Origin of the sequence: Frankia umida (assembly GCF_023242945.1) — a bacterium.
GTDB classification, from domain to species: domain Bacteria; phylum Actinomycetota; class Actinomycetes; order Frankiales; family Frankiaceae; genus Frankia; species Frankia umida.
Genome location: NZ_JALKFT010000039.1, coordinates 1 through 42,581 on the forward strand (window position 1 = coordinate 1; position 42,581 = coordinate 42,581).

Annotated in this window: 30 protein-coding genes; 21 read left to right on the top strand and 9 right to left on the bottom strand. The window is 71.9% G+C overall.

What is annotated here, in order from left to right:
* Positions 1-215: 215 nt before the first annotated feature.
* The gene (locus tag MXD59_RS23125) at positions 216-1,100 is read right to left on the bottom strand and encodes a polysaccharide deacetylase family protein (RefSeq protein WP_248826708.1); all 885 of its coding nucleotides are present in this window, start codon (positions 1,098-1,100) and stop codon (positions 216-218) included.
* A 151-nt stretch (positions 1,101-1,251) separates the two neighbouring features.
* Between MXD59_RS23125 and MXD59_RS23130 the strand changes: the two genes are divergently transcribed.
* A complete protein-coding gene (locus MXD59_RS23130) occupies positions 1,252-2,583 on the top strand; it encodes a YncE family protein (protein ID WP_248826709.1) in 1,332 nt (443 codons plus the stop codon).
* Positions 2,584-3,058: 475 nt separating this feature from the next.
* On the opposite strand, the gene hypB is transcribed toward MXD59_RS23130, so the two are convergent.
* Both hypB and MXD59_RS23140 read right to left on the bottom strand, forming a co-directional pair.
* Complete coding sequence (hypB, locus tag MXD59_RS27830) at positions 3,059-4,147, bottom strand: hydrogenase nickel incorporation protein HypB (protein WP_248826710.1); 1,089 nt, start codon at positions 4,145-4,147, stop codon at positions 3,059-3,061.
* Position 4,148: 1 nt separating this feature from the next.
* Entirely contained in the window at positions 4,149-4,640 is a 492-nt protein-coding gene (locus MXD59_RS23140; RefSeq protein WP_248826711.1) for a hydrogenase maturation nickel metallochaperone HypA, read from the bottom strand.
* Positions 4,641-4,882: 242 nt separating this feature from the next.
* On the opposite strand from MXD59_RS23140, the gene MXD59_RS23145 reads away from it, so the two are divergent.
* The 9 genes from MXD59_RS23145 to hypE all read left to right on the top strand — a co-directional run bounded on the left by MXD59_RS23145 (position 4,883) and on the right by hypE (position 15,725).
* Positions 4,883-5,854, top strand: coding sequence for an NADH-quinone oxidoreductase subunit B family protein (locus MXD59_RS23145; RefSeq protein WP_248812155.1), 972 nt, complete (start codon positions 4,883-4,885; stop codon positions 5,852-5,854).
* Positions 5,855-5,920: 66 nt separating this feature from the next.
* Positions 5,921-7,528, top strand: a complete 1,608-nt coding sequence (locus tag MXD59_RS23150; RefSeq protein ID WP_248826712.1) for a nickel-dependent hydrogenase large subunit — start codon at positions 5,921-5,923, stop codon at positions 7,526-7,528.
* Positions 7,525-8,163: a hydrogenase maturation protease gene (locus MXD59_RS23155; protein ID WP_248826713.1), complete on the top strand. Its 639-nt coding sequence runs from the start codon at positions 7,525-7,527 to the stop codon at positions 8,161-8,163. The genes MXD59_RS23150 and MXD59_RS23155 overlap by 4 nt, the downstream gene beginning before the upstream one ends.
* A complete protein-coding gene (locus tag MXD59_RS23160) occupies positions 8,156-9,448 on the top strand; it encodes a hypothetical protein (RefSeq protein WP_283097365.1) in 1,293 nt (430 codons plus the stop codon). The genes MXD59_RS23155 and MXD59_RS23160 overlap by 8 nt, the downstream gene beginning before the upstream one ends.
* Positions 9,421-10,620 carry an NHL repeat-containing protein gene (locus tag MXD59_RS23165; RefSeq protein ID WP_248826714.1) on the top strand — a complete coding sequence of 400 codons (1,200 nt, stop codon included), beginning with the start codon at positions 9,421-9,423 and terminating at the stop codon, positions 10,618-10,620. The genes MXD59_RS23160 and MXD59_RS23165 overlap by 28 nt, the downstream gene beginning before the upstream one ends.
* Complete coding sequence (locus tag MXD59_RS23170; RefSeq protein WP_248826715.1) at positions 10,617-13,226, top strand: carbamoyltransferase HypF; 2,610 nt, start codon at positions 10,617-10,619, stop codon at positions 13,224-13,226. Before MXD59_RS23165 ends, MXD59_RS23170 begins: the two co-directional genes overlap by 4 nt.
* A gap of 5 nt (positions 13,227-13,231) precedes the next feature.
* Positions 13,232-13,537 carry a HypC/HybG/HupF family hydrogenase formation chaperone gene (locus MXD59_RS23175; protein WP_163548216.1) on the top strand — a complete coding sequence of 102 codons (306 nt, stop codon included), beginning with the start codon at positions 13,232-13,234 and terminating at the stop codon, positions 13,535-13,537.
* The gene (gene hypD, locus MXD59_RS23180; protein ID WP_248812161.1) at positions 13,534-14,640 is read left to right on the top strand and encodes a hydrogenase formation protein HypD; all 1,107 of its coding nucleotides are present in this window, start codon (positions 13,534-13,536) and stop codon (positions 14,638-14,640) included. Before MXD59_RS23175 ends, hypD begins: the two co-directional genes overlap by 4 nt.
* Positions 14,637-15,725, top strand: a complete 1,089-nt coding sequence (hypE, locus tag MXD59_RS23185; protein WP_248826716.1) for a hydrogenase expression/formation protein HypE — start codon at positions 14,637-14,639, stop codon at positions 15,723-15,725. Before hypD ends, hypE begins: the two co-directional genes overlap by 4 nt.
* Positions 15,726-15,752: 27 nt before the next feature.
* Here the strand turns inward: hypE and MXD59_RS23190 are convergent, their stop codons facing one another.
* Complete coding sequence (locus MXD59_RS23190) at positions 15,753-17,534, bottom strand: serine/threonine-protein kinase (RefSeq protein WP_248826717.1); 1,782 nt, start codon at positions 17,532-17,534, stop codon at positions 15,753-15,755.
* Between the two features lie 288 nt (positions 17,535-17,822).
* Here MXD59_RS23190 and recQ point away from each other — a divergent pair, with 288 nt between their 5' ends.
* The 5 genes from recQ to MXD59_RS23215 all read left to right on the top strand — a co-directional run bounded on the left by recQ (position 17,823) and on the right by MXD59_RS23215 (position 25,078).
* Entirely contained in the window at positions 17,823-19,769 is a 1,947-nt protein-coding gene (gene recQ / locus MXD59_RS23195; RefSeq protein ID WP_248826718.1) for a DNA helicase RecQ, read from the top strand.
* A gap of 68 nt (positions 19,770-19,837) precedes the next feature.
* On the top strand, positions 19,838-20,914 hold the full coding sequence (locus MXD59_RS23200; RefSeq protein ID WP_248826719.1) for a protein kinase family protein: 1,077 nt from the start codon (positions 19,838-19,840) through the stop codon (positions 20,912-20,914).
* A gap of 254 nt (positions 20,915-21,168) precedes the next feature.
* Positions 21,169-22,038: a HalD/BesD family halogenase gene (locus MXD59_RS23205; RefSeq protein ID WP_248826720.1), complete on the top strand. Its 870-nt coding sequence runs from the start codon at positions 21,169-21,171 to the stop codon at positions 22,036-22,038.
* A 90-nt stretch (positions 22,039-22,128) separates the two neighbouring features.
* On the top strand, positions 22,129-23,097 hold the full coding sequence (locus MXD59_RS23210; protein WP_248826721.1) for a class I SAM-dependent methyltransferase: 969 nt from the start codon (positions 22,129-22,131) through the stop codon (positions 23,095-23,097).
* Positions 23,098-23,179: 82 nt separating this feature from the next.
* Complete coding sequence (locus MXD59_RS23215; protein WP_248826731.1) at positions 23,180-25,078, top strand: choline/carnitine O-acyltransferase; 1,899 nt, start codon at positions 23,180-23,182, stop codon at positions 25,076-25,078.
* A gap of 105 nt (positions 25,079-25,183) precedes the next feature.
* Here the strand turns inward: MXD59_RS23215 and MXD59_RS23220 are convergent, their stop codons facing one another.
* Positions 25,184-25,825: a DUF2461 domain-containing protein gene (locus MXD59_RS23220; protein WP_248826722.1), complete on the bottom strand. Its 642-nt coding sequence runs from the start codon at positions 25,823-25,825 to the stop codon at positions 25,184-25,186.
* A gap of 612 nt (positions 25,826-26,437) precedes the next feature.
* On the opposite strand from MXD59_RS23220, the gene MXD59_RS23225 reads away from it, so the two are divergent.
* The 4 genes from MXD59_RS23225 to MXD59_RS23240 all read left to right on the top strand — a co-directional run bounded on the left by MXD59_RS23225 (position 26,438) and on the right by MXD59_RS23240 (position 33,194).
* Positions 26,438-28,252 (top strand): ABC transporter ATP-binding protein/permease, encoded by a 1,815-nt coding sequence (locus MXD59_RS23225; protein ID WP_248826723.1) that lies wholly within the window; start codon positions 26,438-26,440, stop codon positions 28,250-28,252.
* Between the two features lie 325 nt (positions 28,253-28,577).
* Positions 28,578-31,040, top strand: coding sequence for an MATE family efflux transporter (locus MXD59_RS23230; RefSeq protein WP_248826724.1), 2,463 nt, complete (start codon positions 28,578-28,580; stop codon positions 31,038-31,040).
* A gap of 154 nt (positions 31,041-31,194) precedes the next feature.
* Positions 31,195-32,208 (top strand): hypothetical protein, encoded by a 1,014-nt coding sequence (locus MXD59_RS23235; protein WP_248826725.1) that lies wholly within the window; start codon positions 31,195-31,197, stop codon positions 32,206-32,208.
* Entirely contained in the window at positions 32,205-33,194 is a 990-nt protein-coding gene (locus MXD59_RS23240) for a glycoside hydrolase family 26 protein (RefSeq protein WP_248826726.1), read from the top strand. Before MXD59_RS23235 ends, MXD59_RS23240 begins: the two co-directional genes overlap by 4 nt.
* Before the next feature lie 82 nt (positions 33,195-33,276).
* Here the strand turns inward: MXD59_RS23240 and MXD59_RS23245 are convergent, their stop codons facing one another.
* Positions 33,277-33,813, bottom strand: a complete 537-nt coding sequence (locus MXD59_RS23245) for a glutathione peroxidase (protein ID WP_248826727.1) — start codon at positions 33,811-33,813, stop codon at positions 33,277-33,279.
* 252 nt (positions 33,814-34,065) lie between these two features.
* Between MXD59_RS23245 and MXD59_RS23250 the strand changes: the two genes are divergently transcribed.
* The gene (locus MXD59_RS23250) at positions 34,066-34,257 is read left to right on the top strand and encodes a Trm112 family protein (RefSeq protein WP_163548205.1); all 192 of its coding nucleotides are present in this window, start codon (positions 34,066-34,068) and stop codon (positions 34,255-34,257) included.
* Between the two features lie 154 nt (positions 34,258-34,411).
* Here the strand turns inward: MXD59_RS23250 and rpsA are convergent, their stop codons facing one another.
* The 3 genes from rpsA to MXD59_RS23265 all read right to left on the bottom strand — a co-directional run bounded on the left by rpsA (position 34,412) and on the right by MXD59_RS23265 (position 39,651).
* Positions 34,412-35,893, bottom strand: coding sequence for a 30S ribosomal protein S1 (gene rpsA, locus MXD59_RS23255; protein WP_283097366.1), 1,482 nt, complete (start codon positions 35,891-35,893; stop codon positions 34,412-34,414).
* A 388-nt stretch (positions 35,894-36,281) separates the two neighbouring features.
* Positions 36,282-37,997, bottom strand: a complete 1,716-nt coding sequence (locus MXD59_RS23260) for an acyltransferase family protein (RefSeq protein ID WP_248826728.1) — start codon at positions 37,995-37,997, stop codon at positions 36,282-36,284.
* A gap of 154 nt (positions 37,998-38,151) precedes the next feature.
* The gene (locus MXD59_RS23265; protein ID WP_372512178.1) at positions 38,152-39,651 is read right to left on the bottom strand and encodes a glycosyltransferase family 39 protein; all 1,500 of its coding nucleotides are present in this window, start codon (positions 39,649-39,651) and stop codon (positions 38,152-38,154) included.
* Between the two features lie 293 nt (positions 39,652-39,944).
* Between MXD59_RS23265 and MXD59_RS23270 the strand changes: the two genes are divergently transcribed.
* A complete protein-coding gene (locus MXD59_RS23270; protein WP_248826729.1) occupies positions 39,945-42,446 on the top strand; it encodes an acyltransferase family protein in 2,502 nt (833 codons plus the stop codon).
* Positions 42,447-42,581 lie beyond the last annotated feature (135 nt).

Sequence of the window (42,581 nt, forward strand, 5' to 3'; positions counted from 1 at the left end):
GAAACGGGAACCCACCCGAAGCCCACCCCTACCGGGGTGTAGCAGACGGGAATCTCCTCCCTTCAGGGCGGAGAGGAAGTCAAAAGGTCCCGACCCGCTGGATCATCGCCACGGCGGACGAGGTGCCTTCCCTTCCCAGCGGCAAACCGGACCGCCGCGGCCTGCGCGCCCGCGTCGAACGCGGCCATCTGACGCCGAGCACCCCTACCCGGACGTCAGGTGGTCAGCAGGTCGTGGACGGTGACCGGGGTGAGGCCGGCGGTGCGCAGGAGGGTCGCGATCCGGGGGAAGGCTGCGACCGTGCCGGGGTAGCCGAAGTGCAGGCTCACGATGGAACCTGGCCGCAGCCCGGCGCGGACCCGGGCGACCACCGCGTCGGCACCGGGTGAGGTGTAGTCCAGCGGGTCGACGTCGAAGTCGACCACCGTGCGGTAGCCGGCGGCACCGGCCTCGGTGAGGATCAGCGGGCTGGCCGTGCTGGTGCCGGACGGGCGGAAGTACCGGCCCTGGGTCGGTGTCAGCCGGGCGAGGACGTCCCGGCAGCCGGCGATCTCGGCCGCGACCTGGCCTGCGGGCAGCGCGGTCAGGGTCGGATGGGTGTAGGTGTGGTTGGCCACCTCGTTGCCGGCGGCGAGGATCGGCGGGATGAGGTCCTGGTGCGCGTCCAACCACTGGCCGACAGCGAACACGGTGATCGGCACGCCGAGGTCCGCGGCCTCGCCGAGCAGCTGGCGGGCGAGCGCCGGGTCCTGGCCGGTCTCGTGCGGGCCGAGGTGAAAGGTGAGCGCCACCCGTGGACGGTCACGCGGACCGTTCGCGACCGCCGTGGCCGGACCACCCGGCACCAGATCCGGGCCGGGCGGTGGTGCGGACGCGGCGACGCTCCCGGGAGTGGCCGGCGCTGTGGCTGTGGCCGGCGCGCGTAGCGGTCGCGGCGTGGAACCGGCGCCGGCCGCACCGGCCGAGCCGGCGGGCGAGGCCGAGCCGGAGCAGGCGGCGAGCCCCGCGGCGGCGGCCGCCGCGGAGCCGGCGGCCAGCAGTCGACGCCGGGATGGGCCGTTTCCTTCCATATCCGGCACGGTGAACCGCTGCGATGTCACTGAAAGCCCCCCTCACCCGGCGCCGGTCGACGGCACCGCCCAACGCGACACGACGGACCACAGTGAGCCGGCGACCACAACGTCGCAGATTCCCCTCACTCACCCGGGTGCCGCTAGCATCCGAGCGTTGACCCATGGCTAGTCTGTCGCCGTGCCAGCCAAGGATTCGCCCCACTCCCACCGGTCGGCCAGGCAGCCCCGGCAGCGCGTGTTGGGCGCCGCGATCATCGCGGTTCTGCTGATCGCCGCAGGGGTAATCTACGTCGTCACCGGAAACGATCACGAGCCGAGTGCGGTGGCGTCGTCCACCAGCGCCCACCCGCACGATCATCATGGTGACCCGGCCGGCACCCCGGCGGCGAGTGCCCCCGCGGGGGGCGCGGCGGCGGTGACGGCGGGCGGCGCGGGTGGGGTCGACGTCTACGCGCACGCGCGGGCCGGGATGTTCAGCCCGGTCGTCCGCAATGATCCGGCGTACGTCTACGTTCCGAACCTGGCCGACGGCACCGTCAGCGTCATCGACCAGAAGACGATGAAGATCATCGACACCTTCGCCACCGGACGGCAACCGCAGCACGTCGTACCATCCTGGGACCTGCGCACCCTGTGGGTGAACAACAACGCCGGCAACAGCCTGTCACCGATCGACCCGAGCACCGGGCGGCTCGCCGGCCCGGCGGTCCCGGTCGCGGACCCGTACAACCTGTACTTCACGCCCGACGGCAGGTACGCGATGGTCATCGCCGAGGCCAACCATGACATCGACTTCCGCGACCCGCGCACCATGGAACTGCGCCACAGCCTCGATGTCGGCACCGAATGCGCGGGCGTCAACCATGTCGACTTCGCCCCGGACGGCAGCTACGCCATCGCCACCTGCGAGTTCGCCGGACGACTCGTCAAGGTGGACCTCGTCCACCAGACGGTCGTGGGCTATCTGGATCTGGGCCGCCAGGCCGCGCCGCAGGACATCAAGATCGACCCGGCGGGCCGGGTCTGGTATGTCGCCGACATGAACTCCGACGGAGTCCATCTGCTCAACGGCGACACGTTCACCAGGATCGGTTTTGTGCACACCGGACCGGAGACCCACGGGCTCTATCCGAGCCGGGACGGGCGTTTCCTGTACGTGGCCAATCGCGGCGGCCAGATGGAAAGCATGAGCGTGCCGTTCCCGCATGCCGGCCAGAACGGCTCGGTCTCGGTCATCTCGTTCGCCACCCGGGCGGTCGTGGCGAACTGGCCGATTCCCGGCGGTGGCACACCGGACATGGGCAACGTGAACGCGGACGGCACCCGGTTGTGGCTGTCCGGTCGGCGTAGCAACGAGGTCTACGTCTTCGACACCGGTGGCACCGGCGGCTCCGATCCGTCCGCCGGCCGGCTGCTGACCAGGATTCCGGTCGGCCATGAGCCGCACGGGCTGACCGTCTGGCCGCAGCCGGGCCGCTATTCCCTGGGCCACACCGGCATCATGCGCTGAGCGGCCCGAATCCCAGCGGAACACGCGCCCCGGCTCGCCGGCCCTGGAACCGGCCTGAGTGGAGGGCCGGGCGGCCGGTTTACTGGTCCTGGCGAGGTTGGTGATCCCCGCCCACCTCGCCCGCCAGGACCTCTCAGCCGAACCGGTCAGGGGTGCAGGATGCAGGGGTGGCTCGGCGGGTACGGCGCATTCGGATTACAGGGCGGCGGGCAGCCAGCCCCGGCCGTGAGAAATCCGAAGGCGGCCGCCGTAGCGACCGCCGCCAGGGCCCGTCGCCGTCGCATGGACCGCGGTCTTTTCGGGGTATAGCTGGGTGGGCGCATGACGTAAGCCTCTCCGAACGTTTCACCATCCCGATCGAAGCTTTTTATAGCGGACGGATCACCACAGGCAAAACCGGCACGCCGAACACGGCCCGCTTATCTGATAATATCAATACGCCCGACCTCGACCAGACCGGTCCGTGTCCGGTGAATCAGGCTGGACGCCCCAGCCACTCGCACCAGGCGTCGACCCCGGTGCCCGTGCGCGCGCTGATCTCGAGCACCTCGACGCCCGGACGGACCATCTCGAGGTTACGCCGAAATGCCGCCAGATCGAAGTCGAGATGCGGCAACAGGTCGGTCTTGTTGACCAGCACGAGATCCGTTGACCGGAACATCACCGGGTATTTGAGTGGTTTCTCCTCGCCCTCGGTCACCGCGTACACCATCGCCCGACGATGCTCGCCGACCGTGAACTCGGCGGGACACACCAGATTCCCGACGTTCTCCACAATGACCAGATCGAGCTCGGCCAGCGGCAGTCGGGGCAGTGCCGAGGCGACCATCGGCGCGTCCAGGTGGCATTCCCCGCCGAACCCGTCGCCGGTGTTGATCAGGGCGATCGACGCGCCGAATCCGGTGAGGCGGTCCGCGTCGATGCTGGTCTCGATGTCGCCTTCGATGATGCCGATCCGCCGGTGCGCGGCGAGCCGGCGCAGCGTCTCGACGAGCAGTGTCGTCTTGCCCGCCCCCGGCGCCGACATCAGGTTCACCACCGCCGCGCCGGCCGCGTCGAACGCCGCCCGGTTCGCCGCCGCCGCCCGCTCGTTCTCCCCGAGGATCCGTTCCATCACCTCGACGCGTTCGGACGCACTGTCGTAACCCGACAGATCCATACCGGCGAGCTCGGCCCGTCCGCCCTCGACCGAGGACCGCCCGGCTCCCGGCCCGTCGCCGTGCCGGTGCGGAGCCTGCCCCGTGTCGTGGGAATGGCCGCCGCCGTGCGGCGGGGCGCCCTGCGGCGCACGGGCGTCCCGCGCGGGACCGCCGCCCTGCGCCGGACGGCCGCCCTGCGTGGGAGCGGCGCCCTGCGTGGGACTCGTTCCCTGCGTGGGACTCGTGCCCTGCGGCGGACGGCTGCCCTGCGGGGGGCGTCCGCCCTGGGCGGGGGGTGGCTGGTCGGACGGGCGGGGGCGGCCCGCGCCGGTGGGGGGATGCGGCGGGACGACCCGGGGGGGCGCGCCCCGTCGACTGGGGCGGTGGGGAAAGGAGCCGGGGGGATGGGGGTGGAAACGGCCCACGTCAGACCTCCGCCGGCGCGTTCGGCGCCGGTTCGCTGGGCGTCGGCGCACTCGGCACATGTTCGCCGGATGCCAGGTCGGTTGATGCCAGGTCGGTTGATGCCAGGTCGGTTGATGCCAGGTCGGTCGGTGCCGGCTCGGCCGGTGCCAGCTCGAAGGAGGTGACGAGAAACTCCTCGCCGCTGGTCAGGTCGAGGTGACCGGCGTCGGCGCCGCAGGTGGCGCAGGCGACGAACGGCCGCACCAGCGCGCCGTGCGCCCCGCAGGCCCGACAGCTCACCCGGGCGGGCACGTGATCGACCTCGAGAACCGATCCGGCCAGCACCGCGCCGTCCGGATGGCTCGCCCAGGCCCACTCCCAGCAGGCGATCAGCGTGTCCGGGACGACCTGGCGCAACGCGCCGACCCGCAACCGGACCACGCTCACCCGCCGTCCGCCGGCGTGGCGGGCGACGATGTCGGCGACGGACCGGCAGATCGACAGCTCGTGCACGTCCCGTGCCTCCCGTCGGCTCCGTTGCCGGGCGTCCCGCGAGAGCGCGGCGGCGCTGGCCGGTACGGCACCGACCGGACTCCACTCTCACCGTTCGGGCGCCGGTCGCCAAACGTCACCCCGCATAGGTGGCAGCGTCCGCACACGACCTATCTGCGGGTCCGCCGCGGACGCATACCGTCGCCGTGCCGATGCCAGCAGGCACCTCGGCAGCTTGGTCGGGCCGGGAGGAAGGACCGCCGATGTCATCCGTGCTCTGGTTCCAGGGCGGGGCGTGCAGCGGTAACACCATGTCGTTCCTCAACGCCGAGGAACCCACCGTCATCGACCTGATCACCGATTTCGGGCTGGACCTCGTCTGGCATCCGTCGCTGGGGCTCGAGACCGGCGCGACGGCCCGGTCGCTGTTCTGGGACTGCGCCCGCGGGGAACGTCCCGTCGACATCTTCGTGTTCGAGGGGTCGGTCATCCGCGGTCCGGGCGGACGTGGCACCTACGACGTGTTCGCCGACCGGCCGATGCAGGACTGGGTGCGTGATCTGGCCGCCCAGGCGCAGGTCGTGGTCGCGGTCGGGGACTGCGCGAGCTTCGGCGGACTACCGGCCACCGCGCCGAACCCGACCGACTCCACCGGTCTGCAGTTCCACCGCCGTGACCCCGGCGGCTTCCTCGGCGCCGACTTCCGGTCGCGGGCCGGGCTGCCGGTGGTGAACATCGCCGGCTGCCCGGCGCATCCGGACTGGATCACCCAGATCCTGGTCGCGCTGGCCACCGGCCGGGCCGCCGACATCAGACTCGACGACCTGCACCGGCCGCAGACGTTCTTCACGTCGTTCACCCATTCCGGTTGCACGCGCAACGGGTACTTCGAGTACAAGCAGTCGACGGTCGCCTTCGGCGAGGGCACCCGCCAGGGCTGCCTGTTCTACGAGTTCGGCTGCCGCGGTCCGATGACCCACTCCCCCTGCAACCGCATCCTGTGGAACCGGCAGTCGTCGAAGACCCGGGCCGGGATGCCGTGCATCGGCTGCACCGAACCCGAGTTCCCGTTCTTCGATCTCGCGCCCGGCACGGTGTTCCGTACACAGAAGGTCGCCGGTGTCATCCCGCGGGAGGTTCCCGAGGGGGCCGGTCACCTGAGCTACCTGGGTCAGGCCGCCGCCGCCCGGATCGGCGCCCCGTCCTGGTCGAAGAAGGACATGTTCGTCGTCTGATCCGGCCAGCCCCGCACGCCGGCCAGCCCGCATCCAGGCCAGCCACACACGAGAAGAGACGCACCGATGACGACCGTCGATCTCAACGTCAGCCCGATGGGACGGGTCGAGGGCGACCTGGACGTGCGGGTCACGATCGACGACGGGGTGGTCAGCAAAGCCTGGACCTCGGCGGCGATGTTCCGCGGTTTCGAGATCATCCTGCGCGGCAAGGACCCGCAGGCCGGCCTGATCGTCACACCGCGGATCTGCGGGATCTGCGGCGGCAGCCATCTGTTCAAGGCCGCCTACGCCCTTGACGTCGCCTGGCGGACCGAACTGCCGCGCAACGCCACGCTGATCCGCAACATCGCGCAGGCCTGCGAGACGCTGCAGAGCATTCCGCGGTGTTTCTACGCGTTGTTCGCGATCGACCTGACCAACAAGCGGTACGCCGGCTCGCCGCTGTACGCCGAGGCCGTGCGCCGGTTCACCCCGTTCACCGGGACGAGCTACGGGCCGGGTGTGGCCCTGTCCGCGGGGCCGATCGAGGTGTACGCGCTCTTCGGCGGGCAGTGGCCGCACTCGAGCTTCATGGTGCCCGGCGGGGTGATCTGCGCGCCGACGCTGGCGGACGTCACCCGGGCCACCGCCATCCTCGAACACTGGAAGTCCCAGTGGCTCGAGCAGCGCTGGCTTGGCTGTTCGGTCGACCGGTGGCTGGCCAACCGCAGCTGGGCCGACATCCTGGCCTGGCTGGACGAGAGCGCCTCGCACCGTGACAGCGACTGCGGCTTCTTCCTGCGCTACTGCCTCGACATCGGCCTGGACCGCTACGGCGCCGGCCCCGGCAACTACCTGGCCACCGGCACCTACTTCGACCCCGACCTCTACCGCCAGCCCACGGTGGACGGCCGAAACGACGCGCTGATCGGCCGCGGCGGCATCTACGCCGGCGGGACGCACTTCCCGTTCGACCAGGCCCGGGTCCGCGAGGACGTCACCCACTCGTACTACCAGGGCACGTCGGCCTACCACCCGTTCGACGGCGAGACGGTGCCCGTCGACCCGGAACGCGCCCAGGCCGACGGCAAGTACAGCTGGGCGAAGTCCCCCCGCTACGACGTGCCGGGACTCGGTCCGATTCCGCTGGAGGCCGGCCCGCTGGCCCGTCGGGTCGCCGCCGCCGCCCCCGGTGCCGCCCCGCATCAGGACGACGACCCGCTGTTCGCCGACATCCTGGCCACCATCGGTTCGTCGGTGATGGTCCGGCTGCTGGCCCGGATGCACGAGGCCGCCCGCTACTACCGCTGGGTCCGCGGCTGGCTCGACCAGATCGACCTGCACGAACCGTTCCACCTCGCGCCGACCGAACGCGCCGACGGACGGGGTTTCGGCGCGACGGAGGCCGCCCGCGGGTCGCTGGCGGACTGGATCGTCCTGGAACGCGGCCGGATCGCGAACTACCAGGTCATCACCCCGACGGCGTGGAACATCGGCCCCCGCGACGGCGACGGCACCCCCGGACCGATCGAGTCCGCGCTGGTCGGCACGCCGGTGACCGACCCGTCCGACCCGGTCGAGCTTGGCCATGTGGCCCGCAGTTTCGACTCCTGCCTGGTCTGCACGGTGCACGCCTACGACGGCCGGACGGGCAGGGAGCTTTCCAGCTTCGTCCTGAACGAGACGGTGTGACCGCCGAGCCGGCCGCCGGCGCGCCCACCGGTCACGGGCCTGCCGCCGACGCGCCCACCGGGCTCGCGGCGCTGCTGGACCCGCCGGGGATCGCCCCACCGTCGTGGACGGCGACCGTGATCGGCTGCGGCAATCTGCTGCGCGGCGACGACGGGGTCGGCCCGGTGCTCATCCGCCACCTCGCCGCGGTGGGGGTGCCGGCGGACGTCCGCCTCGTCGACGGGGGCACCGCGGGCCTGGACACCGCGTTCGCGATGCGCGGCGCCCGCCGGGTGCTGATCGTGGACGCGGCCCGCACCGGTGCCGTCCCCGGCACCATCCACCGGGTGCCCGCCGACCAGCTCGCCGCCGCCGACCCGCCGCCCGCCGGTACGCCGCCTGTCGGCACGCCGTCGCTGGCCACCCTGCCGCAGCCGCACGCCGTGCGCTGGGACCAGGCGCTGGTGTTCGCCCGCTGGCTGCTCGGCGCCGACTTTCCGACGGACATCGTCGTCTACCTGATCGAGGCCGGATGCCTCGATCCCGGTGCCGACCTCACCCCGGCCGTGCGCCGCTCGATGGAACGAGTACAGACCATGATCCTGAACGACCTGGCGACGTCGGTCGACCTGACCGCCGGTGACCACGATGCCTGAGCCGACCGAACCAACCGGGCCAACCGGGCCAACCGGGCCGACCGCGCCAACCGGGGCGACAGCGCTGGCGCGGCCGCAGCCGGTCGGGGTGTTTCCGCTGCCCGCCGGGTACCTGCTCGTCCCCGGCGACGACGACGAGGCGGCGGCGGTGCGCCGCGATCTGGCCGCCGGCCGCGTCCCGGCGGTGTGGCCGCCACGGCTGCGGGCGCTGGAACTGGCCCATCGCGGCGAGCTCACCGCCGCCGCGGACCTGCTGGTCGGCGACGACCCGATCGACCGCTACAACCGGTTCGTCCTGCGCCCGGCGGGACCTCCGGTGGAGGACCCGGCCGCGCTGCGCGCCGCGCTTGGACCCGAGATCGGTGTGCTCGTCGACGTGGTGCGCTTCTCCAACGGCGCCCTCGCCGAACCGCCGGCGCTCACCGACGAGACCGGCGAGATCGCGGCGCTCGTGCACGCCACACTCGCCGCGGCGTCCATGTCCGGGGACGCGCCGCAGCGGGCGGTGGGCCAGCTCAACCAGGCCCACGAGGCGGCCGCACCGGTCAGCCCGGGCCTCGCCGCGCAGCTGCGGTCCGCCGCCGCCGACCTGCGCCACGGCCTTGAGGGGCCGACCGACGCGGTACTCGCCGACCTGGCCGCCGCCGGCGAGGCCCTGGACGCCACCGATCTCGTCCTGGCCCGCGCCGAACTGCGCCTGTCCCTGGGTTCCGCCTACCAGCAGCGGGCCGGCGAGGACGCGGAGGGCCTGCGCCCGGCGATCGAGCAGTACCTGGCGGTGCTGCGCCTGGTCACCCTCGACTCGGCGCCGGAGGTGTTCGCCGCGGCCCAGGTCAACCTGGCCACCGCGTACCTGGCGATCCCGATGACCCAGACCTCCGACCAGCTGCGGATCGGCGTCGCGATCCAGGGGCTGCGCACCGCGCTCACCGTCTACACCCAGCGGACCCATCCGCAGCGCTGGGCCAGCGCCCAGCTCAACCTCGCCAACGCGCTGGTGTACGCGCCGTCGCAGCATCGCCGGGAGAACCTGGTCGAGGCCGCCGGCCGGTTCTCCCAGGTCGTGGCCGCCCGCGACGAGCAGACCGATCCGATCGGCTACGCCCGGGCACTCGCCGGCCAGGGCAACGCGCTGGCGCATCTGGGTGCCCTGCAACCCGCGGTGAAGGCCCTCACCGAAGCCGAGGACGTCTTCGCCCGGGCCGGTTCCACCGACGAGGCCGGGGTCGTGCACGCCCTGCTCGACGAACTCGCCCAGTGGGCGACACAGGCCCGCGCCACGTGACGGTCGCCGCCGCCGACGGCGCGCTCAGCCCTCGCCACGACTGGACGCCCGCGGTCTGGCTGGGCGCCCCGGCGCCCGGAGGGCTGGCCCTGCCCTCGGCGCGGCCATCGCTGACCGGCCTGTACGCGCCGCGCGGGGTGTGGCTCGGCGACGACCTGCTCGTCGTCGCCGACACCGGTAACCACCGGGTGCTGATCTGGGCGCACCGCCCACGGTTCGACGGCGCGCCGGCCGACGTCGTCCTCGGCCAGCCCGACCCGCACAGCGAGGGTCCGGCGGCCGGGGGCCGCGGACCGCGCCGCGGCCTGCGGCTCCCCACCGGGGTGCTGGTCACCGACGACGGACGGCTCGTCGTCGCCGACGCGTGGCATCACCGGCTGCTCGTCTGGGACACGGTGCCCACCACCCACGACGTCGCACCCGACCTGGTCCTCGGCCAGCCCGACGCGACCAGCGTCGCCGCCAACCGCGGCGGACCGGACGGAACCGGCGGACAGTGCGGGCCGACGTCGCTGTACTGGCCGTTCGGGATCGCCCTCGTCGGCGGCCGGTTCTACGTCGCCGACACCGGCAACCGGCGGGTACTCGGCTGGTCGGACGGTCTGCCGACCTCCCCGGACACACCCCCCGACCTGGTCCTCGGCCAGCCCGACCCGAGCGCCCACGCGGACAACCGGGGCGGCCCCCCCGGCCCCGCGAGCTTCCGCTGGCCGCACGACATCACCGGGACCGACGATCGTCTGCTGGTCGCCGACGCCGGCGACCACCGTCTGCTCGGTTGGACGCCGCATCCCGGCGTCGACACCGACGCGGACCTTGTCCTCGGCCAGCCCGACGCGGTGACCTGCACCGAGACGCCCTACGCCCCCGGCCGTCCCGACCGGCTGCGGTTCCCGTACGCGGCCGACTGCGACGACACGGTGCTCGCCGTCGCCGACACCGCCAACAACCGTGTCCTGCTCTGGGAGGACCCGTGGGCCGGGGGGCGTCCCGCGTCGTCGGCGAGCGTGGTCCTCGGCCAGCCGAGTTTCGCCGACACCGGTGAGAACCGCTGGTCAAGCGTCTGCCCGGACACCTTCTGCTGGCCGTACGGGCTGTCCCTGCACGGCGGACGCCTCGCCGTCGCCGACTCGGGCAACAACCGGGTCGTCCTCTGGGAGCGCGGACCTTGATCACCGAAGCGCCCTCGACCACACCCCGGGTGCGGCGGCGGATCGTGGTCGAGGGTGTGGTGCAGGGTGTGGGTTTCCGCCCGCACGTGTACCGCCTGGCCCGCGCCCTGCGGCTGGCCGGGTTCGTCGGCAACGACGCCGTCTCGGTCGTGGCCGAGGTGGACGGCGCCCCCGCCGACATCGCCGAGTTCCTGCACCGTCTGACCGACCCGGCGCCACCCCTGGCCCGCGTCGACCGGGTCACCGTCACCGAGCTCGCCGTGCCGTCCCATGAGGACGAGGACATGGCCACCGGCGGGCCCGGGTTCCGGATCGTGGCGAGTCGGGCCGCGAGCGGTCCGCGCACGCAGGTGCCACCGGACGCGGCGCTGTGCGCGGACTGTCGGCGGGAGCTGTTCGACCCGGCAGACCCGCGCTACCGGCATCCGTTCATCAGCTGCACCAACTGCGGTCCCCGGTTCACCATCATCGCCGCGCTGCCCTACGACCGGTCGGCGACCACGATGGCCCGCTTCCCGCTGTGCCCGCGCTGCGCCGCCCAGTACGCCGACCCCGGTGACCGACGTTTCCACGCCGAGCCGATCTGCTGCCCCGACTGCGGCCCCCGCCTGCGCTACCTCCCCCTCGCCGGTGACGACAACCCGCCCACCGGACGAGCCGGGCCGACAGCCGACACGGCTCTGGCAGCCGACCCGGCCCGGGCGTCCGGCGCGGTGCTGGGAACCGACGCGGCGCTGGAGGCGGCGCAGCGCACGCTCGCCGCCGGCGGCATCGTCGCGGTGAAGGGGCTCGGCGGCTACCACCTGGCCTGCGCCGCCGACAACGACGCGGCCGTGGCCCGGCTGCGCGTGCGCAAGGGCCGACCCGAGCGACCGTTCGCCGTGATGGTCCCCGACCTCGCGACCGCGGCGGGCCTCGCCCGGCTGTCCCCGACCGAGGCCGCGGCGCTGCGCTCCCCGGCCGCACCGATCGTCCTCGCCGCGCGGGTCGCACCGGAGACGGGGCTGATCGGGGTGATGCTGGCGTACACACCGCTGCACGAACTGCTGTTCGCCCCGGTCCGGGCGGCGCGGGTCGCACCGCCGGCGGTGCTCGTGATGACCAGCGCCAACCGTGGCGGCGAACCGATCTGCCACGACGACGCGACGGTCACCGAACGGCTCACCGGGCTGGCCGACGCCATCCTCACCCACGACCGGCCGATCCTGGTGCCCTGCGACGACTCGGTGGTGCGCTGCGACGGCGACCGGGTGATCACGTTGCGGCGTGCCCGCGGCCAGGTGCCGCTGCCGGTGCCGCTGCCGCGGGCGGTCCCCGGTGTACTCGCCGTCGGAGGCGACGGCAAGAACGTGAGCTGCCTGACCGTCGACCGGCGGGCCATCCTGTCCCAGCACATCGGTGATCTGGGCGGCCTCGAGATGCTGGACGCCTTCGAACGGGCCACCGTCCACCTCACCGGGCTGTACGCGACGACGGTGCGCCGGCTCGCCGCCGACCCGCATCCCGGCTACGCCACCCGGGCCTGGGCCGTCCAGGCCGCGGCCCGGCTGCCAGCGGCATCCGGGCTCGGGCGGCGCCCGACGTTCGTGCAGCACCACCACGCGCACATCGCGGCGCTGCTCGCCGAACACGGCCGCCTCGGCCAGCGGATCCTCGGCTTCGCGTTCGACGGCACCGGTCACGGGCCGGACGCGACGGTCTGGGGTGGCGAGGCGCTGCTGGTCGGGCCGGACGTCGCCGTCGCCACCCGGATCGCCCATCTGCGGCCGGTACCGCTGCCCGGGGCGGACGCGGCGGTGCGCCATCCGGGCCGGGTCGCGCTCGCCCACCTGGCGGCCGCCGGGCTGGACTGGGACGCGGATCTGGCCCCGGTGCGCGCCCACAGCGCCGCCGAACTCGCCGTCCTGCACACCATGCTGGAGCGCGGCGTCGCCTGTGTGCCCAGCAGCAGCATGGGTCGTCTCTTCGACGCCGTGGCCGCCCTGCTGGGCGTGCGTCAGCGCACCACCTACGAGGCGCAGGCCGCCGCCGAACTCGAAGCCCTCGCCGCCACCTCACCCCCGCTGCCCGGTGCGGGCACGTCCACCGGCACCACGACGTCCACCGATAGCACCACGGCGGCCACCAGCACCGGCACCGGCACCGTCGCGCTGGCCTTCGGGCTGGTGGACGGGACGCTCGACCCGGCGCCGGTCCTGGCAGGCATCCTCGCCGGGTTGCGCGCCGGGAACACACCGGCGGCGCTCGCCCTGGCGTTCCACCTGGCCGTCGCCGACGCGGTGCTCGCCGTCGCCGAGCAGGCGCGTCACCGGTACCGGATCCACCTGGTCGGGCTCACCGGCGGCGTGTTCGCCAACGTCACGCTGCTGCGGGCGTGCCGGCTGCGGTTGACGGCGCGTGGCTTCGAGGTCCTCGTCCACCAGACGGTGCCGCCGGGAGACGGTGGGCTCGCGCTCGGCCAGGCCGTCGTCGCCGCCCTCGGTGGCGTCCCCCTGCCCGCTGACCTCCCCGGATCACCCGGCGTCCCCGCCTCACCTGACGTCCCCGGATCACCTGACGTCCCCGCTTCACCTGACGTGCTCGTCCTGCCCGCGAAGGGAGCCTGACCCCCATGTGCCTGGGCATACCCGGCCGGATCACCGAGATCTGGGACGACCGCGGCACCCGTATGGCACTCGTCGACTTCGGCGGGGCCACCCGCACGGCGTGCCTCGCCTACCTGCCGGACGCGTCCATCGGCGAGTACACGATCGTCCACGCCGGTTTCGCGTTGACCGTCGTCGACGAGGCCGCCGCGCACCGCACCCTGGCGACCTTCCGCGAGCTGGGCCTGCTCGCCGAGGAACTCGGACCCGACCCGCTACCGGCCACCCCGCTCCAGAGCACCCCGCTGCCGGCCGAGGAGGGCGGCCGATGAGGTACCTCACCGAGTTCCACGATCCGCGGCTGGCCGCGACCCTGCTCGACACGATCGCCGCCACCGCCACCCGCCGCTGGACCCTGATGGAGGTGTGCGGCGGGCAGACCCATGCGATCATCCGCAACGGACTCGACCAGCTGCTCGCCGACCAGGTCGAGTTCATCCACGGGCCGGGCTGCCCGGTGTGCGTCACCCCGCTGGAGATGATCGACCGGGCGCTGGCGATCGCCGCCCGACCCGAGGTCATGCTCTGCTCGTTCGGGGACATGCTGCGGGTGCCCGGCAGCACCACCGACCTGTTCACGGTGCGGGCGCACGGTGGGGACGTCCGGGTCGTCTACTCGCCGTTGGACGCGGTCCGCCTCGCCGAGGCGCATCCCGACCGGCAGGTGGTCTTCTTCGCCGTCGGCTTCGAGACGACCGCGCCCGCGGCCGCGATGGCCGCGGTCACCGCGCGGCGCCGGGGCCTGACGAACTTCACGATGCTGGTCAGTCACGTGCTCGTCCCGCCGGCGATGCGGGCGGTACTCGCCTCGCCGGACAACCGGGTCGAGGCCTTCCTCGCCGCGGGCCACGTGTGCACCGTGATGGGCACCGCGCAGTACGAACCGATCGTCGCCGAGCATCGCGTCCCGATCGTCGTCACCGGCTTCGAACCGCTGGATCTGCTCGACGGTGTCCGCCACGCCATCACCGAACTCGAGGCCGGACGCATCACGCTCGTCAACGCCTACCCGCGGGCGGTGCGGCCCGAGGGCAACCCGTCGGCCCGCGCCATGCTCGAGGAGGTGTTCACCGTGTGCGACCGTCCCTGGCGGGGCATCGGGATGATCCCGGCCTCCGGCTGGCGGCTGTCCCCCGCCTGGTCGCAGCTGGACGCCGAGCTCCGCTTCGACATCGCGGACCTCACCGTCGCCGAGTCGGCCGACTGTCACAGCGGCGAGGTCCTCCAGGGCCGCCTGCGCCCACCGCAGTGCCCGTCGTTCGGGACGACCTGCACCCCGCGCCGTCCCCTCGGCGCGACCATGGTGTCCGCCGAAGGTGCCTGCGCGGCCTACTTCCAGCACCGCCGGCTGTCCGCCGTGGGCGGTGGACGGTGACCGCCCCCGTGCGCGCCGCCGACTGGAGCTGCCCCGCCCCGTTGCGCGAACACGCGCGGATCGTGCTGGGCCACGGCGGCGGCGGCATCCTGTCCGCCGAGCTCGTCGAACACCTCTTCCTCCCCGCCTTCGCCCCGCCAGGCCCCGACCCCGCCTCCCCCGGCACCGACGCCGCCGTCCTGGCGGACGCGGCGGTGCTGGCGGTCCCCGGCGGGCGGATCGCGTTCACCACCGACTCCTACGTCGTGCGGCCGCTGTTCTTCCCGGGCGGTTCGATCGGCGAGCTCGCCGTCCATGGCACCGTCAACGATCTGGCCTGTCGCGCGGCGATGCCGCTGGCGCTGTCGGCCGGGTTCATCCTCGAGGAAGGCCTCGAACTGGACCTGCTCGGACGGGTCGCGCAGGCGATGGGCCGGGCCGCGGCCACCGTCGGCGTCCCGATCGCCACCGGGGACACCAAGGTCGTCGAACGGGGCCTGGCCGACGGGCTCTACATCAACACCAGCGGCATCGGGGTGGTTCCCGCCGGGGTCGACGTCCGCCCGGACCGCGCGGCGCCCGGCGACCGGGTCCTGCTGTCCGGACCGATCGGCGAGCACGGGATCGCCGTGCTCAGCGTCCGCGAGAACCTCGAGTTCGGCGGGGACGTCCACTCCGACACCGCCCCGCTGCACGGCCTGGTCGCGGCCATGCTCACAGCCACCCGCACCGGCGTGCACACACTGCGCGATCCGACCCGTGGTGGACTCGCGACGAGCCTGTGCGAGATCGCCGCGGCGGCCCGGGTCGGGGTCGAGTTCACCGAATCCGCTGTCCCCGTGCCCCCCGTCGTCGCGGCGGCCTGCGGCTTTCTCGGCCTCGACCCGCTGCACATCGCCAACGAGGGACGCCTGGTCGCGTTCGTCGCCGAGGCCGACGCCGACGCCGTCCTGGCCGCCATGCGGGCCCATCCCCACGGCCGCGACGCCGTCGCGATCGGGACGGTCACCGCCGAGCATCCCGGTGTGGTCGTCGCCCGCACGGCCTTCGGCGGCACCCGGATCGTCGATCGCCCGCTCGGCGAGTCCCTCCCCCGCATCTGCTGACCTGTCTTGGCCCGCCCACCAGGCAGGTCAGGAGACAGCGGCGATCCTGGTGACGCAGCCGGCGGCCGCCAGGTAGACCTGGGCGTGACCGCCGGGGTCGAGGCGGACGGTCGGCGCGTCCGGGCTGGCGGTCACGACGTCGATGTCCTCACCGGAGGCGACATCGCGCAGCACGAGATCGCACGTGTCGCTGCCGTTGAAGTCGCGGACCTGGATCTCGACGGCCCCCGGCGCCTGGAAGGCGGTGCTGTCGCCGTTGTGCTGCACGGTGAAGGGCAGCGGCGCGTCCCCCGCGCCGTCGATCGCCTGGAGGACACAGCCAGGATCGGCCGGCGCGACGTCCAGCGCGAAGTCACCGACCAGGTGCATCTGGTAGCTCTCCTCCCCGTAGACCGCGTTGGTCGGCAGGGAGAGACCGGGCGGGTTGGCGGCGGTGTCGGACGCGGTGACCGTGCAGCCCACGTCGTCCCCGGACTGATGGTCGGAGATCATCAGTCGCCACGGCCCGGTCGCGGAGTAGGTGAAGGTCGACGATTCCCCCGACCCGTCCGATCCGTCCGATCCGTCACTGCCGCCCATCAGCACCACGACCGTGACGACCGCGGCCGCCACCAGCACGACGGCGCCCGCGCCCAGCGCGAACACCCGCCCGCGCCGCCTCGACCGAGCCGCCCGCCCGCCGCCGCCGCCGTTGCCGCTGCCGCTGCCCGTGTTCATCGTGGAACCGTCCGCGGGCCCGCCCGGTCCCCGCGTCGCGGTGCCGGAGAGATTCCACGGCGGGGTACCGCCGGACGCCCCGGTGCCCACCGGACCCATCGCCGCGGCGAACGGCGGCGGGCTGGCCGACGGGGCCGGTGTCACCACGGTCTCGGGAACCGTCCGAGCCGGCCCGGCGCCGCCAGCGCCACCAGACGCGTGGAGGCCACCGGCACCGGCGGCAGCACCCGTGCCTCCCGTGGTGATCGGGCGGGCCGGGCCGAGATGGTCGATCAGGGCGAGGCGCAGCTCGGCGGCGGTGGGGCGGTCGGTGGGCTCGCGGGACAGGGCCTGGCGGACGAGTTCGTGCAGCGCTTCGTCGATCCGCGAGTAGTCGACCCGCGGTTCCTCGTGCACGATCCGATAGGCGATCGCCTCGGCCGGGCCCTGCCCGTACGGTGGGCTTCCGGTGGCGGCGTAGCAGATCAGGCCGCCCCAGGCGAACACGTCCGCGGCCGCGTCGATCCCGCCGGTGACCAGCTGCTCGGGCGAGAGCCAGCCCGGCGTGCCGATCAACGTCCCGGTGACGGTGAGCTGACCGGCGTCGCGCACCGCCGCCACCCCGAAGTCGATCACGATCGGGCCGTGCGTCGTCCACATGACGTTGGACGGTTTGAGGTCACGGTGGATGAGACCCGGGCCGTGGATGGACACGAGCGCGTCGGCGAGACCCGCGGCGAGGCGACGCTGGTCGGCGGCGGCCAGCACGCCGTGGCGGGCGACCTGCTGTTCCAGGGTGGGAGCGGCGAGGAACTCGGTGGCGATCCACGGCGGGTCGGCGGTGATGTCGAAGTCGAGCAGGGTGGCGGTGTGACTGCCGCGGACCCGGAAACAGGCCTGCAGCTCCCGCTGGAACCGGACCCGGAAGTTGGGGTTGTCCGCCAGCTCCGACCGAATGATCTTGACGGCCACCTGGCCGAGTGGACCGTCACCCAGGTAGACCACGCCCATCCCGCCGCCACCGAGCCGGCCCAACAGGCGATGCGGCCCGACCTGCACCGGGTCGGACAGGCGTAGGGCGGCGACCGCGACCGGCGCCGGATCGGTGGACATCGCGTGATCCTCTCCTCAGCCCGGATACGAGCCACCCGGACGAATCACCTCAGCCCGAACGGAAGGCCCGCCGACGGACCACAGCGGCAAATCCTCTGGATCGTAACGAGGTACCGGTCGCTGTCCACCAGCGGCGACCGCCACCGTCGCCCACCACCCACCGCCCGTCGGACGTCCGACCTGCGACACCATCCGCTGTCCACAGGGCCCGCGGGGGCCGCGGGGGCACTGTCCACAGCCGGCGACCCACGGCGCTGGCCCCCGACGGGGCGACCGTAGGGTGAAGTCATGACCGTGCCTGTCGGCCCCGCGGAGCTTGCCCGTCCCACCGGCACGCGGCCGCCCGCGGCCGAGGCCGGGGCCGAAGAGGTGCTGCGGCGGATCTTCGGGTACGACGCGTTCCGCTCCGGCCAGCGCGAGATCATCGACCATGTCGTGGGCGGCGGCGACGCCCTGGTACTCATGCCGACCGGTGGTGGCAAGTCGCTGTGCTACCAGATTCCCGCCCTGGTCCGGTCGGGCACCGGCGTCGTCATCTCCCCGCTGATCGCCCTCATGCAGGACCAGGTCGACGCCCTGCGGGCCCTCGGCGTGCGAGCCGGTTTCCTCAACTCCACCCAGGACGTCGGCGAGCGCCGGGCGGTCGAGGGCGCGCTGCTCGCCGGCGAACTCGACCTCGTCTACCTGGCACCGGAGCGGCTGCGGGTCGAGGCGACGACCCGCCTGCTCGACCGGGCGTCGATCTCCCTGTTCGCCATCGACGAGGCGCACTGCGTGGCCCAGTGGGGGCACGACTTCCGGCCTGACTACCTCCAGGTCTCGATGCTGCACGAGCGCTGGCCCACGGTGCCGCGGATCGCGCTGACGGCGACGGCCACCCCGGAGACACACCGGGAGATCACCGCCCGCCTCGAGCTCGCCGACGCCCACCACCACGTCTCGAGCTTCGACCGGCCGAACATCCAGTACCGCATCGAGTCGAAGAAGGAGCCGAAGGCACAGCTGTTGGAGCTGCTGCGCACCGAGCACGCCGGTGACGCCGGCATCGTCTACTGCCTCTCGCGCGCCTCGGTGGAGCGCGTCGCCGAGTTCCTGGTCGCCCAGGGCATACCCGCGTTGCCGTACCACGCGGGCCTCGACGCCCGGGTCCGCGCCGCCAACCAGTCCCGTTTCCTGCGGGAGGACGGCATCGTGATGGTGGCGACCATCGCGTTCGGCATGGGCATCGACAAGCCGGACGTCCGTTTCGTCGCCCACCTCGACCTGCCCAAGTCCGTCGAGGGCTACTACCAGGAGACCGGCCGCGCCGGGCGGGACGGGCAGCCCTCCACCGCCTGGCTCGCCTACGGCCTGCAGGATGTCGTCCAGCAGCGGCGGCTCATCGACTCCTCACCCGGCGACGCGGCGCACCGTCGCCGGCTGTCCACCCATCTGGACGCGATGCTCGCGCTGTGCGAGACCGTCGAGTGTCGCCGGGTCGGCCTGCTCGCCTACTTCGGTCAGCACGGCACGCAGCCCTGCGGCAACTGCGACAGCTGCCTGCGCCCGCCCGAGTCGTTCGACGGCACGATCCCCGCCCAGAAGCTGCTGTCCACGGTCCTGCGCCTGGACCGGGAACGCAACCAGCGCTTCGGCGCGGGCCAGTCCATCGACATTCTGCTCGGCCGGCGCACCCCGAAGGTCGAACAGCATCGCCATGACGCCCTCAGCGTCTTCGGCATCGGCACGGACCTGCGCGAACTCGAATGGCGCGCCGTCGTGCGCCAACTGCTCGCCCAGGGCCTGCTGGCCGTGCAGGGCGAGCACGGCACCCTGGCGCTGACCGAGGCCAGCGCCGAGGTGCTGCGCGGTTCCCGTTCGGTCGCCCTGCGCCGCGAACCGGCCCGTCCCCTGCGTAGCAGCACGGGCGGCGCCCGCGGTGACGGCGGCGCCGAGGGCGGGGGCCGTACCCGCGCGGAGGGTGGCGGGCGGGCCCGGCGCGGCGCGGCGGCCCCGGTGGAGCTCTCGGCCGAGGCCGCGCCGGTGTTCGAGGCGCTGCGGGCGTGGCGAGCGGCGAGCGCCAAGGAGCAGAGCGTGCCGGCGTACGTCATCTTCCACGACGCCACACTGCGCGAGATCGCCAACCGCCGGCCGGTTGATCTGGCCACGCTGGCCGGCATCAGCGGGGTTGGCGAGAACAAACTGGCGAAATACGGCCAGCAGATTCTCGAGGCTCTGGCGGAATTCTCCGGATGACGGTAGGCCGATTCGGCTAGCCTTCTTGCGGTCAATACAATCCACCACTCCGGGAAGAGCGATCTCGAATGCCGGATCCGCGTCCCCGCACGTTCCCCGCCCACCTTCGCCCGCTGCGGGCAGAGCGCGACACCGCCCGGCCCGACACCGCCCCGCCCTCGCCGCCCGCCGAGAACGTCTTCCCCCGGGTCAGCGGGCCGCGGGGCCCGCGACTGAGTCTGTGCGGCGGTGATGACGGTGCCGCCCGGCGACGGTGGCGCGGCGGTGAGACCGTCCGGATGGCCGGCCGGGCCTGCATGCTCGAGGGGGACCCGGCCGAACGGCGCGGCGCCGACGACGCGTGGGTGCTGCGCGAGGGCACGGCCCGCGTCGTCGGCCCGAACCCGCGGCCGGTGTGGTTCCGCCATGTGCTGGTCCGGCAGCCCGGTGACCGTGGGCACGCCCTGCTCGCCACCGTCGACGGCCAGTTGCAGCTGCTCGCCGAGATCGGTGGCCGCGCCGGGTTGCCCAGCCTCGTCGCGGGCCAGCTCACCGCCGCCGAGGGGGTGCTGCTGTCGGCCCGGCCGGCTGGCCGCAGCTGGCGGGAGATGTTCGGCCCGCCGGCGCCGCGCCGGATGCCACCACCCGACCAGGCCCGGGCCATCGCGTTACTGCGGGTCGCCGCCGGCGTCGGTGACGTTCTCGCCGCCCTGCACGATTCGGGCTACAGCCACCGCGCGGTCACACCGGACGCGGTGCTGCTGCCCGGGGCCAGCCGGTCCCGTCCCTCGGTCGCGGCCAGGCCGGTGGTGCTGCGCGACCTGGGTCTCGCCGCGGTCGCCCGGCTCGCCGGCGAAGGCCCCGCCGAATACCGCGCGCCGGAGCAGGAACGCTATGGTCTGCCCGGCCCGCGCATCGGACCACGTACCGACGTGTTCCGTCTGGCGGCGATGGCCTACCACGGGCTGGCCGGGGTGGCGCCGGGCCGAGGCGGACTCCCCGCACCGCTGCGCGGCTGCCGGCTGCCGTTTCCGGTGGCCCAGACCCTCGACGAGGTACTCCTGCGCGCTCTCGACCTCGATCCGAACCGACGCCCCGCGCGTATCCGGGTCCTCGCGGATGCCTTCCGCCTCGGCGCCCATCATCTCACCCGTATGAGCCTCTGACCCGCGAAGAACCGCGCCCGCCGCACCGCTATGACCGGACCGCACCGGCTCCGACAAAGGCCCTGGCCACAGGTTTGACATAACACTTTGATGGTGGTCGCGCCATCGGTTCCCGACCACTCCCCACAGCACCGTGTGTCATCTCACACTGTCTTTCGTTACCGTGACCTCCGGGTCAGCATGGGGTAATTCCGGTTCCGATCACCTGTCACAGGTGATGCGCGAACCATCGAGCGGCGGTAAAGAGGTGATTCATGGGTGCCACCGACACCCGGACCATCAGCGACCTGGTCGATACGGCCAGCTATCCGATCAGCGAACCCACCAGCGCCCAGTGGTGGAACGTCGTATCACGGGCACGACACGACCTGGCTGCCAACGGCTGCAGCGTGCTACCGGGATTCATTGCGCCGACGGCCTTCGGTCACCTGGCCGAAGAATGTTCGTCCATAGCCGGGCTCGGCTACGATCACATCGAGGACGTCAACGCCTACAACATTCCGGTCGACGCGGCGCTCCCCGCGGACCATCCCGGCCGGCACATCATGCGGCGGGGCAACGCCTTCGTGGCCCGCGACCAGATACCGGCGGGATTCGACATCCACCGCCTGTACCGAAGCGCCGGGTTCCAGCATTTCGTGGCCGCCTGTTTTGGCCTGCCCGCCGTGCACGAACTGGCCGATCCGCTCGCCGGCCTGTGCCTGAACGTGATCTCACCGGGCCTGGAACACCCGTGGCACTTCGACACCAACGAGTTCGCGGTCAGCATTCTCACCCAGGCGGCCCAGACCGGCGGCACGTTCGAGTACTGCCCGAACATCCGCACCGCGCAGGCGGAGAACTTCGACGACGTGCGGGCGGTCCTGCGCGGCACCGATGACCGTCTCGTCCACCGGCTGGCGCTGCGTCCCGGCGACCTGCAGCTCTTCCTCGGCCGCTACTCGATGCACCGGGTCAGCCCCGTCCAGGGTGGCACCGCCCGGCACTGCGCGATCTTCGCCTACACCGAACGCGCCGGTGTGATCGGCAGCCGCGAGCGTACCCGGCAGCTGTTCGGCCGCTTCCTGCCCGAGCACGAGAGCGCCGACGCCGGTGCCGTCCGCGTCGACGCCCTGCTCGACTAGCCGCCGCACCCGCTCCGCCCGCCCCGCCATCGCCCCTGCCTGACCGTCGCCCGACAGCGCACCACAGATTGTTCGAGGAGAAGCGCCCGCGTGCATCACGACAACGTCAGCACCGCCGCCGGTTCCAACGACAGGATATTCGACGAAAAAGGCTTCGACGAAAGCGGTAAGGTCTCGCTCGACCACATCTACACCCAACCCGATCCACGCGCCTACTTCACCACCTTACGGCGCCTCGACTATGTTATTCCCGAGCTTGCCAAGCCCTTCTTCGGCCAGCTTGTCGACGAGCACGGAGACCGGCGGGGTCGGGCGCCGGTCATCCTCGACGTCGGCTGTTCCTACGGGGTGAACGCCGCGCTGCTGCGCTGCGACCTGACGATGGCGGACATGTACGCCCGGTACGCCGGTCTCCCCGCCGGCGGGGAGACCGGCCCCGCCTCGCTCGCGGCTCGGGACCGCGCGTTGACGGGCGCGCACCGCGGCCCGACCACCCCCCGTTTCATCGGGCTGGACAGCTCCCGCCCCGCCATCGCCTATGCGCTGGCGGCCGGGTTCCTCGATGACGCGGTCTGCGCCGATCTGGAGGACCGCGAACCGACCAGCCAGGAACAGGCGCTGCTCGCCGAGGTGGACCTGGTGGTGTCCACGGGTTGCATCGGCTATATCGGCGCCCCCACCATAGAGCGGATCGCCCGTGCCGCCGACGAACACCGACGGCCGGCGATGGCCCATTTCGTCCTGCGTATGTTCCCGTTCGACCCGATCGCCGATGCGCTGGGCGCCCTCGGCTACGAGACCGAACGTGTCGATGGTGTGTTCCCGCAGCGCAGGTTCGCCTCGGCCCGCGAACGCGAGCAGGTGCTGGACACCCTCGCCACGGTCGGCGTCGATCCGCGTGGTCTTGAGGCCGACGGCTGGCTGTACGCCGAGCTGCACATCTCCCGTCCCCGCGGCACCGCCTCGCTCGCTGCCAGCAGCACCTCCACCGCCACGGCCACCGGCGCCTCCCGCGCCCAGGCCCGCGGCACCCGCGGCGGCACCACGCTGACCGCGTGACCAGCCTGATCGCCCAGGTCAGGCCTGCTCCGGCGAGCCGGATCAGGTGATGGTCAGGCATCTCGACACATATCCGGCCACGATGGAACCGCCCGACTCCACGAACGATGCCCCATCGGACAAACCGAGGCCACGATTGAACGCCACGACCTTCGCCCACGATGACCAGCTGCCGCGGGTCCCGCTGCCCAGCCTCGCCGACAGCTGCGAACGGTTCCTCGCCTGGTCCGCGCCGCTGCTCACCGAGGCGGAACGAGCCGAGACCGCCGCCGCCGTCGCCGCGTTCCAGGCTCCGGACGGTCCCGGTCCGATCCTGCACGCGGCCCTCGAGCGCTACGACGCGACCGACGGTGTGCACAGCTGGCTGGACGACTTCTGGGACTCCCGCTACCTGGGCCGCCGCGACCGCATCGCGCTCAACGCCAACTACATCTTCCTGTTCGCCGGCACCCCCGCGAACGACTCCTCGTCGTTGGACGCCGATGGCCAGGCCCAGCTCGAACGCGCCGCCGGCCTGATCACCGCCGCGGTCGACTACAAGCTGCGGCTGGACGACGAGCGGATCGCCCCGGTCCTGCAACGCGGCACCCCGCTGTCGATGGCCCAGAACACGTTCCTGTTCTCCACCACCCGCATCCCGGGCGCCGTCCAGGACACCGTCCGGACCCCCTACAGCGCCGCATGGCCTGGCCCGTCGACCGCACGCCATATCGTGGTGTTCCACCGCGGCAACCCCGTGCGCATGGACGTCATCGGCCCCGACGGCAGCCCCTACGCCCTCGCCGATCTGGTCGCGGGCCTCGCCGCCGTGATCAAGCAGACCCCGCGCCGCGCCCCCGCGGACGGCGCCGTCGGCCACCTCACGACGAAGGCACGCGCCGCCTGGGCGGACAGCCGAGGCCGCCTGCTCGCGCTCGACCCGGCCAACCAGCAGGCTCTCGACACGATCGAGACAGCCCTGTTCTGCGTGTGCCTGGAAGACGAGAACCCCACCGACGACCTCGCCACCTGCGACCGGCTGCTGCACGGCGACGCGGCCAACCGCTGGTTCGACAAGGCCGTCTCCCTGATCGTCTTCCCGGACGGACGGGCTGGCATCAACGTCGAACACTGCGGCCTGGACGGCACCACCATTCTCAGCTTCGTGGACGATCTGCTCACCACCTCCCCCCAGGAGCATGCGGCGAGTTCAGGTGCGCGGGCGCAGGGGCTGCCCACGATCGACGCGGTCACGTTCGTCCTCGACGACGCGCTGCGCGCCGACATCGCCTCGGCGGACGAGTCGTTCGTCGCCTTCGCCGCCGCGACCGCCTCGATGACCCTGCGCATCGACGATTTCGGTCAGAACGAGGCCAAGCGCCTGCGGATGTCCCCCGACGCCTTCGTGCAGCTCGCCTACCAGCTCGCCCACGTGCGGGCCAAGGGCCATGTCGGCGCCACCTACGAGTCGATCGCGACCCGGGCCTGGCGCCGTGGACGCACCGAGGCGATGCGGGTCGTCACCCCCGAGGTCCTCGCGTTCGTCGCCGCGATGGGCGACCCCACCGCGACCGCGGACACCCGACGGGCCGCCTTCCGCACCGCCGCCCAGGCCCACGTCACACGGGCGAAGGACTGCCAGGCCGGCCGGGCTCCCGAGCAGCACCTGTGGGAACTGCAGTTCATCGCCCGCCGCCAGGGCGACGAACTCGGGGTCCACGAGCCGCTCGCCCTGTACGAGACGCCCGGCTGGGTGAAGACCCGTGACGACTTCCTGAGCACGAGCTCCGCACCGTCGGTCAACGTCGAGTTCTTTGGCTTCGGCTCGACGAGCAGCCAGTGCGTCGGCGCGGCGTACGTCCTGCTGCCCGAGACGTTCAATCTCTACCTGAGCACCCCCCGAACCGTCGCGGACGGCATGCACCGGTTCGCCACCGAGCTCCGTCAGGCCCTGCACGAGCTGCGGGACCTGCTCGCCTCGGAGGAACCGCCCGCGCGGTAGCGCGTCACCCGCGCAGACGGCGGGGACAGCACGCCGTTGTGGTCACGACGCGTCATCCCGCCCGGCCCGGCCCGGTCTCGGTGGCCAGGCCGGGCGGGCCATCGCTCAGCGCCGCGGCAGCCGGCTGGGCCCGACCTGTCGATCGAGCCATTCCCGCAGGACCCGCATCTCCCGCCAGGCGTCCGCGACCCGCACCGCGCACTCCGGCTCCGCCAGCCATGACGGTTCACCGAAATCCCGGGACACCGTCAGGGTGCGGTGACGCAACAGCGCGATCCGCGGATGGTCGGCATCGAACCCGCGTGGCCGGGTCCTGAGCTGGTCACCGGAAACCTCATAGCCGCCGGCACGCAACGCGGCGACCACCGCCACGAGCTTCGGACCACTCCCCTCGTCCGCGACGGCCACCCGCAGGCGTTGCACCTGGTCCGACGCGGTCTGCCAGTAGCCGGAGCCAACCATCAGCCCCCGGGCCGAGACCTGCACGTAGCCGCCACCGGTGATGTACGCCCCCATCGCCGTCTTGTACGGCGATTTGTCCTTCGCGAAGCGGACATCGCGATGCGGCCGGAACACGTGCGGCTCCCCGAACTCCGGCTCAAGCTCGGCCAACAGCGCGAGCATCGGCCCCCGCACGGCCTTCTCGTACGTATCACGATGATCAGACCAGTATGTCCTGCTGTTATCCGCTTCCAGCCCCTCGTAGAAGATCATCGCTTCGGTGGGGAACCCGGCGAACTCCGACATCGGACCTCCTGGCGAGACAACAGGGCCGTCGGCGAGCACCTTCGCCCGGATCGGCGGCGCAGGGCACGAACCACGGTGGCGCGCCAGCGGCATCGCAGGCCGTGTCCGTTTCATCCCGCTGCGCCGACGAGGCCGCAGGCTCCCGACCGACCACTTCTACCTCACCCGAACGGATCGGCGAAAACAGGTCCCCATCGCCCGCCGACCGACACGAACCGGACAGCACCCCGCGACCACGACCGCGACATCCGCCGGCCCCCGCAGGTCGCCACTCGGAAATACCAGGAGTGCGTCCGGACGGCCCACGACCAGAACAGCAGGAAACTTCGGACACCGGGAGAATCCCACCCGGGACTTGCCAACCAACCGGGCGCGCCTAGACTCGAAACCGCGCCAGCGTCGGCCGGCGTGCGCACCCGACCGGGCAAACACCTCACGACCGTCAGCGGAATTATCAGGAACAGTCAGGTACACCATTTCCTGCCGCACCCGAATGCTCATCCGAAACGCTCGGATGGCGAGGCTCTCGCACACCCGGCCGGCCCGATGTCGACACCCGGCACATCAGACCTGCCCAGGAATATTCGGCGACATTGACGGAGGATGCCCTCGATGCACACCGACGTCAACCTGTCACCCGGCGGGGGCGGGGCGCATGCTGGCATCGGCATGGTCTCCGACGTTCCCGCGCTACAGGCCATCGATGTTCGGATTCGCCGCGGCACTCGGCGGCGGGGCCGCGGCGGCCACGAGGTCATCCACGGCATGTCGTTCACGATCCCGAGCGGCCGTGTTGTCGGCGTGATCGGGCCGAGCGGCTCGGGTAAGACCACACTGCTACGAGCAATTGTCGGCGTGCAGTCCGCGGTATCGGGCGATCTGCGGGTCCTGGGATACACCTCCGGCGACGCATGCCTGCGCCGCCGTGTGGGTTATGCCACCCAGTCCGCTTCGGTGTACGGCGATCTGACCGTCCTGGAGAACCTGCGGTACTTCACCGAGATAATGCGGGCTGGAATTCCCGGCGATCCGGCCTGGTCTCCGGGTTATCTCGACGCGCTGCTGACCCAGGTCGGTCTCACCGAGCAGGCGAATCTCCTGGTGAACCAGCTTTCCGGTGGCCAGCGCTCCCGGGTGTCCCTGGCCGCGGCGATGATCGGCGGCACGGATGTGCTCGTGCTGGACGAGCCCACGGTCGGAGCCGATCCCCTGCTGCGCCGACGTCTGTGGTCCGATCTGCGGGAGCTGGCCCGCGACGGCATGACGATCTTCGTCAGTTCACACGTGATGGACGAGGCCGCCCGATGCGACCACCTCCTTCTGATCTACTCCGGTCGGCTCCTCGCCCAGGGAACTCCCTCGGAGCTGCTCGCCACGACGGACTGCAACGATCTCGAGGAGGGATTCGTCCGCCTGCTGGAACGCTCCGCCGCATCGGCCGGCCAGGCATCCCCGACCGCCCCGACCACGGCGGCCCCGACCATGACCGTGCCGACCACGACCGGGCCGACCACCCTGGCCAGTCCTGCCGGCCCGGCCGGCCCGCTCGGTGGCTCCCCGCCGGTCCCGCAGCCGGCGCCGACGGTTCCGCAGCCGGCGCCCTCGGACGGCGTCCCGGATGCCGCGGCCCCGACGCCAACCGCGGGTCCACATCCGTCCGGCGTCGCACCGTGCCCCGCTCGCCGCCCGGTGGATGCCCGACGCACCGGCGCCACGGCGGGACGCGTCCTGCGACAGCTCGGGCGAGACCGGCGCACCCTGGCGCTCGTTCTGCTGCTGCCACCGGTGCTGCTGCTCACGCTGCGCCTGCTCTTCCACCACTCGCCCGCCACGTTCGGGCGGGTCGGACCGGCGCTGCTGGGCATCTTTCCGCTGATGACGATGTTCTTCGTCACGTCGGTGGCGATGTTGCGTGAGCGCACGTCCGGCACGCTCGAGCGCCTGATGACGACCCCGGTCGGTCGCAGCGACCTGCTGGTCGGCTACGGGTTGGCGTTCGCCGTCCCAGCCGCGACCCAGGCCGCGCTCGCCACCGCGCTCACCGTCGGCCCGCTGGGCCTTGACGTTCGCGGATCGGCGTCGATGCTGTTCGTGGCGGCGATCCTGAGTTCGTTTCTGGGCACGTCCCTCGGGCTCTGGATGAGCGCGTTCGCCCGCACCGAGTTCGAGGCCGTCCAGTTCATCCCCGCCGTGCTCATCCCCCAGTTCATGCTGTGCGGAGTGCTGGTGCCTCGGCACACCATGCTGCCCACCCTCGACACACTGAGTGCACTGATGCCGATGACCTATGTCGTCGACTCCATGGCGCAGCTGAGTCGTTCCCGTGCCGTGGACGGCCGACTCGCGCTGGACCTCGGCATCGTGATCTGCTGCACGCTCGCCGCGCTTGGCCTGGCCGCTGTCACACTGCGTCGCCAACACCCCTGAGCGCGCCGCGAATCCGGGCGAGCGGATATCCACCGTCACCACATCGTTCGTTCCCGTAGCCGATCGCACCATGGCAGTACAGCCCTGCCCGGATGGTCGGCGCGTATCCGGCTACCATCTCCCTGGTGGCTGTCGAGTTCGGCCATGCGCGACTGTGCGCCTGCGTCACCACCAATCAGCACGGACAGCGGTCAACACGGAAAGTGGTCGGCACCGATGCAGGCAGAGCGCCACCAGCGGGTGGCGCCATCGGCAGTCCTTGACGCCAGGCGTGGCGGACGAGCCCACCCACACACTCAGGCGCGGAGAGGATGGTCGTCGGTGGATGGATGAGTCCGGTCACGGATTCCCCGCCGATGACAGTCGTCCCGACCCGCCAGCCGGTTCGCCCGCTGGCGTCGGCGCCGGGCCGGCCAGCGGTGGAGATCCGCCCCCGTCCGCCGATCCGCTCCTCGCCACGACCGCGGAACTCGCGCAGCTGCGACGCAAACTCGGGATGCCGGACATCGCCGAGGTCCGGCGGGCCGAACGTGAACGCCGCCGCGGCATGAACCGGGCGGCTCCGGCGGACGCGGCGGACGCCGCGACCCGGCGCCCCACCGGCGACACCATTGATCATCAGCCTGGGCACGGCTACGGCCACGGCCGGCAGTTCGGTCACGAACCCACCCGGGAGCATGGCCGTGGTCGGGAGCCTTCGTACCCACGCGAACCCGAACGCGGGCCGGAGCCCGCGTTCTCGGGCCCGCGGATACCGGGCGGGCGGACGGGCGAGCCGGCGGGTCGCGTCCACCTGCCGGGGAGTTCTCCCGGCGAGCAGCGGGCTGACGGCGCACGTGACGACACCGGCACGGGGGCTGGTACCGCCGGCGGCGCCGGGACACGGGCGGGCACGGACGGACCGGGACCGCGGGCGGGCACGGATCGCCGGATGCCCACGCAGGCCCAGCAGCGCCCAGCCGTGGTCGAACCTGTCCGGCGGGTGGAGACCTACGACCCGGAGAAGACACAGCTCCTGCGTGGCCTGCACGGCCGACGGGTGCCGGGTGTCGACAGTTTCCGGGTGCGGCATGCGCCGTCCGCCGAGGGGCTCATCCCGATGTCCGGCACGTTGACGGGAGAGTTCTTCCTGGGGTCGCTCACCCGGCCCGAACGCTCCGCGAGCCCCGCTGAGGGTGACGGTCATGGCCTGCGTGACCAGCGCCAGCGCGGTCCGGCTCAGCGCGGTCAGAGCCAACGTGGCCAGGGGCGCCGTGGGGGCGCGACGACGGCCGGCTCGCACGCCCGGCGCACCACACGCGTCGAGCCGGTCGACTACGGTCTCGACGACCTCTCGGTGGACGTCGAGACCGGGTCGAAGCATCGCGCGGAGCGCACGACCAAGGGCTCGTCGCGGTCCCGGGCGATCTGGACCCTGGTCGACCAGGTGCTCTCCAGCGGGACCAACGCCGGCATGTCGTTCGTGATCGCCCACAGCGTCTCTCAGTCCGAGTTCGGCGCGTTCGCCATCGCGTTCGCGATCTTCTCACTGATGATCGGCTTCTCGAAGGCCGCGGGCACGTCGCCGTTGGGCATCCGGTTCGCGGGCGCCTCACCCGCGGTGTTCCGTGGCGCCGCGGCGGCCGGGACGGGCACGGCGTTCGCCGTCGGGTTGTTCTCCGGTGTCGTCACGCTGTTCGCGGGGCTGTCGATCGGCGGGTCGGTCGGTGCGTCTCTGGTCGCGATGGGGCTCGTCTTCCCGGCGCTGTTGCTGCAGGACGCCTGGCGACAGGTGTTCTTCGCCGAGGGACGGCCGGCGGCGGCCGCCGCCAACGACGCGGTGTGGGCGGTCGTCCAGTTCGGGGCGATCTTCGCCCTGATCGTCCAGGATGTGTCGACGTCCTGGGCGATGCTCGCGGCGTGGGGCGGGGCCGCGGGGGTGGCGGCTCTGCTCGGTCTGTACCAGGCGGGCTTCAACCCGGCGACCAGGCAGGTGAAGTCATGGCTGGTCGAGCACCGCGACATCAACGGCTACATGTGCGCCGAATATCTCACCGTCCAGGGCGCGCAGCAGGCCTCGACACTGCTGCTGGGCACTCTGGGGGCGATCGACCTCGTGGGTGCGCTGCGCGGTGTGCAGACCCTGCTCGGGCCCACCACGATCCTCGCGGTCGGGATCGTGAGCTGGGCGATCCCGGAGTTCTCCCGGCGCAAGGACATGTCGGCGCCGGCCCGCATCCGGGCGGCGTACGCGCTCTCCGGCGTCATCGTCGCCGTGGGTGTGATCTGGGGAACCGTTTTTCTGCTCCTGCCGGCGAGCGTCGGTCACTCCCTGCTGGGCCCCACCTGGGACCAGACCCACCACCTGCTCGCGCTGTCGATCATCCAGCAGGCCGGCCCCGCGGCCACGGTGGGTCCGGCGTGCATGCTCTACGCTCTTGGCAAGGCGAAACTGACCTTCCGCGCCAATGCCATCCTCGCCCCGCAACTCCTGGTCTACCCCGTGATCGGGCTGCACTTCGGCGGGGCCACCGGCGCGGTAGTCGGCTATATCGCCGCTTTCTGGATCACCGTTCCCTTCTGGTACCTCCTGGTCGCGAGCGCTGCCCGGGAAGCTGACCGGGATGCGGCGCGGGACGCCGCACCGCAGGCCGACGGCGCCACGAACACCAGCAGTGCCACGACGACCGGCAGCACCACGACGACCGGCGCTGTCACGACGGCCGGCGCTGTCACGACGGCCGATGCCGAACGGACGACCGCCACGGCGGCGGACGACACGACGACCGAGACGGATGCCGCTCCATGACCCGAACTGCCTTCGTCGCCGACCGGCGGCCGCGGGGGATCCCCCGTGGCGCCACCAGGCAGACCGGGGCGAACCAGCACCTGGGTAGGATTTCGACCGGCGCCGAGACCGTTCCAGTACATGAAGCCTGGCCAGGTCCGGGTGGGGGGTTGCGATGAATCTGCGTGTCCTGTACCGATCGGTTGGCTCGGAGAACAAGAAGAACCGGCCGGAGTACTACAGCAAGCAGCTCGCGCTCGAGTCCCTTCTGCGCGCGGCCGCGCAGGTGAAGGTTCCGATGTCGATCCACTTCGTCAACGACGGAACCATCCCGGCCGACCGGCTGTCGCTGATGGCCGAGGCCGGGGAGATCGTCCCGGTCAGCTGCGGCAGCAACCGAGCCTCCTACCGCCATGTGCTGCGCATGCCTCGGCTGCGCCGCTGGGCCGAGGATGATCTCGTCTGGTTCGCCGAGGACGACTACCTCTACACCGAGCAGGCCCTGTCCGCCCTGGTCTCGGCCGCCCAGGCCCGTCCGGACATCGACTACTTCACGCTGTACAGCACGTTGCGTTTCAGCGCCGCCTCCACCCGTCGGCGGCCCGCGATGGAGCAGAGCTCCAACGACCAGCTCGGCCTACCCCGCTTCGACGGTGTGCCGTGGAACCGGGCCGCGTCCACCACCAGCACGTTCGGTGTGCGGATCGGGGCCCTGCTGGCGGACGAACGGCTGCTGCGGGCCATCCCGTTCGTCGGTGGCGCCTTCGACCGGGCGACCTGCCTGGCGTTGCAGGGTTACCAGCCGTTCCAGCTGGCGGATCTCGGTGGCGAGCCGCCCGCGGTGGAGCCGCCCACGGCCGCCCGGCGGGCCGCCCGGCGCGCGGCCCTCACCGGTGTTCGGCTCACGCTCAACGCGGTGGCGCTGACCCGCCCGGAGCGGCGCTGGCGAACGATGCTGGTGCCCGAGCCGTCGCTGGCCACGCATCTGGAGCTGGGCGACGCGTTGGCCGCTGGCCGTGACTGGGCGGCCGAGGCGGCGAGCGTGACAGCGTGGTCGCGGGCCCGCACCGCGGTCAGCACCATCGGCGGGGGTGGCGGATCGGGGTCGCCCGCGCCCGAGGTCGCCGCGTCCGGCGGTGGCTTCGGTGGGTCGCCGGGAGCAGGGTCGCGGAAGCCATCGGTGGCATGAGCCGACGCCGCCTGGCGCTCACGGTGATCGCGGTGCTCATGCTGGTCGCCACGGGGCTCGGTGCGTGTTCGTCCTCGTCGTCCTCACCCACACCCGGGCCGCGGACCACCGGGGTGCGCTGGGTGTCGGGAGCCAACGGCAACTATCCGAGCGAGGTCAACGCCTGGGGGACGTTCGCCGGGCGCCAGAGCGGCCTGGCCATCGTGTTCACCGACCGGCGGAGCTGGAGCGGCCTGGTCTCCGCCGGCTGGCCGACGTCCGCGTTCACCCGCGCGGCGTTCCCGGGTGAACTCTCGATCGCCCAACCGCTGTACCCGCAGGACGGCAACGAGGCGGCCTGCGCCCGCGGCGAGTACGACCGGTACTGGAGCCAGTTCGGCACCACGTTGACGACGTACGGCCGCGCCGACGCCTACGTGCGTCTGGGCTGGGAGTTCAACGGCGGCTACATGTACTGGCATGTGCGCGATGTCGAGGCGTGGAAGACCTGCTTCCGCCGGACCGTGACCGCGATCCGTTCCACCGACCCGGCTGTGCGGATCGACTGGAACATGAACGCCCACAACGACACCCTGCCCGTGGGCAAGGAGGACGTGTGGGCGGCCTACCCCGGTGACCAGTACGTCGACATCGTCAGCATCGACGCCTACGACCACTACCCGGCCTCGCTGACCCAGGCGACCTGGAACAAGCAGTGTCACCTGCGGTCCGGGCTGTGCACGGTGATCCAGTTCGCCCGGGATCACGGCAAGAAGTTCGCGGTGCCCGAGTGGGGCGTGGTTCGCAGCGCCGGTGGCGGCGGGGACAACCCGTTCTACGTCAGCCGGATGTACGAGACGTTCGCCGCGAACGCCCAGAACCTGGCGTACGAGGCCTACTACCGGACCGCCGAGGACGGCAACGTCAAGTCCTCGCTGACCGGCCCGGACCTCAATCCCAGGGCTTCCCAGCGCTACCTGCAGCTGTTCGGCCCCAGTACCAGCTGAACACCCGGTACCAGCTGAGCGCGTGCGACCGCCCCGGAGTGCCCCGGGGCGGTCGCACGGGCGGCGCCCGTGCTCAGGCTGCTCAGACGAGGCTGGCGTCGAGGTCCTTGCGGATCTCCTCGGGGGTCACCGTCGGCTCGTAGCGGCGCACGACGTTGCCCTCGCCGTCGACGAGGAACTTGGTGAAGTTCCACTTGATCTCGTCGGTGCCGATGGCCTCCGGCCGGCTCTTCTTCACGTGCTCGTAGAGGAAGCCGGACTCGGGCCCGAATTCACCCGGCGCCTGCGCGCGCAGGTACTGGTAGAGCGGGGCGCTCTCCGGGCCGTTGACGTCGATCTTGCCGAACACCGGGAAGGTGACGTCGAAGGTCGTCGAGCAGAAGCTCTGGATCTCCTCGTTGGTGCCCGGCTCCTGCCCACCGAACTGGTTGCAGGGGAAGCCGAGGACCTCGAGCCCCCGGCCGTGAAGATCGCGGTAGAGCGCCTCGAGCCCCTCGTACTGCGGGGTCAGGCCGCACTTGCTGGCGACGTTGACGATCAGTAGCGTCTGGCCGGCGAACTCGCCGAGCGACCGGGATCCGCCGTCGGCGGCTTCGACGGTGAAGTCATGAACAGTCACGATCAACCTGGCTCTCGATCGGTGCGATCAGGAAGGTCCCGGCCGTTCGTCCGACCGCGGACCATCCTCGACGCTACTCCCCCGAGCCCTTTATGTCACCATATCGGTATCGTAATTCGCCTGCCCTGGTCGAGTGGGCATCGAGGGCCGGTGGGTGGCGACGGGCGATGGGCCTCGACGGCCGCGACCGCCGGTCTGGGATGCTTGCGGACGCACCCGGATACCGAACGAACAGGAAGAAGCCGCGCCGCGATGAGCATCGATCCCGAGCTGTTGAAGATCCTGGCCTGCCCGGTGGACAAGGGGCCACTGGAACTGGTGGACGACACCCTGGTCAACCCTCGCCTCGGCCACCGCTACGAGGTACGCGCCGGCGTGCCGATCCTGCTGCGCCCGGACCACGTCGACGCCGCGGAGGCCCGCGCCGGGCGCGCCGTGCGCTGAGCTGAGCCGTCCCGGCGCCACACCGCCGCCAGAGGCGGCGTCGCTCCCCCGGACACGAAGCGAGGGCCCGAGGAAGACGTTCTCCTCGGGCCCTCGCTCGTCGCTCTACCGTGCTGCCGGCGTCACCGCCGGGTCAGCCGCGGCCAGGTAGGACCTACTCCCCCCGGCCGAACTGCTCCCGCAGGCGGCGCAGCGCCTCCTCGTCGATGGCCGAAGGGGCCTGATCCGACGACGGAGAGGAAGTGTAGGAGGACGGTGCCGCGGCTGCGGCGTCGGCCTCCTGAGCGGCCCGGATCTGGGCCTGGTGCGCCTCGAAGCGGGTCTGGGCCTCGGCGTACTGCCGCTCCCATTCCGCCTGCTGCTCCTCGAAGCCCGGCAGCCATTCGCCGGTCTCCGGGTCGAAGCCCTCGGGGTACACGTAGTTGCCCTGCTCGTCGTACTTGGCTTCCATGCCGTACTGGCTCGGGTCGAACGCGTCGCCGTCGACGGCGAGCCCCGCCACCTCGTTCGCCTGCTTGAGCGACAGGCTGATCCGCCGCCGGTCGAGATCAATGTCGATGACCTTGACGAGAATCTCGTCACCGACGTTGACGACCTGCTCGGGGATCTCCACATGCCGCTCGGCGAGCTCGGAGATGTGCACCAGACCCTCGATGCCCTCGTCCACGCGGACGAACGCACCGAAGGGCACCAGCTTGGTGACCCGACCCGGCACGACCTGACCGATGGCGTGGGTGCGGGCGAACTGGCGCCACGGGTCCTCCTGCGTCGCCTTCAGCGACAGGGAGACCCGCTCGCGGTCGAGGTCGACGTCGAGAACCTCGACGGTGACCTCCTGGCCGACCTCGACCACCTCGGAGGGGTGGTCGATGTGCTTCCAGGACAGCTCCGAGACGTGCACCAGACCATCGACGCCACCCAGGTCCACGAAGGCACCGAAGTTGACGATGGAGCTGACGACGCCCTTGCGGATCTGGCCCTTGGCAAGCTGGGCGAGGAACTCGGAGCGGACCTCGCTCTGGGTCTGCTCCAGCCAGGCACGACGTGAGAGCACGACGTTGTTGCGGTTCTTGTCCAGCTCGATGATCTTGGCTTCGAGCTCACGGCCCACGTAGGGCTGCAGGTCGCGGACGCGGCGCATCTCGACGAGAGAAGCCGGCAGGAAGCCGCGCAGGCCGATGTCGAGGATGAGACCACCCTTGACGACCTCGATGACGGTGCCGGTGACGACCCCGTCCTCGTCCTTGAGCTTCTCGATCGTGCCCCAGGCGCGCTCGTACTGCGCACGCTTCTTGGACAGGATCAGGCGGCCCTCTTTGTCCTCCTTCTGGAGGACGAGGGCCTCGACGTGGTCGCCAACACTCACGACCTCATGCGGGTCGACATCATGCTTGATCGACAGCTCGCGTGACGGGATCACGCCCTCGGTCTTGTAGCCGATGTCAAGCAGCACCTCGTCCCGGTCGACCTTGACGATGATGCCGTCAACGATGTCGCCATCGTTGAAGAACTTGATCGTCTTGTCGACGGCCGCGAGGAAGTCTTCGGCCGAGCCGATGTCGTTGACCGCTACCTGGGGCGTGCTGTGCGGGGTGGTCACGGTCTCCACGGGTCGTACGTCGGTGGTGCTCGTCAAGGGGTCGGCTCCGGCTTGGGGTGGTCGTCCGCGCGAGGGCCGGATCGAACCGCCGGGACCGAGGGACAGATACAACGCTGGAAACGAAGAAACTGTCAGGACCGATAACGACGCTCGAGTGGATCCGCTCGGTCTGAGACCCACGGACCCTCGTGCACAGACCCGAGTCTAGGGACGCCGGTCCGCAGAGGTCAACGGGAGTCCGCGTCAGAACGCGTGCGACCCGCGACGACGGTCACGCTTCGCAGATACTGGGCGGCTATATGTAGCTATGGGCGCCGAGGATCGCGGGGGACAAAGACCGATCCCGCCCCGGCGCCCGGAACACGCTGTGTGCCGGGATCCCGACGGCCGGGTTCGGGCGTGCCCGGATCGTGGCCGTGCGCGCTCAGGTCCGCCCGACGTCGCGGGTGCCCGGCGGGCCGGGCTCCACCACCGGGAGCACCTCGCCGCCCGTCGCCGAGGTGCTCGTCCCTCCCGGTCCGCCGGTCGGGCGCGGTCGACCCGCCCCACCTGGGCGGGGCGGTTGCGGCGTGCCATCCGGCCGCCTCGGCCGGGTCAGCCGCGCCGTCACCTCGGACCCGTCGCGCTCCCCGAGCCCCGCCGTGTCCGGCGGCGGGGGCGCCACCCAGCCACGAGCGGCCCAGGCCTGCGGACCGGCGCCCAGTGGCACGGTCGGGGCGTCCAGGGGCGCCCCCACGCGCGTTACCCCGGCCCTGGCCGCCGCGGTGACCGGCGCCGTGGCCGGTGCGCCCAGCGGCCCGTCCAGCGTGGACAGCGGGCCCGTGGAGGCGGCGGGGACGCCCGGCGTCACCGGACGGGTCGAACGTCGCGTCCAGCGGCCCACCTGGGCATCCACCCGGCGCGCCCAGCCCCGGGACAGCCGGATGCAGGGCAGTTCGACCAGGTAGTGCGTCACGGTGGCGAGCGCGATCGTCCCGGCGAGCACCGTGGCGAGGAAGGGCACGTAGGGGATGTGGAAGATCCGCCAGCTGGTGTGGTCCAGCAGCAGGTCGATGACGGCGGTGTGCCACAGGTAGATCCCGTAGGAGATCGACCCCAGGAAGACCGGAATCCGGCTGGCCAGCAGGCGACGGATCAGCCCGCGCCCGGGCGGCCCGAACACCGCCGGCAGCAGCAGGAAGAAGCCGAACAGGCCGTACATCAGGTGCCGGGCCAGGTCCTGCGACCGGCTCGGAGTGAAGATCGGCGACAGCGGCAGACCCGAGTGCCGGACGGCCAGCCAGTAGCAGAGCGCCGCGACCGCCCAGCAGGCGAAACCGAAGGCGGGCAGCCCGGTCCAGCGTGGCTGGCGGTCGAGCTGGGCGCACCGGGCGGAGATCACCGCGAGGGCCATACCGAGTGCGAACAGGTCCCACCAGACCGGCAGCCAGACGTTCCAGCCACTGGTCCACCCGTGCCGCAACGGGACGACAGTGAGATGCACCACTCTTGAGGCCAGGTAGCCCCCCGCGAGCGCCGCCAGCTCCACCCGGACCTGCCGTTCGGGGGCTCGCCGCCGACGGCCCAGCAGCCACGCGTAGACGGGAACGGCCAGGTAGAAGGCCACCTCGATGTCGAGGGTCCAGGCCTGGGTGAGGCCCTGGATCGCCCAGGTGTCCTGGTAGCCCTGCACCAGCAGCGCGGTCTGCACCACACCGGTCAGACCGTGCACCCCGATCCGCTCGTCGCTGACGACGTTGAGCGTGACGGCGAGCGCCAGCCAGTACAGCGGGAGGATGCGCATCAGCCGCCGCACCAGGTACCCGCCGGGTGGCGGTGGCGACGCGCCGGCCAGCCGGGCGGCGACGAACGGCCGGTAGAGCAGGAACCCCGAGATGAGGAAGAACACCGCGACGCCGGCCTCGGCCCGGGCGACATAGGGACCGAGGCGGCTGGAGGTCGTGAATCCGGCCGGGAACCCGGTGTGCACCACGACGACCATCAGCGCCGCGATCGCGCGCAGCCCGTCGAATCCGGCGAAGGTCACACTCGGCGCACGCCGGACGGACGTGGCCGCGCCCTCGGTCACCACCGGCGGCGCGGATGTGCCTGGCCCCGTGGTCCGTGCCGCGGCCGACCCGGGCAGCAGGCGACCCGTCACCGACCGATCGCCCTGGGCGCGAGATCGGCCCCGGGCAGGAGAACAGCCCTGTGCGCAAGAACAACAGGGGCCCTGCGGGTCACGGTGGCCGGCACGGTGGCACGGTACCAGCGGTGCGTGACCCCGAGACACCCGAACCGGTCGAAGACAGCGATCAGCTGTCGGTCAGTTCGGCCACGTTGGGCGTTCGTTTGCCCGAGCGCCGATCGGACGCCATCGACGAGGCAGGCTCGAGGGCCGGGGAGTCCGGCGAGGAGGTGGGGTAGGCCGGGACGGCGCAGCCGGGCCGGGCGCGTCGGTGCAGCGCCTGGGCCGCGGCGGTGATCGCGACGGCGGCCAGCAGCACCAGGGCCGGTTCCGCGGCGGCCCGAAACCGGGTCGTGCCGTAGACGATCACGGTGGCCAGGCTGAGCGCGATCGGCACGGCGACCAGCGGCAGCACGGCCTGACGCCGGCGCACCAGCACGACCACCCCGGCGGCCGCGGCGACCTCCACCGCCCACAGGGTGACCATCCCGAGCCGGCTCAGACCGATCGGGCGCAGCTCGATCGCGTCGAGGCGAACCTGCTGCCAGGGGTGGAACACCCCCCACGTCCGGCCGAGGCGGGCCGCGGCGACCACCGGCAGTCGGTCGCTGTGGGCACGCAGGTAGGTCATGGCCTCGTGCCGGTAGAACACGTCCCGTTCGGAGCGTTCGGACGGGGCCGGCGGCAGCGCGAGCACGCAGTCGAACGACCACCAGCCCAGATGCTCGCCGTAGTAGGTCGCCGGGCAGTGGGTGACGGCCAGGGTGGTCCCCAGGCCGGTCGAGAGGTACTCGGGCTCACTGAAGCGGGTCAGGTTGTAGATCGTCCATGGCACGACCGCCAGCACGCTGGTCAGCGTGGCGAGGGCGAGCAGCCCCAGGCGGCGGCGCCAGGCGAGCCCGCGGGCCAGCCCGATCAGTGGCACGACGAGCACGAAGGCGAGCAACGCCAGTTCGGCCCGGGCCAGCATCACCGCCGCGAGCGCGAGCCCGAGGACGGCGGCGTCCAGGCGACCGCGGCGGTCCCGGAAGCGGCAGGCGGCAAGGATCAGCCAGGCGCAGGTCAGGATGCCGGTCGTCTCCGACATCACCAGTGGGTCGTTGAGCCACATCCCCGGGTACACGGCGGCGAGGCCGGCCGCCACGAGGCCGGTGGCCGGGCCCGCGACGCGACGCCCGGCCAGCGCGACCAGAACGATCGCGCCGACGCCGAGCAGGCAGGAGAAGATCTGGTGGCTCAGAAAACTGGTGAATCCGAACAGTGACGGAATCGCCAGCAGCACGCTGGTCAACGGGGGATGCTGCGCATCCGCGACGTAATGTCCAGAAAGGCGTAGTTCGTACGGGTCGGGCCATCCCCGTCCGTCGGCGAAAAGATTCGCGGCTTCATGGTAGTAGTACGGATCACCCTGCACCGGAACGGGATGCAGCCAGTGGACCAGGTAAAAAAGCCGAATCCCAAGGCCCACCAGGCAGATCAGGGCCAGCCAGGTCCGCCAGCGCCGGATGGGGGCGCGGTGGCGCGCGTGACCGAGCCCACCGAATCCGGCCAGCCAGGGCCATCCGCCGCCACGCGGCATCGACCGCGCCTCCACCGAACGTGGGTACCCGGCTGTCGTCTCGGACACGGCCGCAAGGTACCAACGTCCTGTGCCCGGCCAAGCAGGGCGTCCCCATCGAATGGCCCGGATGTACCGCGGATGTACCGCGGGTGCACGGCCCAGGCGACCGGCAGCTAGCCTTTTCGGTCGGACGCCTTCTCGTGGTCGAGGTGTGGCCCGGCAGGTGAACCGCGGCCCGGTCTCGTACCCGAGGAAGGCACCACCAACGCCCGACGACGACGGCGAGGAGGGACAGGCTGACCACCAACGACGCCGACACGGTCCCCCTGGCCTCGGGCGGCCGGCCCGGGCAGCAATCCATGGACGCACAGCCCGCCACTACCCCGATCGTGACCCGCGGCAACCGCGGGTCACCCCGGGGCGGCGGTGGTGTCCACCGGCGCGGCGCGGCCCAACCGGGCGTCGACGTCGAGGGCCCGGCCCGGCCCGCGCCGCCACCCGCTCGGCCCGACGGTGGCGGGCGGCCCCCCGCGCGAGCGGTCCGCCCCGAGGACGGCCGCCGCGTCCCCGCGCTCCCGCAGCACCGCGAACACGACCGCGAGGCCCGTCCCGCCGAACGGCGCCCCTCCCCCGCACCCCCGGTCCGCGTGGGCCGCGGGCCGGCCCCGGGCCAGGGCGGGCCGGCCGAGCCGGAGGTCCGGGGTGTCCGCACCGGTCGTGGCATCCCTGATGTCCGTCGCGGCGCCGGCTCGCACCGTGACGGGGCCCGGGACGCCCCGGCCACCACCCGCCTGCGTCCGATCGACGACCTGGACGCCACCGGGCCCGTGCTCGCCCCGCTGGGCCATCTGCCCGCGTTGGACGGCCTGCGCGCCTTCGCGGTGATGGCGGTGATCGCCTACCACGCGGGCATCTCGTGGATGCCGGGCGGGCTGCTCGGGGTCGACACGTTCTTCGTCCTGTCGGGGTTCCTGATCACCGGGCTGCTGGTCACCGAGTACCGCAACACCCGGCGCATCGATCTGCGCAGCTTCTGGATTCGGCGGTCCCGCCGGCTGATGCCCGCGCTGCTGGTGCTGCTCGTGGGCGTGGCGGCCTACGCCCGCTGGGTCGCGGCTCCCGGCGACGTCGCGACGGTGCGCCTGGACGCGCTCTCGACCCTGCTCTACGTCGCGAACTGGCGCTTCGCGCTGTCCGACCAGAGCTACTTCAATCATTTCTCCGCGCCGTCGCCGCTGCTGCACACCTGGTCACTCTCGGTCGAGGAGCAGTTCTACGTCCTGTGGCCGCTGGTGGTGTTCCTGCTGATGCGCCACAGCGCGCGCACGGTGGACCGCTGGCGTCGGCAACGGCAGAAGGCCCAGTCACTGGCCCTGTCGGTGGCCGTGCTGGGCGGGGCCGCCTCGGCGCTGATCGGCGCCGGACTGCTGCTGACCGGCACCGATCCGTCCCGCATCTACTACGGGACGGACAGCCGCTCGCAGGCGCTGCTGGTCGGTGCGGCCCTGGCGGTGTGGCGGGGGCAGCGCACCCGGCCGATCTCCGACCGGGCCCGTTCGGTGCTCTCCGGTGCCGGCTGCGTCGCCGCGGTGGCGTTGCTGGTGATCTGGATGACGGTCAGCGGTGAGAGCCGGCCGTTGTACCTGGGCGGTTTCCTCGGGGTCGCGGTGCTGGTGATGGTGCTGGTCGCCTCGCTGGTGGAGGCGCCGAAGGGGCCGCTGTCGCGGTTTCTGTCGCTGGCCCCGCTGACCTTCGTCGGACGGATCTCCTACGGCCTGTACCTGTGGCACTGGCCGGTGTTCCTGACGCTGACGGCCACCCGTACCGGTGCGACCGGTGTCGTGCTGCTCGCGCTGCGGCTGGCGGCCACGTTGGCCATCACGCTGGCGTCGTTTCACCTGGTGGAGAACCCGATCCGACGAGGGCGCATCCGGCTGCCCCGGCCGCGGGTGATGGTGCCGGCGGTGTTCGCGGGTGTGCTGGGGGTGATTCTCGTCGCCACCACCGGCACCCCGGGGTCGGTGCGCACCCCCGCGCAGCTCGAGGCGCTCGCCCGGCAGGCGCAGAGCGCCCCGGTGCCGGCCGTCGCCCACCGGTCGGCAGCGGGATCGGGGGCGCCGGTGAAGGTCGCGCTCGGCGGTGACTCGGTGGCGCTCACCCTGGACTACAGCCAGTTCTCCACGATGGCCGCCGCCCAGGGCCTGCAGATGCACGACTACTCGATGCTGGGCTGTGGCGTCGCCCGGGGCATGCAGCGGCGCATCCTCGGCCAGGCCGGGCCGCCGACCGACGGCTGCGACCAGTGGCCGGCCCGGTTCGCCCGCGAGATCAACGAGGTCAACCCGGCCATCGCGATGCTGCTGGTCGGCCGCTGGGAGGTCACCGACCAGCTCCAGGACGGTCGCTGGACGCACGTCGGGGAACCGTCCTTCGACGCGTATCTCGCCCGCGAGCTCGATCTTGCCATCACGACACTTGGCGCAAAAGGCGCGAAAGTGGTGCTCCTCACCGCACCGATCTTCAAACCCACCGAGGCTCCGGACGGCGGCATCTATCCGGAGACCCGGCCCGAACGGGTCCTGCGGTTCAACGAACTGCTGCACCAGGCCGCCGGCCGCCACCCCGGCACGACCGTCATTGATCTGGGCTCCGTTCTCACGCCGGGTAACCGATACGTCGACGAACTCGATGGCGTGCGCCTGCGTGACGACGACGGCGTCCACATCTCCGACGGCGGTGGCCAGCGGATCGGCACCGCGATCATTCCCCAGCTGTTGCAGATCGCCCGCGCGCTCCCACCGTCCGCATCCGCACCGACGACCACCACCATCCCCCAGGCCGCGGGAGCGGGACCCGGCTGAACGTCCGTGTTTACCTGACGCTAACCTTCCGACCAGTACCAGGTGGTCAACAGGAGGATCGACGTGCCGCGTGCGCTGATTACCGGGATTACCGGGCAGGACGGGTTGTATCTGGGTGAGTTGTTGACCGCGAAG

Coding starts and splice junctions, on each gene's coding strand:
- MXD59_RS23145 (WP_248812155.1), top strand. CDS start 4,883: ATGTCATCCGTGCTCTGGTTCCAGGGCGGGGCGTGCAGCGGTAACACC.
- MXD59_RS23150 (WP_248826712.1), top strand. CDS start 5,921: ATGACGACCGTCGATCTCAACGTCAGCCCGATGGGACGGGTCGAGGGC.
- MXD59_RS23160 (WP_283097365.1), top strand. CDS start 8,156: ATGCCTGAGCCGACCGAACCAACCGGGCCAACCGGGCCAACCGGGCCG.
- MXD59_RS23175 (WP_163548216.1), top strand. CDS start 13,232: ATGTGCCTGGGCATACCCGGCCGGATCACCGAGATCTGGGACGACCGC.
- hypD (WP_248812161.1), top strand. CDS start 13,534: ATGAGGTACCTCACCGAGTTCCACGATCCGCGGCTGGCCGCGACCCTG.
- MXD59_RS23190 (WP_248826717.1), bottom strand. CDS start 17,534: ATGTCCACCGATCCGGCGCCGGTCGCGGTCGCCGCCCTACGCCTGTCC.
- recQ (WP_248826718.1), top strand. CDS start 17,823: ATGACCGTGCCTGTCGGCCCCGCGGAGCTTGCCCGTCCCACCGGCACG.
- MXD59_RS23200 (WP_248826719.1), top strand. CDS start 19,838: ATGCCGGATCCGCGTCCCCGCACGTTCCCCGCCCACCTTCGCCCGCTG.
- MXD59_RS23205 (WP_248826720.1), top strand. CDS start 21,169: ATGGGTGCCACCGACACCCGGACCATCAGCGACCTGGTCGATACGGCC.
- MXD59_RS23215 (WP_248826731.1), top strand. CDS start 23,180: ATGGAACCGCCCGACTCCACGAACGATGCCCCATCGGACAAACCGAGG.
- MXD59_RS23220 (WP_248826722.1), bottom strand. CDS start 25,825: ATGTCGGAGTTCGCCGGGTTCCCCACCGAAGCGATGATCTTCTACGAG.
- MXD59_RS23225 (WP_248826723.1), top strand. CDS start 26,438: ATGCACACCGACGTCAACCTGTCACCCGGCGGGGGCGGGGCGCATGCT.
- MXD59_RS23230 (WP_248826724.1), top strand. CDS start 28,578: ATGGATGAGTCCGGTCACGGATTCCCCGCCGATGACAGTCGTCCCGAC.
- MXD59_RS23235 (WP_248826725.1), top strand. CDS start 31,195: ATGAATCTGCGTGTCCTGTACCGATCGGTTGGCTCGGAGAACAAGAAG.
- MXD59_RS23240 (WP_248826726.1), top strand. CDS start 32,205: ATGAGCCGACGCCGCCTGGCGCTCACGGTGATCGCGGTGCTCATGCTG.
- MXD59_RS23250 (WP_163548205.1), top strand. CDS start 34,066: ATGAGCATCGATCCCGAGCTGTTGAAGATCCTGGCCTGCCCGGTGGAC.
- MXD59_RS23270 (WP_248826729.1), top strand. CDS start 39,945: ATGGACGCACAGCCCGCCACTACCCCGATCGTGACCCGCGGCAACCGC.